Origin of the sequence: Chitinophaga lutea (assembly GCF_003813775.1) — a bacterium.
In the GTDB taxonomy this organism is placed as follows: domain Bacteria; phylum Bacteroidota; class Bacteroidia; order Chitinophagales; family Chitinophagaceae; genus Chitinophaga; species Chitinophaga lutea.
Genome location: NZ_RPDH01000001.1, coordinates 1326443 through 1384113, shown reverse-complemented (window position 1 = coordinate 1384113; position 57671 = coordinate 1326443). Strand labels below are relative to the sequence as shown.

The following is a 57671-nucleotide window of genomic DNA, read 5'->3' as shown; positions in this document are numbered from 1 at the left end:
TGTCGGCAACAGCGGCTCGGGTAAAACCAGCCTTCTCCATACAATTCTCGGCAAAAATAATGTTATCAACGGCAGTATCAGACATTATTTTTACGAGCGTTACCGCCAAACACACGAAGTTACGGATCCCTATTTTAATTACCGCCGCCTCATCCAAATGGCGGGCCACCATCACGATTTCCGCAATTTATCACATACGACGGATTTTTACTACCAGCAGCGCTTCAACAGCATGGATTCGGAAGACGCACCCACGGTGAGCGCCTACCTCGACGGCCGCATGGCCGACCCCCTGCTGGCCCCGCTGGAAGTGGCGCACCTGGCGGACAAACAACTCATCAAACTCTCCAACGGCGAAACCCGCCGTGTCATGATCGCCCGCGCCCTCCTGCAACAGCCCGCCCTGCTGCTGCTCGACAATCCTTTTATGGGGCTCGACGTGCAGAGCCGCAAAGCTTTTCACGGCATCGTGGACCATGTGGCACAATCGGGCACCACCGTGGTGCTCGTGACCACCCCGGCGGAAATCCCCGGCAGCATCACCCACGTGCTGCACCTCCACGAAGGCCGCATTGCTGGAACGTATACACGCCAGGCGTTCCTGGAGCAGTACCGCGAAGAAGCGCCGGCCCCGGCAGGCCTGGAGATCGATGCGGAACTGCTCGCCCAACTCATTGCCGACGCACCGCCCATGACGTACCGGCATATCGTGCGCATGGAAAATATCCATGTGCAGTACGGGGAGAACGTAATCCTCGACGGCATCGACTGGACCGTCCGGCCCCACGAACAATGGGCGCTGCTGGGCCCGAACGGCTCCGGCAAATCCACGCTGCTCAGCCTCATCAACGCCGATAACCCCCAGTCGTATGCCAACAAGATTGAGCTGTTCGACCGCAAGCGGGGCAGCGGCGAAAGCATCTGGGACATCAAAAAGAAAATCGGTTTTGTATCGCCGGAACTGCACCAGTATTTCAAGTCGGACGCCACCTGCCTGCAGGTGACCGGCTCCGGTTTTTTCGATACCATCGGTTATCTGCGCGCCTGCACGCCCGGGCAGCTCGATAAAGCCCGCGGATGGATGCGGCTGCTGGAGATAGAACCGTTCGCGGATGAAAAATTCAAGCAGGTGCCCGAAAGCGTGCAGCGCCTTGTGCTGCTGGCGAGGGCGCTGGTGAAAAATCCGCCCCTGCTCATTTTCGATGAGCCCGTGCAGGGCCTCGACGCGCATCAGAAGAACCACTTCAAAGCCGTGATCGAAGCGCTGTGCCGCCATTTGCCCGTTACCCTCATTTACGTGACCCACTACGAAGAGGAGCTGCCGGCGGGTGTCGTGCATTTTTTGCGGATTCGCAACGGTAAAATGATTTAAAGTGATACCTTTACCCATATTCCTAAAACCTCATATATGCATATTGTCAAGTTTCGATTAGCCCTGGTTAGCCTTTTTGTATGCGCCGCCATCGCAGTTGTTATATCGGCCTGCAGCACCAAAGCAAAAGAAATGAACCCCGCATTTGCCAAGTACATCGAAGCATTTACGTCGGGCGTGATCTCAAAACAGAGCGCCATCCGCATCCAGCTGGCCGGCGAAGTGAATGTAACCCATGCACAGAATGAGCCCCTGGAAGAAGATGTGTTTTCCTTCAGCCCCTCCATCAAAGGGAAAGCTTATTGGGTAGACGCCACCACGGTGGAGTTCAGGCCCGACAAGAACCTCGAGCCCGGCCAGGAATACAAGGCGAAATTCAAACTGGGAAAAGTGATGGACGTGCCCTCCGACCTGAAGACGTTCGAATTCCGCTTCCAGGTGATGAAACCTTCTTTCGAGGTGGAGCTCAACGGCCTGAAGTCGTTCAACAACAGCCGCGAAAAAATGGTGTACACCGGCACCGTGTTCACCGCCGATGCGGAAGAAGTGCAGGCGGTGGAAAAACTCCTCTCGGTACAATACGATGGTCCTTCCCCCGCCATCACCTGGCAGCACGATGTAGCCAACCGCGTGTATAAGTTTTCCATCAATAACATCACCCGTAAATCCGTGGCCGCGAAAATGAAAATTTCGTGGAACGGCAAACCCATCGGCGCGGAAGAAAAAGGAGAGAAGGAAGTGGAAGTGCCCGCCATCGGCGACTTCAAAGTGCTCGACATCAAACCCATGTACGACCCTGAAGATTACGTGCTGGTGCAGTTCAGCTGCCCCGTGAACCAGGGCCAGAGCCTCGACGGCCTGATCGGCATCAGCAGCGTGAGCGACCTGCGTTACACCGTGGAAGGCAGCGAAGTGAAAGTGTTTTCCGCCACCCGCCTCGAAGGCAACTATACGGTGGTGGTGAACGAGGGCATTCTCAGCGCGTTCGACGACCGCCTCAGCAAGGCTTTCACCGGCAGCATCAACTTCGAGAACCGCATGCCTTCCGTGAGCATTCCCGGCAAAGGCGTGATCATGCCGCAAAGCGGCAAGCTGGTAATGCCCTTCGACGCGGTAGGCCTCAAAGCGGTGGATGTGATGGTGATCAAGATCTACGAAAACAACATCCCGCAATACCTCCAGCGCAACAACCTCAACGGCGAAAACGAATTGCGGCGTGTAGGCCGTCCCGTGGTGCAGAAAACCATCCGCCTCGACGCCGATAAATCCGTGAACCTCCATAAACGCACCCGCTTCAGCCTCGACCTGGAAGACATCGTGAAAGCCGAACCAGGGGCCATCTACCGCGTTACCATCGGTTTCCGGAAAGAGTATGCGCTGTATTCCTGCAAAGGCGAAACCGCCACGGAAAGCAACGACGATGAAGAAGAAGGCGAGGAAGGCGACTACGAATACTACGGTGAAAAGATCGACGAAGACGATTCTTTCTGGCAGCGGTACGACAACTTTTATCCTACCGGCTACCGCTGGTCTGACCGCGATAACCCCTGTACCAACTCTTATTACAACAAGGAACGCTGGGCATCGCGCAATATGATTTCTTCCAACCTCGGCCTTATCGCCAAACGGGGGAACGACAACAGCATGGTGGTGGCCGTGACCGACATCCGCGACGCGAAACCATTGTCCGGCGTAGATCTCGAACTGCTCGACTATCAGCAGCAGGTGATATTCTCGACGAAGAGCGACGGCGACGGTTTCGCCAAATTCGACCTGAAACGTAAACCTTACCTGCTGGTGGCCAAACGCGAAAACGAAAGAGGTTACCTGAAGCTCGACGATGGCAGCTCCCTGCCGCTGAGCCGCTTCGACGTGAAAGGAGAAGAAGTGCAGCAGGGCATGAAAGGATTCATCTACGGCGAGCGCGGTGTATGGCGCCCCGGCGATTCTTTGTACCTCACGTTCATGCTGGAAGACAAAGACAAAAAACTACCGGAAAATCACCCCGTGATCATGGAGTTGTACAACCCGAAAGGCCAGTTGTACAAACGCATCAACCAGCACCAGTCGCTCAACGGTTTCTATAATTTCAATACGGTGACCGAGCCCGAAGTGCCTACCGGCAGCTGGCTGGCGAAAGTCAAAGTAGGTGGCGCCACCTTCACCAAAAATGTGCGTATCGAAACGGTGAAGCCCAACCGCCTGAAAGTGCGGCTCGACTTCGGGAACCAGACGTACCTGGTGAAGGACGAAAGCCCGAGGGGCAATTTGTCCGCCGCCTGGCTGTTCGGCGCCCCTGCGCAGAGCCTGAAGGCGAAGGTGGATGTATCGCTCACCGCTTCGGCCACTACTTTCCCGAAACTCAACGGGTATCATTTCGATGACCCCACCGAACGTTTCAGCGCGGAGAATAAAACCATTTTCGACGGTGCGCTCAGTGAAGACGGCAACGCGCCCGTAGCGGCGAACATCCCTGTGGGCGAGCGTGCGCCCGGCGTGCTGAAAGCGAATTTCGAAGTGAAGGTGTTCGAGCCCGGCGGTGATTTCAGCATCGACCATTTTTCCATGCCGTACCATGTGTTCGATTCATACGTGGGCGTGGCCGCACCGGAAGGAGACCGCCTCACGGGCATGCTCGTCACCGGTAAAACCCATAACGTCAGCATCGTGAACGTCACCGCGTCCGGTGCGCCAGTAGCCGGCAGCCGCGATGTGGAAGTGCAGCTGTACAAAGTGCGCTGGCGCTGGTGGTGGGATGAAAGCGACAACGATTACAGCAATTTTACAGACGATAATTACAACCAGCTGCTGCAAACCAAAACGGTGACACTGCAGAACGGTAAGGGCACCTGGCCGCTGCGCATCGATTACCCCGAATGGGGGCGTTACCTCATCCGCGTGAAAGACCTGCAAAGCGGGCACATCACCGGGCAATCCGTGTACATCGACTGGCCGGACTATGCGGAGCGCCTGCAGAAGGAAAACCCCGCCGAAGCAGCCATGCTGGTATTCACCTCCGATAAAACCAAATACAACGTAGGCGACGATATCACCCTCACCATTCCCAGCAGCGAAGGCGGCCGCGGCCTCATCAGCATAGAGAGCGGCAGCAAAGTGCTGAAGACCGACTGGATCGGGACCGAAAAAGGGCAGACCGTGTACCGCTTCAAGGCGGAGAAAAACATGGCGCCGAACATCTACGTGAACGTGAGCCTGCTGCAGCCGCATGCGCAAACGGCCAACGACCTGCCCATCCGCATGTACGGCACCGTGCCCATCCTGGTGGAAGACCCCACCACTATCCTCAAACCGCAGGTGACGCTGCCCGCCACACTGCGGCCGGAAACGGAAGCGGCCATCACCGTGTCTGAAGCATCTGGCAAAGCCATGACGTACACCATTGCGCTGGTGGACGAAGGCCTGCTCGACCTGACGCGCTTTAAAACCCCCGACCCGCACAGCGCATTTTATGCCCGCGAAGCGCTCGGCGTTAAAACATGGGATTTGTTCGATTACGTGCTGGGCGCCTGGGGCGGCGACCTGGAGCGCATCCTGAGCATCGGCGGTGACGAAGGCATCAACAAGAACGCCAGCACCGCGAAAGCCAACCGCTTCAAACCGGTCGTGAAATTTATGGGGCCCTTCTACCTGAAAAAAGGCGCGAAAGAAACCCATAAAGTACAGCTGCCGCCTTACATCGGTTCTGTGAAAGCCATGGTGGTAGCGGGTCAGGACGGTGCGTACGGCTTTGCCGATAAAACCGCCGCCGTGAAGAAACCGCTCATGCTGCTGGCCACCGTGCCGAGAGTACTGGGCCCCGGTGAAACCATCCAGCTGCCCGTGACCGTGTTCGGCCTTGAGCCGCATGTACGGCAGGCGAATGTGACCCTTACTTCCAACCCGTATTTCGAAGTGGTGGGTGAAACCACCAAACAGGTGAGCTTCCCCAAACCCGGTGAGCAGATGGTGTATTTCGATGTGAAGATCCGTTCGCAGGTTGGCATCGGGAAATTCAAGGTAGTGGCCACCAGCGGTAAAGAAAGAGCGGAAGAGAATGTGGAGCTGGATGTACGCAATCCCAACCCGTACATGACGAATGTGATGGAACAGACGCTGGAGCCCGGCGCATCGTGGAACACGCCGTTTACCGCCGTGGGCATGGCCGGCACCAATACCGGCGTGCTGGAAGTATCCACCATTCCTGCGCTGAACCTCGGCAAACGGCTTGAATATCTCATTCAATATCCGCACGGTTGCGTGGAGCAAACCACGTCATCCGTGTTCCCGCAACTGACGCTGGCCACGCTGATGGACCTCAGCGAAAAACAGAAAGCGGAAGTAGACCGCAATATCAAGGCAGGCATCAACCGCCTGAAAGGATTCCAGTTGACCGACGGCGGCCTGGGCTACTGGCCCGGCGCGAATGAAGCCGACGAATGGGGCACCAGCTACGCGGGCCACTTCATGCTGGAAGCACAGGCGCGCGGTTATGCGCTGCCGCCCGGTTTCCTCGACCTATGGAAAAAATACCAGCGCAATAAAGCCGTCAGCTGGTCGCCGAGCAGCTACACCTATTCCGGCGGCGATCTTGTCCAGGCGTACCGCCTGTACCTGCTCGCCATGGCGAAGACGCCGGAACTGGGCGCCATGAACCGCCTCAAGGAATTCCAGCATTTGTCGGTGCCCGCCAAATGGAGGCTGGCCGCGGCATACAGGCTGGCAGGACAAACCGAAGCGGCCACTGCGCTCGTGAGAGGGCTGAGCACCGCCGTGCAACCTTATACCCAGCTGGGCGGCACCTTCGGTTCCGATCTGCGCGACAAGGCGATGATCCTCGAAACGCTCACCATCCTCGGCCAGCGCAACGCGGCGAACGGCCTGCTGAAACAGGTAGCCGCCGAGCTCGGGCGCGATTACTGGTACAGCACCCAGTCTACCGCCTACGCACTGATCGCCGTCGCGAAATACTGCGGTGAGAACAAAGCCGCCGGTAAAATGACGTACACTTACCGCCTGAATGGCGCCACCGGCAACATCAGCAGCGCATCGTACGTAACGCAGACGCCGGTGCAGTTCAATACGCTCAACGGTAACGTGAGCGTTCAGAACAAAGGCCAGAACGTGCTGTACGCGCGGTTGATCCTGAAAGGGCAGCCGGAGGCCGGGCAGAACCCGTACGCGGACAATAACCCCGAGCTTCTCAGCATGCAGGTGCAATACAGCAACCGCAGCGGCGTTTCGCTGAACCCCGACCAACTGCGCCAGGGTACAGACTTCATTGCCACGGTAACGCTGAAAAACCCCGGCAAGCGCGGCTTCTACGAGAATATGGCACTGACGCAGGTGTTCCCCTCCGGCTGGGAAATCATCAATACCCGCCTGATCGGCAACGACAGCACCATGCGCTCTTCGCCGTACACTTACCGCGACATCCGCGACGACCGTGTGTACACCTATTTCAATCTCGAAGAAAATAAAACGGTAACCTACCAGGTGCTGCTGAACGCCGCTTACCTGGGCCGGTATTACCTGCCCGCCGCATCGTGCGAGGCGATGTACGACAATACCATCCATGCATTTGTGCCGGGCAAATGGGTGGAAGTAACGAAGTAACCGGAAAAAATTCCTGACAAAGGCCGGCCATCCACTGGCCGGCCTTTGTTATGCTGAAAGTGGGATACACAAACAAAGACAGTCGATAAAAGAATGCTGCAACGTTTCAGACAATGGGCAATTAAAAGGAAATGGTGGCTGGGGGCGGCGGGTGTGCTGCTCATCGGTTATTATTTTATGCTGCCGCGCAAACTGTTTACCGCGCCCACGTCCTATGTGATCGAAGATGTGAAAGGGGAACTGCTGAATGCGGCGATTGCGGCGGACGGGCAGTGGCGCTTCCCGGCGGATAAAACGGTGCCCGACAAGTTTGCCAAGTGTATCGTGGCGTATGAAGACAAACGTTTTTATTACCACTGGGGCATCGACCCGTTGGCGACCGGCCGCGCATTGCGCCAGAACCTCGGCGGCGGGAAGGTGGTGAGCGGGGCCAGTACCATTACCATGCAGGTGATACGCCTCTACCGCAACAAACCCCGCACGTTGTGGCAAAAGATGATCGAAATGGTGATGGCTACGCGGTTGGAGTTCCGGTATTCCAAAAAAGCCATCCTGGGCCTGTATGCCGGCAATGCCCCTTTCGGCGGGAATGTGGTGGGCCTCGAAGCCGCGTCGTGGCGATATTACGGCCGCAGGCCCGACCAACTCTCCTGGGCCGAAATGGCTACGCTGGCGGTGTTGCCGAACAGTCCCGCCTTGATCCATCCCGGTCGCAACCGCCAAACGCTGTATGAAAAAAGGAACGCGCTGCTGGAAAGGCTGTGGCGCAACGGCACGATCGACAGCGCCACCTGCGCGCTTTCTTCCGCAGAGCCGCTCCCTGACAAACCGCATGCCCTGCCGCAGGAAGCGCCGCACCTGCTGCACCGTTTCCGGCAGGAAAAACCAAGCGAATCCACGCGCCTGCGCACTTCACTCGAAGGCGCGCTGCAACGCAACGTCAACGATATCCTGTACCGGCATCACCTGCAACTCAAAGCCAACGGCATCAACAACGCCGCCGCGCTGGTACTGGATGTGGAAACGGGCCATGCGCTGGCCTATGTGGGCAACGTATATAACCCCGACGATCCTGAACTGGAAAGTTTTGTGGATATCATTCATGCCCCCCGCAGCCCGGGCAGTACGCTAAAACCCTTGCTGTACGCGGGCATGCTCAACGATGGGCTGATACTGCCGCATTCCCTGCTGCCGGATGTGCCTACACAGATTGCGGGCTACACGCCGCAGAACTTCGACCGTAATTACGATGGCGCGGTGCCCGCTTCGCGCGCGCTGGCGCGTTCGCTGAACATCCCGTCGGTGCGCATGCTGCAACATTACCGGGCGGAACGTTTCCTTGTGCTGCTGAAGCGACTCGGCATCACCACCATGAGCAAACCGGCCGCGCACTACGGCCTGTCGATGATCCTCGGGGGCGGTGAAACCACGCTCTGGGAACTGACCGGCGTGTATGCCAGCATGGCGCGCACCCTACTGCATCTCGAACAATACAACGGCAAATATGATGCGGACGATTTTCATCCGCCCGGATACCGTCCCGATGAGCCGCTGCCTTCACGACACGCGCCGGAACAATTCGGCGTGCTCGATGCGGGCGCCATCTGGTATGCGTTTCAGGCGATGGAAGAAGTGATGCGTCCCGGAGAGGAATTTATCTGGCAACACTTTACCTCATCCCGGCCGATTGCCTGGAAAACCGGAACCAGCTTCGGTTTCAGGGACGGGTGGGCGATTGGCGTAACACCGCAGCACGTGGTGGGCGTATGGGTGGGGAATGCCGACGGCGAAGGGCGGCCGGGCCTCACGGGCGTGAGCACCGCCGCGCCGGTGATGTTCGATATTTTCCGTTTGCTCAACGGTGCAGGATCGTTTGTACCGCCGGCAGGCAAATTGCAGTCCATTGCCGTGTGCCGCCTGAGCGGCTACCGTGCCGGCGATTATTGCACCGAGAAAGATTCGCTCGCTGTGCCCGCCGCGGGATTGCGCTCACCTGTTTGTCCATACCACCAGCTGATCCACCTCGACGCCACCGGGCGCTACCGTGTTACGGCCGATTGCGAACGGCCGGAGCTGATGCAGCAGCGCGCGTGGTTCGTGCTGCCGCCGGCGATGGAACATTTCTATAAAGCCACCCACACTTATGAACCGCTGCCGCCTTTCAAACCCGGCTGTATCACGGCACCGGAAGCAGGCCGTTCCATGGAACTGATATACCCCCGCCCGCATGCGCGCATTTATGTGCCCATCGAGATCGACGGGAGTTTGGGAGAAACCGTGTTTAAAGCCACGCACCGGCAGCAGGGCGCCAAAATCTTCTGGCACCTCGACAATACCTTTGCGGGCACCACATCGGATTTTCACCAGCTGTCGCTGCGCCCGAAGCCAGGCAAACACACCATTACGCTGGTAGACGAAGAAGGGGAGCAGATTACGGTGGACTTCGAGATCCTCGACAAAGAGAAGAAACAGCCGCAGTAATTATATTTTTCTTTCCAGCGCGCCTTCAGGTATTTGCACAGTTCGTCTTCCCACGGGGTTATTCCGGGGTTGTGGGATTCCATGCCGCTGATTTCGTTCGGCAGGTATTCCCGCTCAGTAATTATATTTTTCTTTCCAGAGCGCTTTCAGGTATTTGCGCAGTTCGTCTTCACGTGGATTCTTCCCGGGGTCGTAGAGTTTCATGCCGCTGATTTCGTTCGGCAGGTATTCCTGTGCGGAAAAATTATTCTCGTAACTGTGTGAATATTCGTAGCCTTTGCCGTACCCCTGCTGTTTCATCAGTTTGGTGGGCGCGTTGCGGATGTGCAGCGGCACCGGCAGGTCGCCGGTTTGCGACACCACGCTCTGCGCACTGCCGATGGCCATGTAGGAGGCGTTGCTTTTCGGTGAAGATGCGAGGTAAGTGGCGCACTGCGACAGGATGATGCGCCCTTCCGGCGCGCCGATCAGGTTCACGGCCTGGAAGCAGCTGGTGGCCAGCAGCAGGGCGTTGGGGTTGGCGTTACCGATGTCTTCGGAGGCGAGTATCACCATCCGCCGGGCGATGAACTTCACATCTTCCCCGCCGGCCAGCATACGCGCCAGCCAGTAAACCGCCGCGTTGGGATCGCTGCCGCGGATGGATTTGATGAAAGCGGAAATGATATCGTAATGCTGCTCGCCGGCTTTATCGTAAATGGCCACACGCTGCTGCGCGATGTCCATCACTTTTTCGTTGGTGATGATGACGGGGTGTTCGTCCTGCAGCGTGTCTACCACCAGTTCGAAGAGATTGAGGAGTTTGCGGGCGTCGCCGCCGGAAATATTGAACAGCGCTTCCGTTTCGTTGATCTCGATGGTTTTGGCGGCCAGCCAGTCGTCTTTCATCATGGCCTGCTCCAGCAGCTGTTTCAGCTGCGGTTCGTCGAGCGCCTTGAGCACATATACCTGGCAACGGGAGAGCAAAGCCGCGTTCACTTCAAAAGAGGGGTTCTCCGTAGTGGCACCGATGAGGGTGATGATGCCTTTCTCCACCGCACCCAGCAGTGCGTCCTGCTGCGATTTGTTGAAGCGGTGGATCTCGTCGATGAACAACACGGCGTGCTGGTGTTTGGCGAGGTCGATCACTTCGCGGATGTCTTTCACGCCCGATGAAATCGCGCTCAGCGTATAGAACGGCACCTGCAGGGTATGGGCGATGATGTTGGCGATGGTTGTTTTGCCCACGCCCGGTGGGCCCCAGAGTATCATAGAGGGCACTTTGCCCTGTGCTATTGCTTTCTGCAGGATGCTGCCCTGCCCGGTGAGATGTTCCTGCCCTACTAGATCGTTCAGGGAGGCGGGTCGTAGTCTTTCTGCCAATGGTGCTCGCATGGTACTGTTTATTCTTCAGGAAATGAATCGGTCGGCTCGTCGTGCGCATACAGCTTTTTCCACCGGTTCATAAAAACGCTGCTCAACACACAGTTGGCGGCAATGGCCAGGCCGTGGATGAAAGCGAGGGTAACGGTGAACTTGCGGATGGCGCTGATCAGCTCTATGGGAGCCTGCTGGCCGCCCAGGGACTGCTGGTTGACCATTTTCATGAACTCGGTGTCCGATACGGCCATCATCCCGAAAATGCCGCGGAAAACCAGCATGCTGTAAATGAAACTCAGCACGCTCATCACCACGATCAGCGTATTGAAACTACGCGGCAGGGGAATGGTAGGCCGGATGAGGGACCGTTGCAGCCGAAGGCAGAGAATGTTGTGGTAGAACACTACGCCGAGGATGAGCAGGCTACTGATGACCGACGACATCGACGGCGACACCAGCATGGCCATTAATACGAACAGCAGAAAAAAGCCCACCACTACGAGGTTGCCATACGTCAGAAAACGAAAAAATCCGAATGAAAAGGCCATACTTCAGTTATTTTATCAGTGCAAACCTACGAATTATCCCCCTACGCCGGGCAGAAAACCCAAAGCTGCAGTGTGCGACGCAACGGCTGCCCCATCACCGCACTCCGGCCGGCCTCCTCCGCCTTTTTCAACCGTTTATCCTTACCGGTGAGCGGGAAGTGCCAAATGTTCGATAAATTTAATGTTCTAAACCTGATTTATATGTTCAACCAACGTTCCGCAGGCCGCGCAGTGGTGGCGGGCATGGTGCTGGCAGCCATCTCCGCCGGCAATGCCATGGCCCAGTCTGCAAAGGTGCCTGCCTTCGATATTTCTTCCATAGACCGTAATATCAAGCCCTGCGCTGACTTCGACGGCTTCGCCAATGAAAACTGGAAAAAGAACAACCCCATCCCCGGAACAGACAGCCGCTGGGGCGCTTTCAACATCCTCGACAAAGAAAACAAGGAAGTGCGCATCAGGGGCATCGTTGCCGGCATCGCCCGTAAAACCGGGCTGGCCAAAGGCACGGAGGAACAGCAGATCGCCGATTATTACGCTTCCTTCCTCGATACCGTCACCATCGAAAAAAGAGGCATCAGTCCGCTGAAGCCCTACCTCGACAAGATCAACGGCGTGAAAACGCTGGCCCAGTACGCTTCCGTAGCCGGCGAACTGCAGAACCTCGGCGTCAGCACCTGGGCCGGGTTTGCCGTGGAAGCCGATGCGCGCAACAGTAAAATGAATGCGCTGTACGGCGGGCAGGACGGCCTCAGTCTTGGTGAACGCAGCTACTACGAACGTGAAGACGAAAGCACGAAAAACGTGCGCAAGGAGTTCGTGGATCATGTCAATAAAATGTTCGCCATGGCCGGTTTTCCGGAGAAGAACGCCGGGGAAACCATCCTCGCCTTCGAAACCGCGCTGGCCAAACTGCAGCTCACCAACGTGCAGCTGCGCGACCCCGTTAAAACATACAACAAAGTGGGCTTCGGCGAACTGAACACGCTGGCACCGGAATTTGACTGGGCGGCGTTTACCGGCAAACAGGGTATTAAATCGGACTCCGTGATTCTGCAGGACAAACCCTACATCACCAACGCCGCCAGACTGCTGAAAAGCACGCCCGTCGAAACGCTGAAGACCTATTCCAAATTCCAGCTGCTCACCACTTTCGCCGGTTACCTGCCGAAGAAATTCGACGACGAGAACTTCCGCTTTTTCGGTACCGTGATGACCGGCCGCAAGGCGCAGCGCACCCGTACCGACCGCGCCATCCGTTCTACCGACGGGATGCTGGGCATGCCGTTGGGCAAACTGTTCGCCAAACAATACTTCCCCGAAAGCAGCAAACAGAAAGTATCGGCCATGATCGAAAACGTGCGTGCCGTGTATGGCGAGCGCATCGACAAGCTGAGCTGGATGAGCCCTGCCACCAAACAGATGGCGCACAAAAAACTCGCTGCGTTCACGTATAAGATCGGCTATCCCGATAAGTGGAAAGATTATTCGTCCATCAACATACAGAAAGACAAACTGGTGGAAAACATCATCAGCGCGGGCGCATACCGCGTGGCCGAGCGCAACAGAAAAATCGGGAAGGAAGTGGACCGTTCAGAGTGGTATATGACGCCGCAAACAGTGAATGCTTATTACAACCCGCTGAACAATGAGGTGGTGTTTCCCGCAGGCATCCTGCAACCGCCTTTCTTCAACCCTGATGCTGACGATGCCATCAACTACGGCGGCATCATTGCCGTGATCGGCCACGAGTTCACGCACGGTTTCGACGACCAGGGCTCGCAGTTCGACGCCGAAGGCAACCTGCAAAACTGGTGGACGGAAGAAGACCGCAAAAACTTCGACGGCCTCGCCAAAAAATACATCGACTACTTCAGCGGCCTGGAGCCCTTACCCGGCTTCAAGATCAACGGCGCCCTCACCATCGGCGAAAACATCGCCGACCTGGGCGGCCTCACGCTGGCTTATTATGCTTTGCAGAAATCGCTGGAAGGCAAACCCGAGCCGGCGCTGATTGACGGCTATAACTGGAAGCAGCGCTTTTTCCTCGGCTGGGCGCAGGTGTGGCATGCGAATATCACCGATGCCGGGTTGCGCAACCAGATCCAGACGGACCCGCATAGTCCCGCCCGTTTCCGCATCAACGGCCCGCTGCCGCACATGACGGAGTTTTCCAATGCCTGGAGCTGCGGAGACGACAGCAAGATGGTGCTGCCCCCGGCCGCCCGCGTGGTGATCTGGTAAACAGGCGGTTGTAAACGAATTGAAAGGGCCGGCGGCATTGCTTCCGGCCCTTTTTGCGTATTTCTACGATCGCAATTTCCAGTAGTACTACGCTTTCCCGGACAAGTTGAAAAGCAGAAATTTGAGGCAGGATCTAAATGGTGATCCGTGCCCGGTTGCGACGAGAGAATATCCCGGATGAAAATAAACTGAATTTGAGCAACCGGTCATGCTTCCCGGCCTGTCCGCCGTTGTAACCCCAATTCCCTGGAGCCGGTGCGGGTCCCGTACACCTGTACCGGCTACCAACGGTAACCGGATACACCTGATTTTTATAAAATGAGATGACCCCTACACAACAACCGATACTGCTACTGGGCGGCACCGGCCGTCTTGGCCGCGAAATTGCCGCAGTGCTGTATGCGCACGGGTTCGAAACGTTCGCTCTGGTGCGTAACATGGCACGGGCGGGCTCTATCAGAGGGCTTGCCAAACATATTACCAAGGTGCGTGAGCTGAGGGCCGACCATTTCAAAGGAATGGACACGGTGATCTCTGCTTTAGGTAAAAGCATCAGTCCGCTCGACAATGGCCGTTATTCCTTCCGGGAAGTGGACGAAGCCATTAACCTCGCCGCCATCCGCCTTGCGGTGGAGGCGGGCGTACGCAAGTTCATCTACGTATCTGTCTATCATGCCGAACACCTCCCTCACCTGGAATATTGCCGGGTACACACGCGGGTGGAAGAGGCGCTGGCCGCCAGCGGCATGGAATACACCATCATTAAGCCCGTTGCGCTGTTCAGCACCTTCCGCGACCTGTACGACATGGCGCTGAAAGGTCGTTTGCTCAACCTCGGAAAGGGGGCGTGCAGAACCAACCCCATCCATGAAAAAGATGTGGCGCGTTTATGCGTGCAGGCCATCAATAATCAACGTAAACGCATTAACGCGGGCGGGCCTGTAGTATACACGCGCGCTGAAATCAACGACATCATTGCCCGAGGCGCCGGCCGGAAAAAACGGCTGCCCGTCGTGCCCGCCTGGCCGGTGAAAGCCATGCTGCCCGTTGTTCGCCTCGCCAATGTGCACCTGTATCACAAACTGTGCTTTTTCCTCCGGGTGATGGAGGAAGACCTGATTGCGCCGGTGGAAGGGCATATGCGGCTGGAGGATTACATCGACATGCTGTCGAAGTCCACCCGGCGGTATTGGGATCTGACTTCGGGGGTTTGATGGTACGCGGTATTGGATTTTCTGTACGGATATTGTTTCCCCTGTTCCTTTTTGAACGTGCATATGCTTAAATAGTATCAGCAACCGGCAAATTGTATGTAGCACAAACCGCCGGCATTCTTCATCTTGTGGGTACAAAATTACCACGGTATGAATTTCTCGGATTGTAAAAAAGCGGCGCTTTTAGCCTGCGGGCTTTTGATAAGCAGTTGGACGGTAACGCGGGCGCAGGAAGCAGCTACGCTTTGGGGGAAAGAGGCGGAAGCCGGCAAAAGCGAAAAAACAAAATGGTTTACAGACGCCAAATTCGGCCTCTTCCTGCATTGGGGCCCTTATGCTTATTTCGGTGGCGACATCCGGGGGAAGCGTTACTACGGCATCACCGAATGGATACAGCACCGCGATAAAACACCGGCCGCGGAATACGCCCGACTGGCCGGCGGCTTCAACCCGGTAGAATTCAACGCCGAAGAATGGGTGGAGATCGCCAAAGCGTCCGGCGTAAAATATATCGTACTCACTTCCAAGCACCACGATGGTTTTGCGATGTTCGATTCCAAGGTATCGGACTTCGATATCGTAGACGCCACCCCTTACAAAAAGGACCCTGTCAAAGCGCTCGCCGCTGCCTGTAAAAAAGCCGGCATCAAGCTGGGGTTTTATTATTCGCAGTTCCAGGACTGGCACGAGCCCAACGGTGGCGGCAACAGCTGGGATTTTGACCCGAAGAAAAAAGATTACAGCGCCTATTACCGCACCAAGTCGCTGCCGCAGATCACCGAACTGCTGACCAACTATGGCGACCTCGGCATCATCTGGTTCGATACACCCGGTAATATGAGCAAGGAAGAGTCTGCCGAGTTCCTGCAGAAAGTGCACCAGTTGCAGCCCGGCTGCCTTGTAAGCAGCCGTGTAGGCAACGGTTTGGGCGACTTTAAGGATTTCGGCGACGGCGAAGTGCCGCCCGGTGTGGTGAAAGGCGCATGGGAAGCTATTTTCACGCATAACGACAGCTGGGGGTATTCCGCCTTCGATCAGAATTTCAAAACACCCAAGGAGATGATACGCCTGCTGGCGGAAGTAGCTTCCAAAGGCGGCAACCTGATGATGAACATCGGGCCGATGGGCAGCGGCAAGTTTCCCGACATGTCCGAAAAATATTTCAGGGCTACGGGCGCCTGGCTAAAACGCAACGGCGAAGCCATTTACGGTACTACTTATGGCGCCATTCCGCCGCAGCCCTGGGGCGTTACCACCACCCGGCCCGGTAAACTGTATCTCCATATTTTCGAAGCGCCCAAAAACGGCCGCCTGCTGGTGCCCGGCTTTACCGCCACTGCCGTCAAAGCAAACCTGCTGGCGTTGCCTTCCGCCAACGGCCTGCGGTTCGAGCAGCGCGGCAACGATATGGTGATTCAACTGCCCGCCCATCTCCCGGACGACCGTAATACCGTGGTGGTGCTGGATTACAAAGGCACGCTGGGAGAGCCGGCCGCATTGCCCGCCACCATCGATCCGAATTATGAAAAGATCATCCTCTCCGCACAGCAGGCCGCGCTTGCCGGCAACGCCAAAACGAACCGTTTTACGCACCGGTATTATTTCGGTGACTGGAAACATGCGCTTTGTGTGACCGGGCAGCAGGCGCCGGAAGACGAGATCAGTTACCGGGTGCGTTTCACTGCGCCGGGCGATTACAAGATCAGCCTGGAGTATTCGGCAGACAGTACGCACGAAGGCCGTGAGGGTTTACTGGAACTGGTGCCCGCGGGCGGCTCGAAAACAACCTATCCTTTCCAGGTATTGCTGAGCGGAAAGTTCGATCATAACAAACCGCTGCTGTTCCTCGACCAGGCGGTTGCGGTGGTGAATGTAAAAACGCCCGGCGAATGGACGCTGAAAGTGCGGCCGCTCCGGAGCGCGGGTGAGTTGTTCCGCTTGAAACAGATCAATGTGGAACCGGTGGAGTAATGCGGTGGGCGGTAAAAGATGAAGAGACCCCCTTGGGCAGAAGGAGAATAAATCAAGTTGCTGGGGATAAAGACCAAGCCCGGCATAAGGTTTTGATCGCCGGAAAAGCAACTGATTCCGGCGTTTGATGCTCCGGTTTATACATATTTCGGTGCAGCGTACAGAAAAACGCTGCGCTGTTTTTTTACGTACTATTTTTTGTTAGAGCCGTGTGAAGGCTGCATCATCAGCGTCAGTAAGCCCAGCGAAATGTAGATCAGCCCGGAGATATAGGCCTCGAGTTTGAGGTAGTAGGTATTCCCTTTCAGCCACTTGCCCAGCCTGCCTGCCGCCAGCGCGTAAGAACCGTCGGTAATGAATGCCATGATGGTAAAGAGCAGCCCGAAGAACAGCACCTGGCCCGTTACATTGCCCAACGCCGGGTTGATGAACTGGGGAAGGAAAGCAAAGAAAAAGAGCGCGCATTTCGGGTTGAGTACGTTTACCACCATGCCCTGCCAGAAAATGGTTTTCATGCTTTGGGGCGGCAGCGCTTTGATGCTTTCCGCCGTTTGTTTTTTGCCGAATATTTTTTTGCAGCCAAGGAAAATGAGATATCCCGCGCCGGCATACTTCAGCAGGGCGAATGCCATGGCGGAAGCCATCAGGATGGCCGATACGCCGAAGGCGGCCGCCACGGCATGCACCACGGTGCCGGCCTGTATGCCGCACACGGAAATGAGCCCCGCTTTGGTGCCCTGCTCGGTGCTGCGGGTGATCACGTACAGAACGGCCGGGCCGGGGATCACCAGCAGGATGAAGGCTGCGGTGATAAATGCTAGAATGGCGGTAACGTCTGGCATAAAGGCTGTTTTTTGTTGTTTATTGCTCAAAAATTACGCAAAATTTTCCTCTTTTCAAGTTTGCTGCAAACGTTTGCATTTTTGTGGGAAACATACAGTAACTTTTCTGACGGATGCAGCCAAAATCTGCTTTTTAGACAGGACAAGACCAGACCCAGCTTAATTGCGCCCTAAGAACGGCCTAACTAGTAACTAAAACAGATACCTAAAAACGCGCGTTATGAAATTCTTGGTACACAAGACCTATTGGCTGTGCCTTACCCTGGCATGGCTGTTATTCCCGTTTTATTCCCAGGCCCAGCAAAAGACCGTCACCGGCAAAGTGCGGGCAGACGATGGCGGCACGCTGATCGGCGTGAGCGTGGCCATCAAAGGAACTACCACCGGCACCACCACCAACGCCAGCGGCGAATACAGGCTGGAGGTGCCGTCATCCGGCGCTACACTGGTATTTACGATGATGGGCTATCTGAAGCAGGAACAGGCGGCTGATGGTGGCCGGCTGGATGTGGTGCTGAAAACCGATCCCAAGGCGCTGGAAGAAGTAGTGGTGGTGGGTTATGGTACGCAAAAAAGATCGGATGTGACGGGATCCATTTTTACGGTGAGCTCCAAAAAGATCCAGGAGGTGCCGGTGACGAACGCCGCTGCAGCCTTGCAGGGGCGGGTGCCCGGCGTGCTGGTCGACAAAGGCGGGAACCGGCCCGGTGAGGGTGTGCGTGTGCAGATTCGCGGCCGCCGCTCGTTCCAGGCTTCCAACGACCCGCTGTATGTGATAGACGGCATTCCCATCGATGCCGGCATCAACGACATCGACCCGGACGATATTGAAACGATGGAAGTGCTCAAAGACGCATCCGCCACTGCCATCTACGGCTCCCGCGGCGCCAACGGGGTGATCCTCATCACCACCCGCCGCGGCCGCGCCGGTAAACTGAGCGTGCGTTACGGCGGCTACCTGGGCATCGACGAGCCGATCAATGTGGAACGGCGGATGAATGCGGCGGAATTCGTCGCCTACCGCCGTGAATCCAAACGGGCCGACAAGGAGTATCCCGAAGGTACCATCAGCCTCGCGGACGATCTGAAGATGTTCGGCGAGTTCGGGAACGACCGGTATGTGATGGATAACATCCGCAACGCCTGGGCAGGCGGCGCATACGATCCCTCGAAATTAAAAAGCACAGACTGGGGCTCGTTTGCCCTGCGCGACGGATTTGTGCAGGACCATAGCCTGAGCCTTACGGCAGGGACGGAAATGACGAAAGTATTTTTCGCCGTGGGTTATCAAAACCAGAAAGGCATCATCCACAACCAGGATTTCGGCCGCTGGTCTGCACGCCTCACCGTGGATCAGCAGGTTACCAAAAGCATCAAGGTGGGTATGGTGAACTATTTTTCCTATAGCAAACAGAACTACGGCAGCGACCTGTTCCAGGCCAGTGCGCAGGCCAGCCCGATGGCGCCCACGCACGACGAGAACGGCAACCTGATTCCAGTCCCTTCCAACGATACCCAAACCTTCAACATCCTCTTCGACCTCAACGGCATCACCCGAGAACGACTGCGCAGCCGCTACCTGGGCAGTTTCTACGGGGAAATCAAACTGCCTTTTAATTTCCGGTACCGGCTTAACCTCGGCATCGATTACGGCCCTTACCGCGAAGGCCAGTTTGAGTCTTCGTTCAGCAGCGGGCGTAAACTGGCGCCCAGTTACGGAAGGGTGCTGAACGAAAACCGGTTCAACTATAACCTTCAGAACCTGCTGTACTGGGATCTGGAAAGCTCCGCCAGCAACAAACATCAGGTGAATGTTACGCTCGGCCAGGAAGTGCAGGGTTTCCGTTTTGAAAACTCCGAAATAGAGGCCTCCGATTTCCCATACGAAGCACAGAAATGGTACAATCTCAGCACAGCGAGCAAAATCACGGCGGCAGACAGCGAACTGCGCGAACGCAAGCTGGCTTCGTTCCTGGGCAGGGTGAACTATGGGTACGATAACCGGTACCTGCTCACCGCTTCCATTCGCGCAGACGGCTCGTCTGTGCTGGCGGAAGGGCATAAATGGTCGTATTTCCCGTCCGCATCCATCGCTTGGCGCATCTCGCAGGAAAGTTTCCTGAAAGACAATGCTGTTGTGAATGAGCTCAAACTGCGCGTGGGATATGGCGTAACCGGCAACGCCGCCGTATCGCCCTATTCAACGCAGGGCTCCATCGAACAGACGCGTTATGTATGGGAAAACCAGGGAGACAAACCCGTGAATGGTTTCCGTCCCGATAACCTGCCCAACAGCGCACTCGGTTGGGAGAACACCGCCACCACAAATGTGGCCATCGAATTCGGCTTCCTGAAAAACCGCATCAACGGCTCAGTGGACGTGTACCGTCAAAAAACATCCAACCTGCTGATGGACCGGGCATTGCCGCCCACGTCAGGGTTCGATAACATTTTGCAGAACGTGGGTGAAACTTCCAACAGCGGTGTGGAAATAGCGCTCAACACAATGAACATTGCCACGAAAGATTTTCAATGGCGTACCGAAATCGTTTTCACGGCCAATCGCGAAAGGATCGAAAGGCTTTACCAGGGCAGGAAAGACGACATCGGTAACAGGTGGTTTATCGGCCATCCCATCCAGACTTTCTACACCGAAAGAAAAATCGGCATCTGGCAGAATACGCCGGAAGACAAGGCGCTGATGGACAAATACAACGCCGCCGGCAGCAGCTACCAGACCGGCATGGTGAAAGTGGCCGATATCAATAACGACGGTAAGATCACGACGGAAGACCGGGAGATCATCGGCACCGCCAATCCGAAATGGACGGGCAGCATCAGCAACAGTTTTAACTACAAGGGCTGGGACCTGTCTTTCTTCTTCGTCACCCGCCAGCAGTACATCCTCGAGAATCACCTGGGGCTTACTTTCCAGGGGCGTTACAACACGCCGCTGGTGGACTACTGGACGCCCGAGAACCCCACCAACAAATTCCCGCGACCGCACAACGGGTACGAAAATCCGCCCGCCAACGGCGCCATGTATTTTGAAGATGGATCGCATGTGCGGCTAAAGAATGTGTCGCTTGGGTACAAGCTGCCCTCGAAGCTGTTGAAAAGGGCCGGCATCAGCAGTTTCCGCGTATATGCCACCGGTACCAACCTGTACATCTGGAGCAAGGATTTCAACGGGCTGGACCCGGAAGTGTTCGCAGAAAGCAATTCGCGGCCGGTACGTTCTCCGTCCTCCCGCTCTTATGTATTTGGTGTAAACGTGGAATTCTAATTCAAAAAAAAGTGCAACATGAAAAACAGGATTTTATATGTCATGGCGACCTGCACCCTGCTGGGGCTGATGTCGTGTAAAAAATATCTGCAGGAGAAAATGGTGAGCGAGGTGACCTATCCGCATTACGATACGGAAGAGGGCCTGGAATCCGCCGTTACGGCCGTGTACAGCCAGTTACGCTCTCCTCTCGGCAGTGAGCAGATTTTTTCTTTCGGGGATTTCGGGACGGATACCTATACGGAAGGCCAGGATGGCGGTAAAAACTTCAACCGCTACAATTCCGGCCTCAGCCCTACCCAGGGTATGATCAGCGGTTACTGGCAAACCCTCTACCGCGGTATTAATACGGCGAATATTTGTATCGAGCGCATCCCCGGCATTCCAGGAAAGAAAATATTCACCTCCGACCAGTTCAAAAGAGAACGCATCGCCGAGATGCGTTTCCTGCGCGCGTATTTTTATTTCGTACTGGTGCAGTCGTACGGAAGAGTACCCATCCTGCCCAAAGGTTATATTGAAGTGGTGACGGACTTTAAACGCGCCGCCGTGAAAGACGTGTACAAACACATCATTTCCGATCTCCGCACGGCGGTGGATTCGCTGCCCGTTTCGCAGACAGATGGCGGCCGCGCCACAAAAGGCGCTGCACAGCACCTGCTGTCGAAAGTGTACCTGACCCGCGCCAGTGCGGTTGCGGAAGACCGGGGCAAACAACCCACCGATCTGGACAGCGCCGCTTACCTTGCCGAACAGGTGATTGCCAGCCCTGAGTATGCCCTCGAAAAGGATTATGCCAGCATTTTCCGTTTTGGCAACGAGCGGAACGATGAGGTGATATTTGCCGTACAGTTTGCCAAAGACCCGATTTACAACGGCGACGGCAACCAGATGCACCTGTTTTACATCATGTATTACGACAACCATGGCGGCATGATGCGCGACATCGCCAACGGCCGTGCCTATCGCCGCCTACGGCCCACCAATTACCAGATCGACGTGTACAACCGTAAAACCGACTCCCGGTTTTACAAAAGTTACAAGATGACGTGGATATGCAACAACCCCAACAACATTCCCATCTGGGATGCCGCCAATGCTCCTTCCCCCGATCTCGTCGGGAAACCTAAATTCAAATTGAAGGATACGGCTGTATATGTCACGGTGAGCAACGGTACGGATGCGCAGATCGCGAAAAAGCCCTATACCTGGATCCCGCGGAACAAGTTTACCGGCAACAACTATCCCACGCTCAACAAATACCTCGACCCCGGACGTGCCGACCTGGCCGCCACGGTGGGCAACCGCGACTATGTGCTGATGCGCCTCGGGGAAACCTACCTGCTGGCAGCAGAGGCCTATGCCCGCAAGGGAGAATATCAGAAGGCCGCAGACCTGGTGAATGTTGTCAGGAAACGTGCGGCATACAAGGAAGGAGAGATCAAACCGAAGGAATTCTGGACGGTGGAAGGCGGTAATATCGCTGACATTGCCAAAAGCACTGAGACCGATATGCAGGTGACGGCGGCCAACATTTCCGCCAATGTGATCAACTTTTTCCTCGACGAAAGGGCCCGCGAGCTGAACGGTGAATGCTGGCGCTGGTACGACCTGGTGAGGATGGAGAAGCTGGTGGAAAGGGTGAAACAATACAACAGTTCAGCCAGCGGCATCCGGGAATATCACAAGTTGCGGCCCATTCCGCTGCAGCACATCGAGCGCCTCACTAATCCGGGGCCGCTCTCCGAAGAGCAGAATGAGGGTTATTACTGATCTTGTGACCTCCCTATAAAACCGGGCCGGGGCAGTTACTGTTCCGGCCCTTATTTCTGGCGCCACGGCACATTCAGGTGCGAAAAACTGCCAAATAACTGCATTTCAGTACTTTAGTGCAGGGAAAATTAACCGGATTCACTTTTGGAGAATTGTAAATATTTGCTATTTTTGCATCCCGCTAAGGAAACGGTGAGGTGCCTGAGTGGCCGAAAGGAGCAGTTTGCTAAACTGTCGTACGGGTAACACTGTACCGCGGGTTCGAATCCCGCCCTCACCGCAAGCTTTAACTAAAAGTGTTTGAAGGTCCGGGATGTAGCGTAGTCCGGTCATCGCGCCTGGTTTGGGACCAGGAGGTCGCAAGTTCGAATCTTGCCATCCCGACAACGAATCTTCGGCCGCAAAACGAAAGAAGATCGTCGAAACTCCTCAAAGGCCTGTAAGCAGTGATGTTTGCAGGCTTTTTTCGTAATTATTCATATCCATCTGTTGTTAGGGGGCAAATTTTATGTGAACTTCTATGACCAAAAGTTAAACCACTTCAGGCATGTTGGCAAAGCTTCCTAACCACTTTTTTCCTTGAATTTAGGTCGCAGCGTGAGTTGTGTATTTTTCAGTTTCCCGGAAGATGCGCAATTAATTCCACCTCCAACTTGGCGTCAGTCATATACAGCCTCGAAATCTGCACCCACGTAGCAGCGGGAAAATCTCCTTTGTAAAACACTTTTCTAGCATCATTATATTTTTTCATCGCTTCGATATCCGTGGTATAAAGATTTTCTTTTACGACGTTTTGAAAAGTGGCACCGAAGCTTTTCAGGGAACGTTCTAAAGCTTTATAAACCTGTGTTATTCCTTCCGGTGTGAGGGAAGTGCTGACAGCACCCGAAATGTAGAGCACGTTGCCTACTTTCAGTACCTGGGCGTATCCGGCTGCAGTGTCCTGTTTCAGCTTCCCGTCCCAATGCCATTTTTCTTTAATGATCTCGTTTTTCTGAGCCATCAGGGCTGTATTGAACAATGTCAATGATAGGAGAAACAGGGACTTTCTGAGCAATTTGTCTAGCATGTGTTTGGGTATTTGCGTAAAAACAAAATTATATCAATCAATTATCAAGATAACAAACTTTTTTGCATGAGCTTATCTTCGGGTGACCTTTGGGTATTCATGCTGGTGCCTGGATAAATTTTGCACCTGGGGCCTTTTTCGAACTATAAGTTCAGCGATTACCGTTAAATCAGCCAAAAAATGGTTTGAAATGTGTCTAGCCGTCCCGACGAATTGAGTGTTGTCAGCTAAAACGAATTGCCCGCAGAGAATTTTCTGCAGGCTTCTTTTTGCCCGGTATAAACAACACCCGGCTTTTTGGCCCGGATTTCGCTACTATGCGGGTTGAGTACGTGAACATTCATATTGCGACTGGCGTTTTATATGTTAAATGTTCTAAGTCCATCACCATTCACCGTTCAACCCGTTCTTATGGGATACAACACCGCACTCATTGCAGGTATTTTACTCCTGGTCGCTTCCTGTTTCACGCTGAACCATTCGCTCACCCTTCTCCGTTCCGGCGAGAAAGCAGTCGGCACCGTTATCATGCTCGAAAAAAGCACGGATACCGATAATGAGAGTGTAACGCCCATATTCCGGTTTACCACCCGTTCCAACGAGGAGTACACTTTCGGCCACATTGTTTCAACCGACCCGCCTGCCTGGGATATCGGCGAAAAAGGCACCATCATCTATGATCCCGCAAACCCTTCACAGGCAAAATTGCTGACATACTTTAGCGTTTTCAGCGAAACGATCTTTTGCGTGGCGTTTGCGCTGCCGTTGATTGTTTTCGGTGGAGGGAGTTACATCGCGCGGTATATTTTCAGGGTAACGGCGGGGAAGGGAGAAAGGATGGCAGTAGTGTAAAAGCGCCTATTGACCGATTTTATAGAAAAGATGCGCAGCACCGGGAGTTTCTGTAGCGTCGAACCGGATCAGGTTAACGGGATGCGGCGCGTTGGCCGGAAACAAAGCGGTGCCGCCGCCGAGTAAAACAGTGGCGATGTGAATATGCAGTTCGTCGACAAGCGCTGCCCGGAGAAACTGCTGCGCAACATTTGCGCCTCCCATAATCCAGACATTTTTCCCGCCTGCCACTTCCTTTGCACGCAGAAGCACCTTCTCCGGCCTGTCATTTACATGCGTGAACCCCGGCACAATCATCTTTGGCTCACCAGTCGTTAAAACGAAAGCGGGTGATTGAAAGGGTGTTTTCCCGCCCCAGGCATCTTCAATGGCGGTGTTATAAGTGTTGCTGCCCAAAATAACAGCTCCGATATCGTCCACAAAATCCGCCATCATTTTTTTAGCTGCGTCCGTCGCTTCTTCGAACATCCATTTGTGCAATAATTCACCGTTTTCACCCATGGGCGTTTCGGCGGAGATATGTTTTCCCGCTATGAAGCCGTCGAGCGACATTGTTATGTTCAGGATCGTTTTTCCCATTGTTTTTTACTTGTAGTATACGATTTTTTACAGAGACAAAAAAGATCGGGTGGCCTGCCGTTTTTTAGGGTATCAGGTTGCTTGTCTGAGGTATAAAAAAGCCCCCCCCCGGTTTTCATCCTGCCGGCCACCTTTGTTGTGATTTTTCCCGCTTACTTCCTTGCGATCTTGTTAAAAAATTGTAAAGGTAAAATCGGTTTTCTGCGGCAATTTATCCTGAATGCCTTACCGGTATTGTGTTTGGGAGGACATGCGTATTAATACCTGAAAAAATCCGCTTTTCACCCTGTCGATTCAAAAAAGCTGTCTTCATTATGAGGCTCTGCGATAACAAATTGATTTTTTATCGCTGGTTTTGGACAACAGGTTTTTATGCGCGACGCGGGGCTTGTGCAGCAACGAAAGAAACATTAGCAACATTGATGAACAACAGCAAAAACAAATGGCATGAAGATGATTCAAAAAACACAACGCCGGCCGGCGTGTGCGGCGCTCTGTATGTCGCGGCTGCTGGTAACGGACAAACCATGTGAAACGGACTTGATTGAGTTTTCCTTTTCTTTTTCTTCTTTTTCGGTGTACATCACGCGGCTGGAATTAATGCTGCTGGCCGTTGGTTGTATGCTGGCGCTGGTAGCGGTCAACATCGCAGGCCACCGTTTTTTATTCCGGCGTGAAAAGCGGGATCCGTTCATTTTTTTAGTGCTGCTGTCGCTGAAGTATGCGGTCCCGTTTATGTTGTTGGACACGGTGTTGATCAACGGCACCGGGCTCCGGATAACGTTGCCTGGGCTGGCTTTTATCGCCTATCTGGTGTTCAGCGGGTGCTTTTTACTGGAGAATGTGGTGTTCCTTTTCGGTGCGAATGAAACCGATCGTGTTGTTGTTCCTGCGCCGGGCGGGCCGCTTCGGGTGTCGTGGGGGCAACTGTTGGCAGGGATGACGATTGCGTTGTGGGCATTGATCGGGCTTGCATTGGGAAGCCATGTTGATGAATGACCTGTGGATTTTGTTATCGCTTTGTAAAAGCACTGTATTACATCACCCATCCGTATGAAGTAGTATGTCTATATAACATGCAGGATGAATTCAGGCGCGGCCGACCGGTTTCGTAGATCAAAAACCAATCATTAAAAAACATACCGTATGCAAAAATCGATGTTAATAGACCTGAATGTGCTCATCGACAACATGGTCAATTTCAAGACGATGTTTTTGTATTGCCAGTCTTCTTTCGATGAAACCCGGCACAGGAAACCGGACTGCGTGCAGCATTTTCTCACCGCATCCCTGTGGCGCCATGCCGTCATTGAATTGCACAAGCTGGTGGGCGTGGAAGCGAACAATTATTACAGCCTATGGAATTTCTGGGACCGGATGGAGGCCGGGCACTACCTGGAAGAGGCCATACCGAGGGAATTGCTGCATAGCTGGCGGGAGTTGCTGTACCTCTGGAACAGGGAAATTGAAGTGGTCAAGCGCCTGTACGCAAAACATACCGGCTGCCCGGCGGGCTCATTCGAGCCGGAGCTGCATGCGTTTTCCCTCCGTGAAATGGGAGGCATGCTGAAGGTGATCGAATTTGTGGTACTCGCGATGTTTAATCCTGTGGTGCAGGGCAACTTTACTTATATCGGCACTATCTTCGACAAGCCGGTTCCGGCGGGCGCATCCGCTTCGGCATCGCTGGCCGGCGATGCGCCGGTGATCCTGATGACGTATCCGGCAGCCTGATACATATCACAACCGGAAGCCGCGGGCGGGCTTCCGGTTTTAGCTGTAAAATTGTTGCGGGGATTGTTTATTTTTATCTGTACTCACACAATCACCGATACCAATGGACAATTTAAAAGAATCGCCCGCGCAACCAGCCAAGGGGCGCCTCTATTCCCTCGATGCACTCCGCGGATTCGATATGTTCTGGATAATGGGGGCCGAAGAAATTTTTCACAAGCTCGCCAAGGCCTCAGGCTCGCCTTTCTGGCATCGTGTGGCGGAACAATTCGTGCACCCCGACTGGAATGGTTTCCGTTTCTACGATCTCATTTTCCCGCTGTTCCTCTTTATGGCCGGTGTTTCAACGCCATACTCGGTAGGCAGGGAGCTAGAAAAAGGCACCCCGCGCCCGCAGCTGCTCTGGCGCGTCATCAAAAGAACGCTGATACTGGTATTGCTGGGGTTGATCGTCAATAACGGGCTGGAGCTGCGACCCATCTCGGAGATCAGGTTCGGCAGCGTACTGGGCCGCATCGGCCTGGCGTATATGTTTGCCAATATCATTTACCTGTACACCAGGGAGCGCGCGCAGATGATTTTTTTCTGGGGTTTCATCATCGGTTACTGGCTGCTGCTGAAATTCACGGCGGCGCCGGGTTTCCCGCCGGGCGACCTGAGTATGGAAGGGAACTTTGCTTCTTACATAGACCGTAGCATCATGCCAGGTAAATTGTACCTCGGCATCCACGACCCGGAAGGCCTGATGTCGACCATCCCCGCCATCAGCACCGCACTGCTGGGTATCCTCGCCGGTAACCTGCTGAAAAACAACCCGATGACGCCCGAAAAGAAAACCGTTCGCATGGCGCTGGCGGGGTTGTTCTTGCTGGTATTGGCGCAGTTGTGGAACCTCGATTTCCCGATCAATAAAAACCTCTGGTCGAGCTCCTTTGTACTGCAGGTGGGCGGTTTGAGCCTGTTGCTGCTCTCGTTGTTCTATTACGTGATCGATGTGAAGGGGTATCAGAAATGGTCTTTCTTCTTCAGGGTGATTGGCATGAACTCCATTCTCATTTACATGTCCGATCATTTCATCGACTGGAATTATACCACCCACGCGGTGTTTACCTGGCTGGGCCAATTAGTCGGTGAGCCTTACGGCTGGGTGGTGCTGGCGGTTTGCCTGGTGGGCATCAAGTGGCTGTTCCTGTACTTCATGTACAAAAAGAAAGTGTTCCTGCGTGTATAACCTCAGCGGGCGGGCCAGTGGAATACGAGGTTGAACCCGTCGGGATCCTTTACGCCGAGGGCTTTGAAGCCATAGTGCGTAATTACCGGCGGTGCAATTTCCAGGCCTTTGGCGCGCAGGTGCGTATAGGCGGCGTCCACATCCGGGCAGCCGAAATACAGGGTGAAATCTTCCCGCTGCGCCATCCGTTTCGGATCAGGCGCGGCGGGCCGGAATGTTTTTTCGTACGCGGTGTTCAGCATCAGCTCCACCCCGTTGAAGCGCAGCAGCGCCCAGTCTACATCATCGCCGGCTTCACGGTCTGTTTCCGTTACCGAAAAGCCAAGGAGGTCGCGGTAAAATGAAATGGAGGAAGGCATGTCGAAAACCTGGAGCAAGGGAGCCAGTCCCGCTATTTGAATGGCCATAGCACAAGGGTTTTAGGGTGTATTTAAAGTTAATGAAAAAAAGGGGGCGTCTAAAATTTCGTTAAATTGTAGTGCATCGGAAGGGTCGCCGTTTTATGTGCCGGCTGTTTCCTGCTGCAAAGGCTATGACTTCGCAGATGGTTTGATGGGAAAGGCAAGCGCATGTTGCCGGCTGTAGTTTCGGCTTTGATGATGAAGGTTCTGTTACCCCTTAAACATGAACGGTATGAAGTATTTACTGCTATGTATGATCTGTTGCACCACGGTTGGCCCCATCAGCCGCAGTGCATGGCTGCTCGGTACCTGGAGCGGCGGAACACCGGGCAGGCAACTGGTGGAAATCTGGGAAAAACAAAATGATTCCACCTTTACCGGCCGTGGATTGATGGTGAAAGGCGTAGATACTGCTTTGCTGGAAGCCATTAGCCTGGAGGAACGAAACGGCCAGTTATACTATGTGCCCACCGTCACGGGACAAAACAAAGGACAGGCGGTGCGGTTCACCCTCACTTCCATTACCGGTAGCCAGCTTGCGTTTGAGAACCCCTCGCACGATTTTCCACAAAAAGTGACGTATACCCTCGTAACCCCTGATTCATTGCTGGCGGAGATTTCAGGTACCGTGAACGGAACATTGAAATCGAGGAAATTCCCGATGAAACGGGTGAAGTAATGACCGGGAATGTTCCGGAACAGCGTGGCTGTTGTTTAAACCATGCTTCGAAAACAATTCATTACCGGACCATCTCCGGTTATTAGCCGGACGTGTTAACATGCGGCATGATGCAGAGTTTTCACTGCCGTAGTACTGCGGATTCCGCCCCCGTTTTCTCCTTTCATCCCCGGAGTTTATCTTGTTCCAACCACCCGCTTACGGCCTCTGTGTGTTTTTATATTTTTTGACCGGGTACGTACACATACTGGGAAAATTGAGTAATATTATACCACCGAAATCGTATTGCCGATGTCAAAAATGATCCACGTCACCGAAGCCGGTTCCGACTTTGAAAGGGAGCCGCTCGTGCGCCCCTTTGGTTTTAAAGGGAATTATTTAACCGAGTTATGGCAGGTAGCCGTGCGCCTGCAATCTACCCCCGGATTAGGAGGAACGGGCCTCGCCACGCAAAGCGTACTATATGGCGATGCGGAACTGTTCGCCGCGCATCCCGAGGCCGGCGGCAACGCCTTGCTGTATGTACTGACCAATAAAGCACTGGAGCTGATTAAAAGCACCCCTTTCCGCACACCGCCGGAATTGCTGGAGACCATCCTGCCTCCGCTGACCGCCGCTGCAGCGCAACTGACCGGACGCACGGTGAACCCGAATTTTATCCTGAATGCGATGGTGGCGCCGGATAATGCCGCCTGGCTGTTATATGCCGCGGAGAACGGCTTTACGTCGTTCGACGAGATGCTGCCGGACACATTCAGACCGGCGCTCCGACATCGCAACGACCTGATCGCCATCCTCTACCAGGTGTCGTACAACATGCCGGTAGCCGATATCGTACAGGCGGCGAAAGAAGGTTTTTTTGTGTTCAAGATAAAAACAGGCCATCCCGGTAGGCAGGAAGACATGCTGAGGCTGGATATGGAACGGCTGAGCGCCATTCATGCAGCGCTGAAAGACCTGCGTACGCCGCACACGGCCGACGGTAAACTGGTGTATACCATGGATGCCAATTCACGCTACGAAAAAAAGGAAACCCTGCTGCGTTACCTCGATCATGCCCGGAAAATCGGGGCCTTCGGACAGGTATTGCTCTACGAAGAACCACTCACGGAAACCAATACCGAATACGTGGACGATGCAGGCGTACGCATAGCGGCAGACGATAGCCTGCATACCGTGCACGACGCGCAGATGCGCCTCGAACAGGGGTACGGCGCACTCGTGCTGAAGGGCATCGCCAAAACACTCAGCCTGTCACTGCCCATGGCCAAACTGGCCGATGAGCGCAACGTGCCCTGCATGTGCTCCGATCTCACGGTGAACCCCATCCTCGTCAACTGGCACAAAAACCTGGCCGCACGGCTGGCGCCTTTCCCGGGCATTGGAATGGGTCTGATGGAAACCAACGGGGATGCCAACTACAGCAACTGGCCGGTCATGAAAGGATACGCGCCGTACTGGTCTGCGCCGCAGCAAGGCGTGTTTCACCTCGATGAAGAATTCTATCGCCGCAGCGGTGGTATTTTTGAGCCGGTCGCACACTATGAAAAGATGTTCCGTAAGCATTAGTTATATGAAAAAGTTACTCCTGCTGTTCTCCATATTCTCTGCGTGCATCTGCCGTGCGCAGGACACGCCGCTGGTGATTCACATGAAGGTATTGCAGGGCCTGCAGTTCGATGTGGTGCGCTTCCAGGTGAAACCGGGCGCGAAAGTGAAAATCATTTTCAGCAATACCGATGATATGAACCACAACCTGCTGATCGTGAAACCCGGCACCAGGGAAGCGGTGGTAAACCTGGCGCAGGAACTGGGCGCACAGGGACCATCGGTGGATTACATCCCGGCCAGCGCGAACGTATTGTGGTCCCTGCCGGTGGTGGAGCCCGAGCAGGAGAAAACGCTGGAATTTACCGCGCCGTTGCAGGAAGGGATTTATCCTTATGTATGCACCTATCCCGGCCACGGGCTGATCATGTACGGCGCGATGTACGTAAAGCAGGATGCCCATCTTCCCGATATCACGGATGACGGGAACATTCCCCCCGGCCGTCGTCAGTCGGATGTGAGCCTCGAAGAAGATGAAACGCATCATGCCAGCCACCATGGTCACGGCACAAGGGCCTTACATCCTTATACCCCTGTGCCACCGTATCACTACCGCGTTTTTATCGCAGGTGCGAGCCCGGCGGCCATCGCCGTGAGCCTTCCCGACAGCCTTTCGTATTGCTGGGATGCCGGTGAATGCAAGCTGCGCTTCGCATGGAAGGGTGGCTTCCTGGACAACTCCGATCTCTGGAAAGGCAAAGGCGATGCGCTGGCGAAAGTGCAGGGCGCGGTGTTCTTTAACGGGGCGTCAGCCTATCCATTCACCTTCAAAGGCGTTGCTCCGGTTGCCAGTTACAAAGGCTACCGGCTGGTGGCACGTTATCCTGAATTCCACTACACCGTCAATGGCGCTCACGTATACGAACTCATCAAACCGGCGGCGGGCGGCAACGGTATCGTGAGGCACTTCCGGGTTACCGGGCACACGAAGGATGTGGTGTTTTATGCCCCACCGCAAGAGGGCCTACGGTACGAATCGTCGGCCGGCAAATGGGAGGAGGACAAACTTTTATTAACGGCCCTGCAAGCCAGGGAATTCAGTATTACAATCACTGTTTTATGAAACATGGTTTGTTATTGTTGGGATGGTTATTCGCAGCATGGCCTGCTTCGGCGCAATCTTACGCTGTTGAGACCATTCCCATGCCCGAAGGCCTCACCGCCGAAACCGGGGCCATCGAGTTTATGCCGGACGGGCGCCTGATCGCATGCTTTACGAGAGGGGAAGTGATGATCTATGCGCCACGTACCAAAAAATGGCAGCTGTTCGCCGAAGGACTGCACGATCCCCTGGGCATGCTGGTCATCAGCAATCGCGAGGTACTGGTAATGCAACGCCCCGAACTGACGCGGCTCAAAGATACCGATGACGATGGCATGGCGGATGTGTATGAAAAAGTGACGGATGGTTTCGGGCTGTCCGGTAATTACCATGAATTTAACTACGGCCCGGTAAAAGATAAACAGGGCAATCTTTATATCGCATTGAACGCATCGTCGCCGAATGGTGCCATGCGGCCGGAAGTGCGCGGCGTGATCAAAAAGGAAGGCCGCGACAGTACAGACGGCCGCAAGCAGATGTTTGCCGCTGTGCCGTACCGCGGCTGGATCATGAAACTCACTCCTGCGGGCAAACTGGTGCCGTATGCGATGGGGTTCCGTTCGCCCAACGGTATCGGTTTCGACCTGGCGGGTAATTTATTTGCGACGGATAACCAGGGCGACTGGATAGGCACCAGCCCGTTGCTGCATGTGCAGGAAGGGCGCTTCTACGGCCACCCTGCCAGCCTGGTATGGAAAAAAGGATGGACCAAAGGAAGCCCATTCGTGCTGCCGCCTGCCACGCTCGACAGTATGCGCACCAAACCCGTGGTGCTGTTCCCGCACGGCATCATGGCGAATTCTCCCACGCAGCCGCTATGCGATATCACGCGCGGGAAATTCGGGCCGTTCGCGGGGCAGCTGCTGATCGGGGAGATGAACCAGGCGCGCATCGTGAGAGTGATGCTGGAAGAGGTAGGCGGTGCGTTACAGGGCGCATGCATTCCTTTCCTCGATGGGCAGGGACTGCGGAAAGGCAACAACCGCCTCGCTTTCGCACCGGACGGCAGCCTGTATGTAGGCCAGAACTCGCACGGTTGGCTGGGCGACGAAGGCATTCAACGGATTGTGTATACCGGGAAACCGCCGCTCGATATTTATAAAATGCAAATCACCCCGAAGGGATTCGACCTTGTTTTTACACAACCGGTCGACGTTGCATCCGCCCGCAATCCCGCCAGTTATTCGATGCGGCAGTATAACTACAACTATCATAAAAAATACGGTTCTCACCAGATGAACCTCGACAGTGTGGCGATCAGGCAGGTACTGGTGTCACCGGATCACAAACGGGTGTCCATTGTATTGCAGCAGATGAAAGCCGGATATGTATATGAACTGAAACTCAAAAATATACAGACGACTGCGGGGCAGCCGTTGCAGAACAACCTCATCTGCTACACCGCCAACCGGCTGCCGGGCGAAACAGCGCCGGTACTGAAGCGGCCGGCCTTTGCGAAAAAGGATATCGAAGAAGGGAAATTGTTGATCACAAAATCGGATTGCCGCACCTGCCACCGGCCCAACGAAAAACTGGTGGGCCCTTCATATGCCGATATCGCGCGTAAATATCAGCCGACGGAAGCAAACGTAAACCAGATTGCCCAAAAAATCATAAAAGGCGGAAGTGGCGTCTGGGGCCAGATTCCGATGGCGCCGCATGCCAATATCCCGCTTGCCGATACGAGGAAGATTGCGCGGTATATTTTGTCTTTGTAACAATTGGTGAAAAAAGTGTAATTTAAGTGACCTTTAAAACCTAGTGCACCATGTTCAAAGTACCTGCTCAATCTTCTGCGGCTTCAACAGCCTTGTTAGTACTGCGCATTGTTGTAGGCATTGCGTTCATCCTTCATGGCTGGGGTAAAATACAGACTCCCACCAACTGGGTGCCTCCCGGAGGGCCGATCACGTTATCACCGTTGCTGCAATTGCTGGCTGCGGTATCGGAGTTCGGTGGCGGCATTTTGCTGGCCATTGGTTTATTCACGCCCATCGCTGCCCTGGCCATCGGCATCACCATGGCGGTAGCGGTGTATTTCCACGCCGTGATATTTAAAGATCCTTTCGTGAACATGACGGGCGGCGGCGCGTTCGAGTTGCCGCTGGTATACTTCAGCATCATGCTGCTGATACTGTTCGCCGGTCCCGGTAAAATTTCCGCCGACTACAAGTTTTTCGGAAAAAGATAATCTGCCGGGTTATTGAACGAAATAAGGCTTTAGCAATTCATCCACCTGATCATAGCCGGTAGGGTATGGAATGCCCTTCGTTTGTGCGCCGGCTTTCAATAGTGCTGCCACGGATTCGGGAGAACGAAGGTTCGTCCAGTAAGAATCGGTGGCAGCACGTATGGCGAGCAACAAGGGTATGCGGCCTTCCGCATCGGCGGCGTCTGCCGTGGCACCACGCCTGAGCAGCAGTTTGACCGTGCTGTGCCGGGCGCGCCAGGCGGCCACATGCAGGGCGGTACTGTTCCTTGCAATACCGAAATACCCGTCTCCCTGCACATAACGTGCATTGATATCCACACCCAGTTCCAACAACAGTTCCACGCTATCCGTATTGCCCGTGCCCGCGAACTCCGCGAGCAGGGTGCCTTCCTGCGCGAGTAACGCCTTCAGCAGCGCTGGCTCCGCCGCTGCCATGTCGTGCGCCCGCACGCCGTCGTTCAACGCACAGGCGGCTATCAACGCCTCCACACCATGCAATTCAAACGGCACGCCCCATTGTTCGAAGAGGCGTAACGCATCTCCGCGACCGCGCCGTGCAGCCATCGATAAAGCGGACCGGCCGTGGCCGTCTTTGATCAGCGGGTTGCCCCCGTGCTCCATCATCAATACAATTATCCGCAAAGCGTTATCGCGCAAAACGGAAGATTGCAGCGGCGTGCGGTGCCAGTGCGTGATGAAGTTGGGATTGGCGCCGGCTTCAAGCAGGTAACGAATGCCGTCGTAATCGTGCCAGTCGGCTTTCCGTAGCAGCAGGGTGGCCAGGCTCGCATCGGTCAGTTTATCCGTTTCCACCAGTGCATGCATGGCCTCATTGTTGTACGACTCGGGCGTGTGGTAAGTAGTTTCGCCATCGTTCGGATCAGCGCCATGCTCCAGCAGCAACCGGGTGAGCGGCGCATGATGCGCGATGCCTGCCGCACCGTACAATACGCTTTCCCATTCGGGTTCGTTCAGGTGGTTCCTGTCCGTCCAGCCGGTATTGGCATCCGCGCCGTTTTCAAGCAGCGCGGCGGCGCAGCGCACCAGCCCGTTGCTGCGCTCCGGGGCCATACGCAGGTATTTGGAGAAACACAGGTACGTAAGTGCGTCCCAGTTATGCGGGCCGCCTTTCTGCGTGGCCAGCGCCGGTTCTAGGGAGAGAAAGGAACGCAGTTTTTCATCGTCGCCTGAAATGGCCGCCGCGTAAATACTGGCGCCTGCCACTTCGGGATGTTCGGCCAGAATGGCGGCAGCGGTATCGAGTGTGCCGTTCACATGGGTATCGCCTACCGGTACGCAGGCCGCAACAATGAAAGCGTCGTGAGGGGATGAATGCATACAACGGGTTTATATAAAATTAGGCAAAAATTGCGCGGGCCGCACCGGCTTATTTGTCGACGGGTATGCTGCGTTCAAACAGGACGAACCCGGTTCCTCACTTTCTCTTCGGTAACGTGCATTTTCTACACGGGATGCAATAGTTTCGCCCCATGATCATCAGACCCTACACCCCGGCAGACAAGCCGGGCTGCATATCGGCGTTCGAAAGCAACATGCCGCGGTTTTTTGCGCCGGCGGAACTGGAGGATTACAGCCGGTGGCTTGACGGTCTGGCCATTCGTGACGAGCCCGAAGCGGGCATCGACAATTATTTCGTAGCGGAAAACGATGGCCGGGTGATCGGCTGCGGCGGTTTTTACCTCGACCGCGAAAAGCAGGAAGCTACCATGGCCTGGGGGCTCATCAGCAACGAACATCATAAAAAGGGATGGGGAAAGGAATTGTTCATGTACAGGCTGAACGTTATCCGCAGCCTTTGCGCGCGATGCAGGGTCATCCTCGACACCACGCAGCATTCGTTTCCTTTCTTTGAAAAAATAGGGTTTAACGTGGTGAAAATAACGAAGGATTTCTACGGCGAGGGGCTGGACCGGTATGATATGGAACTGCTGCCTGCCACAGAGCAGAGTGAAAGCGCTTCATAAGGCCCCAGCCGTCTCTGTCGCATACAGGAAAAATTGTTTTATATATTTGCAACGAATTGATATGGAAGATCACCAGCAAACAGATATCAGAACGGTAGAAGTAACGCGTTACGTAACGCCCCTGCGTGAAGGTGGTTCGTTGCCCGCTATCGCGGAGGCCGACGACGGGTTTTTATACGTGCTGAAATTCCGCGGCGCAGGCCAGGGCGTGAAGGCATTGATCGCCGAGCTGATCGGCGGGGAGATTGCACGTGCATTGGGACTGAAAGTACCGGAGATCGTATTCGCCCAACTCGATGCGGCTTTCGGCCGTACCGAGCCCGACGAGGAGATACAGGATTTGCTGAAGGCCAGCGTGGGACTGAACCTCGCTTTGCATTACCTCTCCGGCGCCATCACCTACGATCCTACCGTGACTACCATCGAACCGGCAACGGCGTCGAAGATCGTATGGGTGGATTGTTTGCTGACCAATGTGGACCGTACTGCGCGCAACACCAATATGCTGATGTGGCGGCGGGAACTGTGGCTGATCGATCATGGCGCTTCGCTTTATTTCCATCATTCCGGCCTGAACTGGCAAGAGCCCGCCAAAAGGCCTTTTGTGCAGGTGAAAGACCATGTACTGCTGCCCCAGGCTACCGCCCTCGAAGCCGCGGACGCCGCCTGTCGGCAGGTCCTCACGCCGGCGCTTATCCGGAGGATCGTTTCCCTGCTGCCCGATGCCTGGTTCCCGGAAGAACAGGCGGCAGCGCACCGGGAAGTATATTATAATTTTCTGACCACCCGTATCGCGAATTCCGAAGTTTTTGTAAATGAAGCACAGCATGCAAGAAAAGCACTCATTTGAATATGCCGTCATTCGTATTGTGCCGAGGGTGGAACGGGAGGAATTCCTGAACGTGGGGGTTATGCTCTTCTGCAAGCGGCCCGCCTTTCTGCAGGCTATGATCACCCTCGACGAACAGCGGCTCAGGGCTTTTTGCGCCAAAATCGACATCGAAGAAGTGAAGGCATACCTGCATGCCATCGACAATATCAGCAAGGGAGGCCCTCATGCGGGGCCCATCGGCAAACTCGACGCCGCCTCGCGTTTCCGTTGGCTCACCGCCACCCGCAGCACCATCGTACAGACATCCAGGGTGCATACGGGCCTGTGCACAGACCCGCAGCAAACCCTTATCCAGCTGCATGCCGAACTGGTGGAATAGTTGTTCCGCGGTACCGCTCCGGTGCACTACGCATGCGTAAGCGTGGCGGACGGTGCAGCAGGCCGTTTCTTTTTCAGGATCAGCGCCGCGATGAGGGCCACGATCAGGCCGATGGGCAACACCTCCATATAAGTAATGATGACCACCAACAACGGATTTTTGTACATCTCCTTAAAATCGGCCATCTCTTCTGTTTTTTTGGCCAGCTCGGCCGCCGTAGCCCCGTCCTGCTTCGCATCCCACAATACATGCTTCGTATACTGGTCGAGGAAGTCCGGGATGAACAGGTAATAATCGATTATCCAGGCCAGCGTGTACATCGACGAGGCGATCAGCGCAATGAATGCGCCTATCTTGAAGGCTCTCCCGAACGACACCAGGCCGTTGCTGTACTTGTCGCGGTAATTTTTCACGCCCACGAAAATCAGGGAGAAAATGAGGATGAAGCCGATGTAGCCCACTACATCGTTGCTTTCGAATTTTTCCGGGTTGGCGTAACAGGTAGCCGTGGCATAGATCATAAAGGCGACGAGGATAGCGCCCGCAATCGACCCGAAAATCCAAATGTTTCTTTTCATCGGTATTATGTTTAGTGATGCCTCAAAAATGAAACTTTCCCCGCTCAGACCGTTCATACTTTAGGATGATTTATGGCCGTGCTGGCAATTTTAGTACTAAAGCAGGATTCTTATTATGGTATGATACTCAGTCGTTTAGCCATTTCAACGGCTTGCGTGCGCCGTTTGACGTCCATTTTTTCGAAGAGGCGGGACGTGTGCGTTTTGACGGTGCTCAGCGACACGAATAAGCGGGCGGCGATTTCCTGGTTGCTCAATCCTTCGGCCATCAGTTGCAGCACTTCCAGCTCACGGCTGCTGATGCCGAGGCGGGCCAGTTCCTTTTCATTCACGGTAAACGCGTGGCCGTTGTGCGGCACAATCACTTCTTTCTCCACCACCACCGTCTGGATTTTGGGCCTCGCCAGTTTCAGGGCGAGCCAGATGCCGAGGGCGGTAAACAACAGCGCAATGGCCCCGATGTAAATCTGGAAAGCATGGTCGATGATCACGAAACGCAGCTCGAGCCATTTCAGTAAAAACAGCAACAGGGCCAGGCAAAGGCCGTAGAGGATGATATGTTTGTTCCGGTGGAAAAAATTGAATGCCATGGGTGACAGTTGCAGATCTGCTTCAAAATTAAACAATTTAGCATGGCCTGCAATATTCACGCGGCAGTAGTGCAGGTGAAAGAAACCGCGAGGGCCTTTTACCGGAGCGCGATCGTCGGGGTGAGCCCGTACATGGTTTTGAATTCCTTGATGAAGTGGACCTGGTCGTAGTAGCCGTTATCATAAAAGAGTTTGTCTTTTTTCAGGCTTTCCACGGAAGGTTTGGCGTGGAGGATGTGCTGAAAGCGCACTACTTTGCTGAACACTTTCGGCGTATCGCCGATATAAAAGTTAAACAGCCGCCGCAGCTGCCGGGGGCTGATGCCGGAGTTGAGCTCACGCTCCACTGTCAGAACCCCGCGGGCGTTGAGGATGATGCCGATGGCGTCGAATAGCCGCCCGTCTCTATGGAAGTGTGTATTGGACAGGATGTGCAGGAAAAACTGATCCAACCGTTGCTGCAGGTTGGCGAGAAATGCGGGGTGTTGCGCCAACCGGGTGAGGCCGGCGGAAAGGTGGGGCAATACCTGGCCGAGATGCTCGAAGCGGTTGGTCAGTGCCGATGCATCGATGTTAAAAAGCAGCGGGAAGGCTGCTGGCAGGAAACGTATGCCGATGTAATTGAAAACGGGTGGAAGGGGAAACTCCGTATAGACGGTAGAGAAACCCATGATATAATTGTCCGCCGGCTGCTGCACGTCAAAAAAAAGATCGATGCACCCGTCCGCCACCACCCGGTATACAAAGGCTTCCGTGAGCGGCTGCATGGTTTCCAACTGCCAGTAGCAATAGATATACGGCGCCAGGCGTGGCTCAGGCAACAACTCGTGATAAGCCACGCGGCCCGCCGCATCTTTGATGGTCGGCTGAACCGGCTGGAAACGCTGCCTGATATCCGGAACGATGATGCTCATAGCGGCAAATATCTGTTTTTTGTGCATCCCCCGCTGAAAGTGCTTTATTTTTCGATCGCGGAAACGGCTGTAGAAATTTTTCCCCGGGGCGTGACCGCCTGCCAAAGGGAATTCATCGCGGCACGGTATATGATTCATGCCTTTGAAAACCATGTGTATGAAAAAGGCATCGTATTTATTACTTGTAGTATTGGCGTTTACCCTCAGCAGTTGCGAGATCATCGGCGGTATTTTCAAAGCAGGAGTGTGGACGGGACTGATCGCCGTGGCGTTGGTGCTAGGGCTTATCATCTTTTTCATTTCCCGAACGGGCCGTAAGTAAGGGGAATCGATTATATTCGGGCCATGAATATCGAGCAAACAGACAACGGAAAGAAAGGCAGTTTTAAAGCTATGAGCGATGGCGCGCAGGCGGGGGAAATGACTTACACCTGGGCCGGGGCCGACAAATTTATCATCGATCATACGGAGGTGGACGATGCCTTTTCCGGGCAGGGCGTGGGCAAACAGCTGGTGATGGCGGCGGTGGACTTTGCCCGCACGAAACATGTGAAAATATTACCTTTATGTCCATTCGCGAAGAGTGTATTCGATAAAGAACCCTCGATCGAAGACGTGTTATTCTGACCAGATATGAGCGTAATATTCAGAACGATCCGGCCCGGCGATGAAAAAACGCTGGCTTCCATTATCCGCACGGCGATTGAAGAATTTGACGTGCCGCGGGAAGGAACGGCTTATACGGATCCTACCACCGACAATTTATACACCTATTTCCAGACGAGAGGTTCTTTATACTGGGTGGCTGAAGAAAACGGGCAGCTGCTGGGTGGTTGCGGCGTTTATCCCACACAGGGCCTGCCGGCAGGATGTGCGGAGCTGGTGCGGTTTTTTCTCGCTGCAGCCGCCAGGGGCAAGGGCCTCGGTTTCCAGCTGATGGAAAAAACTTTCCAGGCAGCCCGCGAGCTGGGTTACAGGCAGTTGTACCTCGAATCGTTCCCCCAAATGGAAAAAGCCATCAGCCTTTACGAACAGGCCGGTTTCCGGCATCTCCGGGAATCGTGGGGCAACAGCGGACACTATGCCTGCAATGTGTGGATGGTGAAAGATCTCTGATCAGCTGTCGCGCGTAATATCCTGGAATGAAAGCCTGAAATCTTCACCGTAGCTTTCGCGGTATTCTTTTGCAAACTTCGTGTAGGCGTCCTGCGCGGTTTTATGGCGACCGGCCATCATCAGGCATTTGCACCTGTACACCAGCGCCTCCTCGTTCAGCGGGTCGAACTGGAAAATGGCCTGCGTCAGCCGCAGCACCAAATCCGTTTCGCGGTGCAGGTTCATCTTACCGATCGCCGCCAGCATCAGCCCGGTGGCATGTATCGAAATCTCCGACTTGATATCGTCGAGCCATTCGTAAGGCATATTCCGGAGAAAGCTCCCGCGCGAGGTGATCTCCAGCAGCGCTGCCGCAGAAGGTTGGGTGCTGGCTTGCCCGAGATAATCACGGTAGTCGAACCGGACATCCGCCGGAACTTCCAGCTTCCACCGGCCTGCATCTTTAACAATGTGCAGGTCGCCGGCCTTTTCGAGAATGACCTTCAGTTTAACCAGGTTCATGGAAAAGTTATTCCGCGCATCTTTCGGTGATGTATCTCCCCACAACAGTTCAAACAGTTTTTCCGGCGCAATGCCTTTGCCGCCTTTTTCAGTATAAATCAGCAACAGCAGGAACAGCTCCTGCAGCAGCGGGGTGAACAGGCGGGTGCAGTCGTTTCCCTCCTTACCGGTCATTTCAAAATCACCGAACAGGAAAATGGCTGCCGATGTTTTTTCCGGTGTGTCCTCAGCGGGAGGAACGGCGGGAGAAGGCCCATGCGCTTCGTCGAGTGTATGCCAGCGCTTCCACACAAAATAGAACAGGGCACCGGCAGTAAGCATACAGGCAAGGCCCATCAGCACCCGGTCGAGGCGGAATCTATTTTGAGCGGGCACCGTTACGGCGGGTGTGGGGTTGGGCGGGGAGTCTAGCGTGTAGGCTTTCAGCTCCCTGATATCGTCTTTTGTATTGAAGAGCCTCACAGCCGGCAGTTTTCTACTGCGCGGCGCATAGAACAGGTCTGCAAAGGACTTGATGTCGCGAAACGGATCAGGGCCATCAAACTGCAGGTTATCTGCCCGGAAGCTGTCGGCGAAGTTTTCGCCGATCACGAAATTAAAACTGAACAGGCGTTGATTGTATACGAGATCGATGTTCTGCCCTTCGTTGGTCACCAGCCCCAACACATACCCGAAGTAGGTTTCCATGCCTAGCCGGAACATCGCATCGAACGAAATGTCCATTTCCTGTTCGATGCAGACGGGGGCATCGGACGTCAGCCGGAGGCCGGTCCGTTTTTCGGGCACCACTTCGTGGCTGGAAAAGGCCAGTCCGTGCGATTGCGCGAAACCGGCACTGCAAAACAGGCATGCAAAAAATATACTCATCAGATATTTCTCCATGAACGGTGAGGCGACTTGGTTGAATCAATCATAAAACGTGTTGTCAAGATACTGATCTTTTAAAAACGGCGGGCGTAATTTGTAGGGCAGAAAGATGTTTTGTGCTTGAAAACCAATATTTTGTTTAAAAATGCGCGATTAATTTTCCCGTTAGTGACGCTGTTAATGCTTTTGTTAGTGACCGGCGGGTTACTTGCAGATCAATGTGCCGTAGCCCGTAGCGTTGTACCTGTGCGCATCCGTTTAAACTGATCAAAAAAAAGAAATTATCATGCGTTTATCTGTTTTCCTGTTGACCGTTTTAATCATTTCCATCAGCTGCGCGAAAAAGACGGGCGGAACGGTGGTGGGGTTGCCCCTCGGGCGCGACACGGTATTTGATGAAACCGGTTGTTTGTACACCTCTTATTCCAAACTGGTGATGGCCGGGTACCAGGGCTGGTTTGCGGCAGAGGGCGACGGCTCCGGGCGCGGCTGGTATCATCTGCAGAACGGCCGCTGTGGTGGTTTCAAGCCAGGCTGTTCATCGGTGGATTTTTACCCAGACATGCAGGCGTACCCGCAGCAGTATAAAACCGCCTTCCAGTACCCGGATGGCTCGCCTGTGCACATGTATAGCCCGTTCGACGAGTCGGCCGTTGACCTGCATTTTAAATGGATGCGCGACTACGGTATAGACGGGGTATTCATGCAGCGCTTCGTGGTGGAAATAAAAGAAAGCAACCCCAAAGGGAAACGGCATTTCAACAAAGTGCTCGAAAACGCCCTGAAAGCGGCCCGGAAGTACTCCCGCGCCATCTGCGTGATGTACGACCTGACCGGCTGCACCCCGGCGGACGTGGCTTACGTGGAAAAGGACTGGGCCGAGCTGCAGCAGCTATTCCGGCTTTTCGACAATACAGCACATCCCTCGTACCTGCGCCACAATAAAAAACCGCTGGTAAGCATCTGGGGGGTGGGTTTTAACGACAACCGGAAATATACGATCGCCGATGCCGCCCGCCTGATCGCCCGCCTGAAGGGCGATAACAACCGGGTATCGGTGATGCTCGGTGTGCCGTATTACTGGCGCACGCTGGCGAAAGACACGGAGAATTCCCCGGCGCTGCACGAACTTGCCAAGCGCTGCGACATCGTGATGCCCTGGGCCGTAGGCCGTTACAGCAGCGGGAATTATGACGCCGTGGCGGAAGCCACGCTCGCCGGCGACGTGGCCTGGTGTAATACCCACCGGGTGAGTTATGTGCCGCTGGTGTTCCCCGGCTTCAGCTGGGGCAACTTGAAAAACGACCCCTCGCTGTATAACTCCATTCCGCGGCTGAAGGGGGATTTTTTATGGCAGCAGGTGGCGGGCGTAAGGCAGGCAGGCGCACAGGCGCTTTACGTGGCCATGTTTGATGAAATCGACGAAGGCACCGCCATTTATAAATGCGCCCGCGAGGCCGAGATGCCGCTCCATGGCGACAAAAAATTCGTAGGCATCGAAAACGAACTGGGCTCCGACTACTACCTGTGGCTCACCGGCCAGGCGGGGCGCTGGTTAAGGGGAGCGCCTGGTTTCGGAGTACAAAAACCGGTGCGGTAGACGGGGCGGTTACAGGCAGAATCCGTTATTTTGCAGAAAACATTCACCGATGGCGTTAAATGAAAAACTCAATGCAAGAGTCAGGGAATTAATTGCGGCGGCTGAAAGTAAAGTGGAAGAAAAAAAGATGTTCAGCGGGCTCTGTTTTATGGTGCACGACAAAATGTGCGTATGCGTGCGCGACAGTCATATCATGGTGCGCCTCGACCCTGTAGCGGCCGAAGCAGCCGTGGAACTGCCGGGTGCGGCCCAGATGGTGATGAATGGCAGGGTGATGAAAGGGTATGTGTTTGTGGACGAGGAAGTGCTGCGCACCAAAAAACAACTGGCGTACTGGGTAGACCAGGCGCTGGCATTCAATCAATTTGCCAAATCATCTAAGAAAAAGAAGAAATAGCCTTGCGGATACTTACCGGAATCATGCTGTTAATGGCGGCGGCCTGCGGCCAGCCTGCCACCGAGAAAAAAAACAACGCACAGGATACCCTGTCTCCTCCACCGGCCACAGCCGCCGCGCCCACACCATCTTCGTCCGCGCCGCCTGCCGATACGGTCCGTATCACAGGGGATTTTAATGGCGACGGGGTAAGGGACACCGCTGTCAGTGTGCTGTATGAAAAGGCCGTGGAAGAGAACACGCAGGACTATTACATCGTCCGGTTTACCGGCAACGGGTTGCCCGCAACAACGCCACTGCCAGGCCGGCAGCGGCTGGTGAACGAAGGCGATCTCAACGGCGACGGAGCCGATGAACTGACGCTGTTCGGAGAGCCGCTTCACGGCTGCACCTATACCATGCAGACGGTTTTTCTGCAGGGCGCGGGGTGGCGGCAACTGACAGCCCCCTGGCTGATACCCACCGCCTGCGAGTTCTTCGGCGATGAACAGCTGCAGCAGCGCATCTTCCTCGAAAACGGCGTGCTTTATCATCTCCTGGAAGATGTGAACGACGAAAACTTTAAATTGATCAAACAGCCCCTGCCGCTGCGGTAATTGCGGGGAAAATTCTAATTTTCGGGTATAAAGCCGCCATTCCGCATGCCGTACAAAAAAATACTCAGGCGCACCGCCTGGTCAGTCCTTATCCTGTTTGTCCTGGTCAATTTATTTGCCGGCTTCCACGCGTATAAATTCACGCATTTCAGCGACACGAAAGCGCCTCGTACGGATCCGAGAAAATTGTCGGTGACGGGAAAACTGAAAACCATCTTTTTCGGGGTCGATAATCCCCGGCCTGTCACCCGGCGGAAACCCGACCGCCCTTACCAGACCATTCACCTGCAAAGCAATTACCGCATCGAATGCTGGCTCCTGAAAACACCCGAAGGGCGTGGTACTGTGGCGCTCTTCCATGGGTACAGCGGCGAAAAATCGTCCCTGCTGGAGAAAGCCTATGCCTTTACGGAGATGGGTTATAATGCCGTGCTGGTGGATTTTATGGGTTCCGGCGGCTCCGGTGGCAACCATACCACCATCGGCTATAAAGAATCACAGGACGTTAAAACGGTTTATGACTACCTGTCGGCGCAGGGCGAAAAAAACATTTACCTGTTCGGCTCTTCGCTGGGTGCGGCGGCAGTGCTCAAGGCGCTGCACGATGACGCGCTCCGGCCGCGGGGCATCATCATCGAATGCCCCTTCGCCACGCTTTACGATGCCACCTGCGCCCGTTTCAGGGCTGTTGGCGTGCCGGGTTTCCCGTTGGCCGGTTTCGTCGTGTTCTGGGGTGGTGTGGAAAATGGTTTCTGGGGATTTTCCCATCGCCCGGTGCGCTATGCTGAAGATGTGAAAGTGCCCGCACTGATGTTCTACGGCGAAAAGGACGAAAGGGTGCCGCGCCCGGAAATCGACGCGATATACGCTGCGCTGGCCGGCAGCAAAAAACTGGTTACCTTTCCGGAGGCCGGGCATTCCAATTACTTCGCGAAATACCGGTATGAATGGGTAACGGCTTCCCGCCGGTTTCTGCTGGAGCACTAAAAGACAGCAACCCCGGTGGTGCCGGGGCTGTATCTGGATTCTTGTCTCAAGCTTGGAAAAGGAAGGGGGATTTGTCTGATAAGGTTGTCTTAAGATCAATTGGAAAGCCCGGTCAGGGGCGTATTGTTATAAGCTAAATTGGAGAAAAAACACTACTAGTTATATTGAAAGAGGGCATATTGCTTCAACACAGCAAAGATGCTGCGAATTGTAGGGCGCCCTGTTGTATTTCCCGCAGGAATTATTGTACGAAGTGATTTTTTTGCACGCAGATCAATAACCCCGGAACCGGATCCGGTATTCGGCCGGGGTCATGCCGTGCTCGGCCCGGATGAGTTTGGTGAGGTGGGAGGCGCCGGACAGACCGGTTTCTTCGGCAATGACATTCAATTTGTTATCGGTGCGGCGAAGGCGGAATTTGGCCTCCGAATAGCGGTAGTTGGTCAGGTATTCGCGCATATTCTGCCCGAACCGGTCGTTGAACAGCCTGTTCAGGTCCCTGGGGTCTGCTTTCAGCGCGCCGCATACGTCCGTGGGCGTGATGGGCTGGCTCTTTTTATTAAGCGCGGCATAGTTCATCTGGATAAAATCCACCGCATCCAGCAGGTCTTTCGACAACTGGGCGCGTTCCGTCATTTTGTTGAAGTAACTCACGATCATCAGCCAGATCTGTCCGTACAGGTACGAAGAGAGCCAGGCGGGGTTCTGGTCGTACCCCTGCATCTGCCGGATGATGTCGGTATGCTCGCTGCCCAGCGGGAGCAACTGCCCCTGTTTGCCCGCATCTTCCTGGTTCTGCTGTTTGTCGATCATGCCGCCCAGTTCATTATACCTTTCCTGCTCTTCCTGCCGCGCGGCCAGGGTACCGAAGGCCTGTTGATAGTCGTGGAACTGTTGCAGCGGAACGTCCAGCAGCGGTTGGAACGACTCATATTTGTTCCGGAAACGCCTGATGAACGAATGCGAAAACGAAATATACAACGAGGTGTAGTGAAACGGTTCGAACTGCGCCTGGTTAAACCCGTTGGGCGGCACATAATAAAACCCCATCCTTTTCTCTGGGAGCATCAGTTTGTCTGCCGAGCCCTGCAGGTCGCATGGAATATTCCCTTCCAGGCCGATGTAGAGTGCCAGCAGCGGGTCACGGGTGATAGGGAACAGGTCTGTTTTCTTTTTGATATCGAAATTCAGCCAGCCGATTATCCAGTCTGTATCCACCACCTCCTGTTTGAAGAATGCGCCGAAAGGCCCCTCAGTATAATGTACTTTGGTGCCCTCGATTCTGTAGTTACTGTACTTTTCAGGCAGTACCTCGGAAGTGCTCGTAAACGGTTCCATCTCCGGTAGAACCTGAAAATTCATGATGGCTGGACTATCCAGAGTTGACATAATTGGCATCAGGATTAGGGACTTGTAATTTACAGAAATTTTTCGGGAGGTTAAAGTAAATAGTGCTTGCCTACCGGCTCCACCGGCGATGGTAGCGGCTGGTGCCCCAACATCTCCAGCAGGTTGATTTCTATCGTACGGCTGATGCTGTCCAGCGGCAGCGACATGGGGTTCTGTTCGAAGGGATTCATAATGCTGATGCCGTTCTGGTGGGTGACGTGAAACACAAAGCCCACGGCCCAGCCGAAGACGACCGACCAGTAGCCGATGGACTCGGCCAGCATGAACGTATTGAGTATCACGAAGAACCAGATGAAAACCCGGGTGAAAAAGAGGTAGCTCGGGGGAAAAACGGTGTTGCGGATGCGCTCCGCCGCGCCCATGTGATCGCACTGCTGGGTGAGCAGTGCATTGAGGTCGCGGAAACAGAAGCCGTCTACCGCGCCCAGCTCGCGCAGCTGCTGCAGGTCGGCGGCCTGGATGTTGAGGATGGCGTTCGGTATGTTGTGGCTGTTGCTTACGTCTTCCGCCTCTTTTTTACTCAGGTAGCCCTCGTAATACAGGTCGCCTGTTTTACGGAGGTTCGCTTTGAGGGCGTGCAGGAACGCAATGTGGCGGAAAATCATCCGGCGGGCGATGTGTGGTACTTCGCCGGCCTTGCCGTTATCGCAGTAGTTCAGCAGGTTACGGGCCCAGGAGCGGGAATCGTTGACGATGGCGCCCCATATTTTGCGGCCTTCCCACCACCTGTCGTACGCCTGGTTATTGTTAAAGCCGATAAAAAAAGCCAGGGCGGTACCCAGTACGCCGGTGACGCTCACGGGGATGGAAATATGGCGCTTGAGCCAGTAAGTGTCTGCAAAATATGCCAGGGAGCATACCAGGATGATCATGAAGTCTAGCTTCCACGTAATTCTAAACACCTCCACCAATGAGAGCTTATCGCGTAGCAGCATACCAGGGGGTTTGATTCAGCATTCGGTTACATGGATTTAAGGTAACATTTCCCGCCGAAACGAACAAGAAAGGAATTGACGGAAGAGTTCCGCCACGCTGTTCAATCCCCCGGAATTTGAAATACTTTTGCTCCCAGGGTAATCGATATCATATGCTTTCTTCTCTCATTACACATATACGCCGATTTGTACCGCTCAGTGATGAGGAAGCGGCCACGCTGGAACAATTCATCGAAGTGCGCGAACTAAAGAAAAAAGCGTTCCTGCTAAAAGAAAAACAGGTGTGTACGGCCAATTATTTTATCATCAGAGGCTGCTGCCGGTCCTATTTTATGACGGAAAAAGAAACGGAGCAGGTGCACCTGTTTGCGATCGAAGACTGGTGGATAACCGATTATCACAGCCTCGAAGGGCGAACGCCTTCGCAGTTTTTCATACAGGCGGTGGAGCCGGTTACCGTGGCAGTGCTGCCGCGGGCCGTGCAGGATGAGTTGTTCAGGCAGCTGCCGCAACTGGAAAAATATTTCCGCATCGTGCTGGAGAAGGCGCTTGCCGCCGCGCACCTGCGGGTGAAATACATCTTCTCGCAATCCGGAGAAGAACGGTACGAACATTTCAGCACATCCTTCCCGGATTTCGTGCAGCGTGTGCCGCAATACATGTTGGCCTCGTACCTGGGCTTCACACCCGAATTTCTCAGCAAGATCAGGGCGAAACGGATTTCTTGAACTACTTCAATTTTCTGTAGGGCGGTATGGCCGAATTTTGTCAGTACAAAAAACGAAGTACAATGTCTGACAGAATCCGTATCAAAAAAGCATCTCCGGATGCATACAAAGCCATGATGGCACTGGAATCATATCTCTCCACCACGCGCATCAGCCCGCTGCATCACGAATTGATCCGCATCCGCGCCGCCCAGATCAACGGCTGTGCATATTGCGTTAACATCCACACGAAAGATGCCCGCAAACTGGGCGAAACGGAACAGCGCCTGTATGCCCTGAGCGTTTGGGAAGAAACGCCCTTTTTTACCGAAGAAGAACGTGCCATCCTGGCGCTTACGGAAGAAGTGACCCTCATTCACAACAAGGTTTCCGACGAGGTGTACGAACGCGCCGCAAAGCTGTTCGACGAAGAATACCTGGCACAGCTGATCATGGCCATCATCACCATCAACGCCTGGACCCGCATCGGTGTTTCCACGCGCATGAGCCCGGAATAATTCGTATCTTTCTGTAAATGCTATCATATGGACCAACGCATTATTAACCTCTTTGATGAGTATACCCACAAACCGCTTAATCGCGAAGATTTTATCAAACGCCTTGTAAAGCTCACCGGCACAATGGCTGCCGCCATGGCGGTGCTGCCGCTGCTGGAGTCGAATTACGCGAAGGCCGCTTCGGCGCCGCTCCCCGACGATCTGTCGGAGGAAGAAGTGTCGTACCCCGGCGACGGCGTTACGATGAAAGGGCTGCTGGTGAAACCGAAGGCGGCAGGTAAATATGGCGCAGTGGTGGTGATACATGAAAACCGCGGGCTGACGCCCCACATCAAAGACGTTACACGCCGCGTAGCCAGGGCCGGTTACCTGGCGCTAGGCGTGGATGCGTTGTCTGTTTTCGGCGGTACGCCCGCCAATGAAGACGAAGGCAGAACTTTAATCGGCAAACTCGATATGCCGCAGAACCTGCGGAACTATCTCAAATCGCTGGAGTACCTCAAAAGCAGGCCCGACTGTAATGGGAAAACCGGTTGTGTCGGATTCTGCTGGGGTGGGGCCATGGCCAACCAGCTGGCCGTTCTTGATCCCGAACTGAAAGCCGCCGTGGCATATTACGGCCGCCAGGCTGATGCTGCGGATGTACCGAAAATAAAAGCCCGGCTGCTGCTGCACTACGGTGAAATGGATGAAAGGGTGAACGCCGGTATTCCCACTTATGAAGCAGCGTTGAAAGCCGCCGGCATAAAATACGAATTGTACATTTACAAGGGCGCCCAGCACGCTTTCAATAACGATGCATCGCCCGCTCGCTACAACGAAGCTGCGGCGAAACTCGCGTGGGAACGTACGCTGAAATTATTTAAGGAAACATTGAGTTGAACGGTGGTCGAAGAAATGTATTACAGGCTGGTCGCCGGATGACCAGCCTTTTTTTATGGCCGGTGTTTAACCCGGGAATGACGGGACATTGCCCGGCTGATTTTCATGGACGGCAGGGCTGTCATATTATCCCGGGGGATGTTGTTGCAGATTACCCTTCATCTCACACGTAAAATCGGCAAGGCGTCATCTTTCCCGGGGATGCTGTTGTAGATTATCCTTTCCACATCTCACATGCAAACGGTAATGCTATCACCTCCGGTGATGCTGTTGCTAGTTGTCATTTCACATCTCATATGATCCGTGGGGATGCTTTTGCCGACCATCATTTCCACATCTCAGTAGCACAAGGATTTAATGTCGTCACCTCCCGGTGATGCTGTTGCTAGTCATTTCATGTCTCATTTGATCTGCGCGGGTACTTTTGCCGACTATCATTTCCACATCTGATATAGACAGGGATATAATGTCATCACCCCTGCGGTAGTCTTTCCGTGAATAACGTTTTAATCCAGCGCCATATCGGCTCTATACCAGCGCCGCACCATGAAAACGATAGTAACGCCTACTACGAACATATGAATCAGCAGGCCCGTAACAACACCCTGCCAGGTGAAATTCAGCGGTGGCACCTGCGTCAGCGGCAACACCACGAAGTTCATGAGGAGCCACACCGCGATGCCGTAGGCGCAGCCTACCAGCCACTTATTGCGGCGCAATACAGGTATCCGTGGAAAGGCGACGAAGAAAATAGCGCTCCAGATAATAGCTACCAGGAAGTGCAGGAAAACACCGGCGGCAATCGTGCCTCCGCCGCCGCTATAAGCGTCTCTGCCAAACATGGCGCTTGCGATGTACTGAAAAACTCTTGCAGGTGGAATTGCGGATCTGAACCACGCATTCAGAAGGGCAGCAGCCCCATCCAGTATGCCCACGGTGATACCCGTCAGCAGTACGGCGCCGGCCCCGGGGCGACTGGTGGAAAATTGCATAGCAACAGGATTTAGATTTCGGCTGATGACAGCGGGTATATACAATTTAACTAATTCATACTGAATAGAAATAACACCTTCGTACTCATTTTTCAATTATTTATTTATCATATGTGTATGGTGGCGCAAATCAGTTTGTTTTCCGTACATAGAATATTTCTTGAAAAAAATATTTTTCGGTGTAATTTAGGGATATGAAAGCGCACAACTTTATCCAGGACACGCAGGTGGCTGCGGCCATGCTGAATCCCCTGCGCATCCGTATCCTGGAGGAACTCCGGGAGCCCAACTCCGCAGCCAGCCTGTCGCGGGTACTGAACCTGCCCCGGCAGCAACTCAATTATCACCTGAAAGAGCTGGAGAAAAACGAACTGGTAGAGCTTGTGGAGGAACGGCGGAAAGGGAACTGTACGGAACGCATCCTGCGCGCAACATCGCGTTCGTACATGGTGGTGCTGAACACGGCGGAGGTAGATCCGGCTGCGGTGCAGGATAAATTTTCGTCGGCTTACCTCGTGTCTGCTGCCTCGCAACTGATACAGGATGTTGCGGCTCTACAGACCGGCGCACAAAAAGCGAAGAAAAAACTGCCCACGTTCACCATGCAGACGGAAGTCCGTTTTTCGAGTCCCGATCAACTGCAGGCGTTTACGGAAGAGCTGGCCAAAACCATCAGCAAACTGGCAGGTAAATATCATACGGATAAAGACCCGGATGGAAGAGCGTATCAGTTTCACCTGTTCTCACACCCGGTGCTGAAAAAGCCGCAGCATGAAAAATAGACACGGCGGATGTGGATGCCGTGTTGAACGGGAGATGTACTTCTTATCCCTTCTTTATCGCTACGGTCCGATATTCATCTTTCAAAACCTTCGTTATGAAAAACACAGACAGATCCGTACATGCAACCAGAGAAATCAACGCGCCCGTTGAAGCGGTCTGGAAAGCGCTGACGGATGCCCAAGAACTGGAACGCTGGTTTCCCCTGAAAGCCAGCGTCAACAACGGCCGGATCGATCTTTCGTGGGGCGGTGGCGTGGACTGGCAGATGGAAATTGAAGAACAACAACAAAACAAATATCTGCGGCTGGGTTACAACCAGGACCATCACCGGATGGTGTCCGATGTACCGCGCAGGCTGGCCGTGGAATTTTTCCTGGAAGCAAAGGATGGCAAAACGCTGCTCCGCATCGTGCATGCCGGTTTCGGGGGCGAAAGCGGCTGGGATGAAATTTACGATGGCGTACGCCGCGGCTGGGATACGGAGTCGCTCAGCCTCCAGCACTACCTCGAGCATCACGCGGGAAAAGACCGGGTGGTGGCGCTGGCGCAAATCAATATCAAACTGCCGCTGCAGCAGGTATGGAACACGCTAACGAAAGAAGGGGTGTCGGTGAAGGGAGACCGGTACGTGTATGCCACGCCGTTAGGTGAGGTGTACGAAGGCCAGCTGGTATATCTCAACCCGCCGCAGGATCTCTGCGGCACCCTGGAGTCCCTCAACAATGCCATGTTCCGGCTCACCGCCGAACGTTTTATGCCGGATGCGGGTATCACGATATGGGTATGGATCGGCGCCTATGGCGTGCCCGAAGCGGAGGTGAAAGCACTGGAACAGCGCTGGGAGCAAAAACTGAATGAACTATTTTGAGCGGCTCTGCCGGATAGCCTGCATGATCTTTTCAAAAATGGCGGTGTTCTCATAAACGCCTCTGAAGCTCATGGAGCGGGGGCCATACGCGAACACGGGCACCATGATACCGGAGTGATCGGTGGTGCTGAAGGCGCCATCTACATACCCCTTGCTGATACTGCCGTCGAGCAGGCTGAGGCCGCCGGTTTCATGATCGGCGGTGACGATCACCAGCGTTTCCCCGTTACTGTCCGCAAACTCCAGCGCGGCGCCGATGGTGCGGTCAAAATCAAGCATCTCCGTAGTGAGGTAAGGCACTGAGTTGGCGTGACCACCCCAGTCGATCTGTGCCGCTTCCAGCATCAGGAAAAATCCTTCTTTCTGCGGCGCGAGCGTTTGCAGCGCTTTCTTCAGCGAGCGCTGTAAAAAATCACCACGGCCTTTCTGCATGGTCAGCGCGGCGCTGTCGGCCAGTACCAGGTAACGGTTGCCGCGAATGGTGTCGAGCGCGGAGAGCTGCGTGGCATAGCGGTAACCTTTCGCCTGCAGCTGTTCGCTGATGGCGGTGAAGTGTTTGCCGCCGGCGCCGATCATCAGGTTCACGGGGCTCTTCAAAAAATCCTGCGCAATTTCTTTGGACATGCTGCGATCTTTCACGTGCCCGTAAAACGCGGCGGGGGTGGCATCGGTGATGTCGCCGGAACTGATGAGGCCGCTGGCCATCTTCAGCGGGGCAATGAGGTCGGGTATGGCAGGATGGTGTACGCCGGTAGCATCCATGCCGATGTAGCGGTTATTGGTTTTTTTGCCGGATGCCATGGCCGTGCCGCCAGCCGCGGAGTCTGTGATGTAGCTGTTGGACGAGGAGGTTTTTGAAAACCCGATGTTCAGCAGCTGGAACAGGTTGAGGTTGCCGAAGTTGGCGGTGTATCCGGCGTAGGTCTGGGCGAGGCCCATGCCGTCGCCGATGAGCAGGATGACATTTTTTACTCTGGTGTTGCCGTCGTTGTTGCGGTACTTGGGCATGTACACGGCGTGCGGTGCGGTGGCCTGGTATTGTGCCTGTACGCGGCGCTGCAGGTAGTTAGCCAGCTCATCCACTTTGTCAGTGTTGATATAATCTACTCCCAGGTTGATCATGGTTTTCCAGGCATTCACCTCATCCGGTGTGGCCCAGAAGCGGAACTTCTTTTGCAGGCCATGCACCTTCCCGAGCACGGCGTCTATTTTGGCCTTGTCTTCTTTCACCAGGGCGCCTTTGCCATTCCACTGGGTGTAGTTCCTGAAGTTGTCGCTGAACAGCGGGATGCGCTGCAATTGCTCCGCAGTGTATTGTACGGAGGGTAAACCGTCGAAATAGATATAGGGAGGATAGGAGCTCCAGAGGGAAACGTCGGGCCGGCTGCCGCTGATCACCAGTTGCACCCGTGGGTGCGCGGTGAGAGCGGGAAAAGCCTGCAGCTGTTGCAGGAGTGCCTGCATGGTGGGCACACCTGCGGTTTTAAAATCGATGAGGATTTGGAGCACCTGTTTCGATTCGCCGAACACGCCCTTTTTCTCTTCGAGCATCTGCTGTAGCGGCTGCAGGTACAACCGGCGCAGGGTGCGGGCCGTGTCGATTTCGGCTGCCGTGTGGGCCACATACAGTTCGCCGCTCCTTTCAAAAACGTCCGCCTCTATGGAGCCGTAGCCTTTTTCGAAAGCAAGGCTGAAAGGCCTGGCCTGGAGGTAGTCGTTGTGAGAGTGGGCATTGCCGGTGGTGTATTGCGCGCCGGCCGGCAGCAGCCAGGCGGTCAGGCAACAGAGCGTCAGAAGGTATTTGAACATGATAATGATTGCTGTTTCAATTTGCGCATCAAAAGTAGGGCAGTTGTAATGGAAAGTCCGTCTGCACCGTTTATCAAATTGTTAAGCATAAGATAGCAAAAAAAAGAATACCGGGTTTGTGGCCCGGTATTCAGAATGACTTTGCATGTTTGGTTGCAGGGGTTACATAGCGGCGAGTTGCACTTTTTGTTGCAATTCGATCACGCTGTCGCGGAAACTGTTATCGGTGTCCATCAGGTCTTTCACGGTCTGGCAGGAGTGGATCACGGTGGTGTGGTCGCGGCCGCCGAAGTGTTCGCCGATGGTTTTGAGTGAATTTTTGGTAAAGCTCTTGGCCAGGTACATGGTAATCTGGCGGGCCTGTACGATTTCGCGTTTGCGGGTTTTCTGCAGCAGCTTGTCGTAAGGCACATCGAAGTATTCGCAGACCATTTTCTGGATGCTGTCGATGGTGATTTCCTTGGAGGAGGTTTTAACGAACGATTTCAGCACGCGTTTGGCCAGCTCCAGGTCGATCTCTTTGCGGTTAAGGGACGATTGTGCCAGCAGGGAAATGAGCGCGCCTTCTAGCTCGCGTACGTTGCTCTGAATGTTGTAGGCTACGTATTTCACTACTTCTTTCGGCATCTCGAGGCCATCGTTGCGCATCTTCATCTCCAGTATCTCCATCCGGGTCTCAAAGTCGGGCAGCTGGATGTCTGCGCTCAGGCCCCAGCGGAAGCGGCTCAGGAGGCGTTCCTGTACGCCGTCGAGGTCTTTGGGCGGTTTGTCCGAAGTCAGAATCAGCTGTTTGCCGCTCTGGTGGAGGTGGTTGAAGATGGCGAAGAATGCGTCCTGCGATTTTTCGGCGCGGGCGAAGAACTGGATATCGTCTACGATCAATACGTCTATCAGCTGGTAGAAATGTATAAAATCGTTGATGATGTTATTTTTCGAGTGATCGATGAACTGGTTGATGAATTTTTCCGCGCTGACGTACAGTACGGCTTTGTTCGGGCTCTGCCTTTTCACTTCGTTGCCGATGGCCTGTGCGAGGTGGGTTTTCCCCAGGCCTACGCTGCCGTAGATCACCAGGGGGTTGAAGGAGGTGCCGCCCGGCTTGTCTGACACGGTTTTGCCCGCCCTGCGCGCCACACGGTTGCAGTCGCCCTCGATGAAGGCTTCGAACGTATAATTATGATTCAGCTGGGAATCGATCTGCACCCGTTTGATGCCCGGGATCACAAAGGGATTTTTGACCGGGTTCTGGATGGTCAGGGGGAAATCTACTTCGCTGTCTTTCTGAGGCTTGGTAAACTGCGTGGGCATGTTCACCGTTTTAGGATGTTGGTGGGGTGTACCATTTTCAACCACGATGCGGTATTCCAGCCTGGCTTCCTTTCCTAATTCACGTTTGATGGTTTTGCCTAACAGACCTACATAATGCTCTTCCAGATATTCATAAAAAAACTGGCTGGGGACCTGGATGGTTAAAACATTGTTTTCAAGCTTTACGGGTTTTATCGGTTCAAACCATGTTTTGAATGGCTGCCATTCCACAATATCCCTGATTATATTCAGACACCTTTCCCAAACTTGTTCGCAAGTTTTATTCATTTGGATAAAAAAAAATTAATCGTGTTTATAATTTGGGTGTTCTCGAATACAAATTCTTCAATACGGGCGGTTGAAGAATTTTTTTGACAGGACGACGAATATCTGATTAAAATGTTGAAAAAAAAAATAAATCTGCCCTTGTTTTATTTCCAACAATTACAGAGTGTCAGCACCTGTTTATTCAAGATTTTTTCGGCTAAAACACCCGTTTAGCCAGCAATTCCACCACAATGAAAAGTGTTAAACCGTACAAGCATGATTAACAGGTATTTTGTAAAACTGTTTACTGATTTACATAGAAAATTCAGCTTAACAGGTAAAATACCATTGCTTATAAATCCGGCGTTAAATGTTAGTCCAGCGGGTTGTTTAGTTGGCTGTTGACATCTCACTTTTTTGGATACTGCTTTCCGTCATTCTCAAATTCCGTGCAAATGTATGGAGTTGTTTGCAAAAATGTAGAATAACTTGTGCAAAAGTAATTAAGCAATCCTATACTGAAAAACTTATCTTTGGCGCAATTGAAATTTTAAATTTGTTTTTATGAGTTTTGAAATTACCGGAAAGCTGGTAGTGAAGTATAATACGGTTCAGCGCAGTGAATCATTCAAGACCCGGGAGTTCGTGATTGAGAAGTCCGACGATATCAACGGCCGGGTGATAACAAACTATATCAAGTTTCAGTCTGTGCAGGATCGGACCAGCATCGTGGATCGTCACAATGAGGGAGAAATGGTTAAAGTTTATTTTAATATAAAAGGCACCCGCTGGGAGAAAGACGGTAAAGTGAATTACATTACCAATCTCGACGCATGGCGCATGGAAAGCATGATGCAGGCGCAACCCGGCGGCGACCGTCAGCCCGACTACAATACCTCGCAGGAAGCGCCTTCCGGCAACAGCGGGGACGATTTGCCCTTTTAATAGCATTCATCTGAATATGCAGGCAAGGGATACCGCGTACACGGTATCCCTTGCTGCTTTTATACTATCTTTGCATCCAGTTTTAGGATAAATACCTAACCGGCATGATACAACAGATCTCCCTGAAGCTGCTCCCACGCGATGCAGCACATCACCAGCATATTATTAAACAGGCCGCCGCCGCACTGGGGGTGAAGCCTGCCGCCATCACCGGCTTCAATCTGCTCAAACGCTCTATTGACGCACGCTCCAGGCAAGCCTATTTTGTACTGACGCTGGAAGTGTTTGTGAATGAGCCTTTCATAGAAAAACAATCACCCTTCTTCGAGTATAAGCGCCCCGGCGCCGACGCTGCACGCGTGATAGTGATAGGAGCGGGCCCCGCAGGGCTCTTCGCAGCATTGCGCCTCATAGAACTCGGCCTGCGGCCCGTTGTGCTGGAAAGAGGAAAAGACGTGCGGGCCCGGCGCCGCGACCTGGCCGCATTGAACAAAACAGGCATCGTCAACCCCGAGTCGAATTACTGCTTCGGCGAAGGCGGCGCGGGCACTTACTCCGACGGTAAACTGTATACCCGCTCCAATAAGCGCGGCAGCATCAACCGTATCCTGCACATCTTCCGCCAGTTCGGAGCCGACGAAAATATCGTGACCGACGCGCACCCGCATATCGGCACCAACAAACTGCCCCACATCATCACTGCCATGCGCGAACAGATCGAGAGCAGCGGGGGTG

General features: G+C 54.2%; 50 protein-coding genes and 2 tRNA genes (2 of these 52 running past the window's edge). 36 read left to right on the top strand and 16 right to left on the bottom strand.

Going from position 1 to position 57671, the window contains the following annotated elements:
* The 3 genes from EGT74_RS05360 to pbpC form a co-directional block, all read left to right on the top strand.
* Positions 1-1372, top strand: partial view of an ATP-binding cassette domain-containing protein gene (locus tag EGT74_RS05360; protein ID WP_123845494.1) — the 3' portion only. The gene continues 104 nt to the left of window position 1, outside the view; the window shows 1372 of its 1476 coding nt (coding positions 105-1476); the start codon falls outside the window, past its left edge; the stop codon is at positions 1370-1372.
* Between the two features lie 36 nt (positions 1373-1408).
* On the top strand, positions 1409-6985 hold the full coding sequence (locus EGT74_RS05355; protein WP_123845493.1) for an alpha-2-macroglobulin family protein: 5577 nt from the start codon (positions 1409-1411) through the stop codon (positions 6983-6985).
* A gap of 93 nt (positions 6986-7078) precedes the next feature.
* Positions 7079-9466, top strand: a complete 2388-nt coding sequence (gene pbpC / locus EGT74_RS05350) for a penicillin-binding protein 1C (protein WP_123845492.1) — start codon at positions 7079-7081, stop codon at positions 9464-9466.
* 114 nt (positions 9467-9580) lie between these two features.
* Here pbpC and EGT74_RS05345 read toward each other — a convergent pair whose 3' ends face one another.
* Together EGT74_RS05345 and EGT74_RS05340 are read right to left on the bottom strand one after the other, a co-directional pair.
* Entirely contained in the window at positions 9581-10840 is a 1260-nt protein-coding gene (locus tag EGT74_RS05345) for a replication-associated recombination protein A (protein ID WP_123845491.1), read from the bottom strand.
* A gap of 8 nt (positions 10841-10848) precedes the next feature.
* Positions 10849-11373 carry a hypothetical protein gene (locus EGT74_RS05340; protein ID WP_123845490.1) on the bottom strand — a complete coding sequence of 175 codons (525 nt, stop codon included), beginning with the start codon at positions 11371-11373 and terminating at the stop codon, positions 10849-10851.
* Between the two features lie 201 nt (positions 11374-11574).
* Here EGT74_RS05340 and EGT74_RS05335 point away from each other — a divergent pair, with 201 nt between their 5' ends.
* From EGT74_RS05335 to EGT74_RS05325, 3 genes are all read left to right on the top strand, one after another.
* Positions 11575-13617: a M13 family metallopeptidase gene (locus EGT74_RS05335; RefSeq protein ID WP_123845489.1), complete on the top strand. Its 2043-nt coding sequence runs from the start codon at positions 11575-11577 to the stop codon at positions 13615-13617.
* 323 nt (positions 13618-13940) lie between these two features.
* The gene (locus EGT74_RS05330) at positions 13941-14831 is read left to right on the top strand and encodes an SDR family oxidoreductase (RefSeq protein WP_123845488.1); all 891 of its coding nucleotides are present in this window, start codon (positions 13941-13943) and stop codon (positions 14829-14831) included.
* Between the two features lie 150 nt (positions 14832-14981).
* Entirely contained in the window at positions 14982-16802 is a 1821-nt protein-coding gene (locus tag EGT74_RS05325) for an alpha-L-fucosidase (protein WP_123845487.1), read from the top strand.
* A 191-nt stretch (positions 16803-16993) separates the two neighbouring features.
* On the opposite strand, the gene EGT74_RS05320 is transcribed toward EGT74_RS05325, so the two are convergent.
* A complete protein-coding gene (locus EGT74_RS05320; RefSeq protein WP_123845486.1) occupies positions 16994-17644 on the bottom strand; it encodes a LysE family translocator in 651 nt (216 codons plus the stop codon).
* 220 nt (positions 17645-17864) lie between these two features.
* On the opposite strand from EGT74_RS05320, the gene EGT74_RS05315 reads away from it, so the two are divergent.
* The 4 genes from EGT74_RS05315 (at position 17865) to EGT74_RS05300 (ending at position 23087) form a co-directional block, all read left to right on the top strand.
* Complete coding sequence (locus tag EGT74_RS05315) at positions 17865-20930, top strand: SusC/RagA family TonB-linked outer membrane protein (protein ID WP_123845485.1); 3066 nt, start codon at positions 17865-17867, stop codon at positions 20928-20930.
* Between the two features lie 18 nt (positions 20931-20948).
* On the top strand, positions 20949-22703 hold the full coding sequence (locus EGT74_RS05310) for a RagB/SusD family nutrient uptake outer membrane protein (protein WP_123845484.1): 1755 nt from the start codon (positions 20949-20951) through the stop codon (positions 22701-22703).
* A gap of 191 nt (positions 22704-22894) precedes the next feature.
* Positions 22895-22983: transfer RNA gene (locus tag EGT74_RS05305), tRNA-Ser, on the top strand.
* A gap of 29 nt (positions 22984-23012) precedes the next feature.
* A tRNA-Pro gene (locus EGT74_RS05300) sits at positions 23013-23087 on the top strand.
* A 229-nt stretch (positions 23088-23316) separates the two neighbouring features.
* Here the strand turns inward: EGT74_RS05300 and EGT74_RS05295 are convergent.
* Positions 23317-23772, bottom strand: coding sequence for a RidA family protein (locus EGT74_RS05295; protein ID WP_123845483.1), 456 nt, complete (start codon positions 23770-23772; stop codon positions 23317-23319).
* Positions 23773-24183: 411 nt separating this feature from the next.
* Between EGT74_RS05295 and EGT74_RS05290 the strand changes: the two genes are divergently transcribed.
* Positions 24184-24624 (top strand): DUF3592 domain-containing protein, encoded by a 441-nt coding sequence (locus EGT74_RS05290; RefSeq protein WP_158618011.1) that lies wholly within the window; start codon positions 24184-24186, stop codon positions 24622-24624.
* A gap of 6 nt (positions 24625-24630) precedes the next feature.
* Here the strand turns inward: EGT74_RS05290 and EGT74_RS05285 are convergent, their stop codons facing one another.
* Entirely contained in the window at positions 24631-25203 is a 573-nt protein-coding gene (locus EGT74_RS05285; protein WP_123845481.1) for a dihydrofolate reductase family protein, read from the bottom strand.
* Positions 25204-25650: 447 nt separating this feature from the next.
* On the opposite strand from EGT74_RS05285, the gene EGT74_RS05280 reads away from it, so the two are divergent.
* From EGT74_RS05280 to EGT74_RS05270, 3 genes are all read left to right on the top strand, one after another.
* On the top strand, positions 25651-26202 hold the full coding sequence (locus tag EGT74_RS05280) for a hypothetical protein (RefSeq protein ID WP_123845480.1): 552 nt from the start codon (positions 25651-25653) through the stop codon (positions 26200-26202).
* Between the two features lie 147 nt (positions 26203-26349).
* Positions 26350-26937, top strand: coding sequence for a hypothetical protein (locus tag EGT74_RS05275; protein WP_123845479.1), 588 nt, complete (start codon positions 26350-26352; stop codon positions 26935-26937).
* Between the two features lie 103 nt (positions 26938-27040).
* Positions 27041-28168 (top strand): acyltransferase family protein, encoded by a 1128-nt coding sequence (locus tag EGT74_RS05270; RefSeq protein WP_123845478.1) that lies wholly within the window; start codon positions 27041-27043, stop codon positions 28166-28168.
* 2 nt (positions 28169-28170) lie between these two features.
* On the opposite strand, the gene EGT74_RS05265 is transcribed toward EGT74_RS05270, so the two are convergent.
* Positions 28171-28575 carry a VOC family protein gene (locus tag EGT74_RS05265; protein ID WP_123845477.1) on the bottom strand — a complete coding sequence of 135 codons (405 nt, stop codon included), beginning with the start codon at positions 28573-28575 and terminating at the stop codon, positions 28171-28173.
* Between the two features lie 226 nt (positions 28576-28801).
* On the opposite strand from EGT74_RS05265, the gene EGT74_RS05260 reads away from it, so the two are divergent.
* From EGT74_RS05260 to EGT74_RS05240, 5 genes are all read left to right on the top strand, one after another.
* Complete coding sequence (locus EGT74_RS05260; RefSeq protein ID WP_123845476.1) at positions 28802-29248, top strand: DUF6265 family protein; 447 nt, start codon at positions 28802-28804, stop codon at positions 29246-29248.
* Positions 29249-29539: 291 nt separating this feature from the next.
* Positions 29540-30817: an enolase C-terminal domain-like protein gene (locus tag EGT74_RS05255; RefSeq protein ID WP_123845475.1), complete on the top strand. Its 1278-nt coding sequence runs from the start codon at positions 29540-29542 to the stop codon at positions 30815-30817.
* 4 nt (positions 30818-30821) lie between these two features.
* On the top strand, positions 30822-31919 hold the full coding sequence (locus EGT74_RS05250; protein ID WP_158618010.1) for a plastocyanin/azurin family copper-binding protein: 1098 nt from the start codon (positions 30822-30824) through the stop codon (positions 31917-31919).
* Positions 31916-33676: a DUF7133 domain-containing protein gene (locus tag EGT74_RS05245; RefSeq protein ID WP_220392814.1), complete on the top strand. Its 1761-nt coding sequence runs from the start codon at positions 31916-31918 to the stop codon at positions 33674-33676. The genes EGT74_RS05250 and EGT74_RS05245 overlap by 4 nt, the downstream gene beginning before the upstream one ends.
* Positions 33677-33726: 50 nt before the next feature.
* On the top strand, positions 33727-34149 hold the full coding sequence (locus EGT74_RS05240) for a DoxX family protein (protein ID WP_123845473.1): 423 nt from the start codon (positions 33727-33729) through the stop codon (positions 34147-34149).
* A 9-nt stretch (positions 34150-34158) separates the two neighbouring features.
* Here EGT74_RS05240 and EGT74_RS05235 read toward each other — a convergent pair whose 3' ends face one another.
* Complete coding sequence (locus EGT74_RS05235; protein ID WP_123845472.1) at positions 34159-35508, bottom strand: ankyrin repeat domain-containing protein; 1350 nt, start codon at positions 35506-35508, stop codon at positions 34159-34161.
* A gap of 152 nt (positions 35509-35660) precedes the next feature.
* Here EGT74_RS05235 and EGT74_RS05230 point away from each other — a divergent pair, with 152 nt between their 5' ends.
* The 3 genes from EGT74_RS05230 to EGT74_RS05220 are packed head-to-tail and all read left to right on the top strand — an operon-like array spanning position 35661 to position 37366.
* Positions 35661-36155, top strand: a complete 495-nt coding sequence (locus EGT74_RS05230; RefSeq protein WP_123845471.1) for a GNAT family N-acetyltransferase — start codon at positions 35661-35663, stop codon at positions 36153-36155.
* Positions 36156-36201: 46 nt separating this feature from the next.
* Positions 36202-37005 carry a HipA family kinase gene (locus EGT74_RS05225; protein WP_246008125.1) on the top strand — a complete coding sequence of 268 codons (804 nt, stop codon included), beginning with the start codon at positions 36202-36204 and terminating at the stop codon, positions 37003-37005.
* Entirely contained in the window at positions 36983-37366 is a 384-nt protein-coding gene (locus tag EGT74_RS05220; protein WP_123845470.1) for a DUF3037 domain-containing protein, read from the top strand. The genes EGT74_RS05225 and EGT74_RS05220 overlap by 23 nt, the downstream gene beginning before the upstream one ends.
* A gap of 26 nt (positions 37367-37392) precedes the next feature.
* On the opposite strand, the gene EGT74_RS05215 is transcribed toward EGT74_RS05220, so the two are convergent.
* The 3 genes from EGT74_RS05215 to EGT74_RS05205 all read right to left on the bottom strand — a co-directional run bounded on the left by EGT74_RS05215 (position 37393) and on the right by EGT74_RS05205 (position 39448).
* Positions 37393-37944: a DUF4199 domain-containing protein gene (locus EGT74_RS05215; protein WP_123845469.1), complete on the bottom strand. Its 552-nt coding sequence runs from the start codon at positions 37942-37944 to the stop codon at positions 37393-37395.
* 113 nt (positions 37945-38057) lie between these two features.
* Positions 38058-38534: a response regulator transcription factor gene (locus EGT74_RS05210; RefSeq protein WP_123845468.1), complete on the bottom strand. Its 477-nt coding sequence runs from the start codon at positions 38532-38534 to the stop codon at positions 38058-38060.
* Between the two features lie 98 nt (positions 38535-38632).
* Entirely contained in the window at positions 38633-39448 is an 816-nt protein-coding gene (locus tag EGT74_RS05205) for an AraC family transcriptional regulator (protein ID WP_123845467.1), read from the bottom strand.
* Between the two features lie 157 nt (positions 39449-39605).
* Between EGT74_RS05205 and EGT74_RS05200 the strand changes: the two genes are divergently transcribed.
* From EGT74_RS05200 to EGT74_RS05190, 3 genes are read left to right on the top strand one after another with little or no spacing between them, the layout of a single operon-like run.
* On the top strand, positions 39606-39770 hold the full coding sequence (locus EGT74_RS05200; protein ID WP_123845466.1) for a phosphatidate cytidylyltransferase: 165 nt from the start codon (positions 39606-39608) through the stop codon (positions 39768-39770).
* Positions 39771-39793: 23 nt separating this feature from the next.
* Complete coding sequence (locus tag EGT74_RS05195) at positions 39794-40075, top strand: GNAT family N-acetyltransferase (RefSeq protein ID WP_123845465.1); 282 nt, start codon at positions 39794-39796, stop codon at positions 40073-40075.
* Between the two features lie 6 nt (positions 40076-40081).
* Positions 40082-40564 (top strand): GNAT family N-acetyltransferase, encoded by a 483-nt coding sequence (locus EGT74_RS05190; RefSeq protein WP_123845464.1) that lies wholly within the window; start codon positions 40082-40084, stop codon positions 40562-40564.
* Here EGT74_RS05190 and EGT74_RS05185 read toward each other — a convergent pair whose 3' ends face one another.
* A complete protein-coding gene (locus EGT74_RS05185; RefSeq protein ID WP_123845463.1) occupies positions 40565-41932 on the bottom strand; it encodes an AfsR/SARP family transcriptional regulator in 1368 nt (455 codons plus the stop codon).
* Between the two features lie 286 nt (positions 41933-42218).
* Between EGT74_RS05185 and EGT74_RS05180 the strand changes: the two genes are divergently transcribed.
* From EGT74_RS05180 to EGT74_RS05165, 4 genes are read left to right on the top strand one after another with little or no spacing between them, the layout of a single operon-like run.
* Positions 42219-43532, top strand: a complete 1314-nt coding sequence (locus EGT74_RS05180) for a glycoside hydrolase family 71/99-like protein (RefSeq protein WP_123845462.1) — start codon at positions 42219-42221, stop codon at positions 43530-43532.
* 49 nt (positions 43533-43581) lie between these two features.
* Positions 43582-43929, top strand: coding sequence for a TfoX/Sxy family protein (locus EGT74_RS05175; protein WP_123845461.1), 348 nt, complete (start codon positions 43582-43584; stop codon positions 43927-43929).
* A 23-nt stretch (positions 43930-43952) separates the two neighbouring features.
* Positions 43953-44525, top strand: coding sequence for a hypothetical protein (locus tag EGT74_RS05170; RefSeq protein ID WP_123845460.1), 573 nt, complete (start codon positions 43953-43955; stop codon positions 44523-44525).
* Between the two features lie 45 nt (positions 44526-44570).
* Entirely contained in the window at positions 44571-45512 is a 942-nt protein-coding gene (locus EGT74_RS05165) for an alpha/beta hydrolase (RefSeq protein WP_123845459.1), read from the top strand.
* A gap of 273 nt (positions 45513-45785) precedes the next feature.
* Here EGT74_RS05165 and EGT74_RS05160 read toward each other — a convergent pair whose 3' ends face one another.
* Together EGT74_RS05160 and EGT74_RS05155 are read right to left on the bottom strand one after the other, a co-directional pair.
* The gene (locus EGT74_RS05160; protein WP_158618009.1) at positions 45786-46874 is read right to left on the bottom strand and encodes a helix-turn-helix domain-containing protein; all 1089 of its coding nucleotides are present in this window, start codon (positions 46872-46874) and stop codon (positions 45786-45788) included.
* Positions 46875-46951: 77 nt separating this feature from the next.
* A complete protein-coding gene (locus tag EGT74_RS05155; protein WP_123845457.1) occupies positions 46952-47857 on the bottom strand; it encodes a bestrophin family protein in 906 nt (301 codons plus the stop codon).
* 152 nt (positions 47858-48009) lie between these two features.
* Here EGT74_RS05155 and EGT74_RS05150 point away from each other — a divergent pair, with 152 nt between their 5' ends.
* From EGT74_RS05150 to EGT74_RS05140, 3 genes are all read left to right on the top strand, one after another.
* A complete protein-coding gene (locus EGT74_RS05150) occupies positions 48010-48585 on the top strand; it encodes a Crp/Fnr family transcriptional regulator (RefSeq protein ID WP_123845456.1) in 576 nt (191 codons plus the stop codon).
* Positions 48586-48647: 62 nt separating this feature from the next.
* Positions 48648-49082, top strand: a complete 435-nt coding sequence (locus EGT74_RS05145) for a carboxymuconolactone decarboxylase family protein (protein WP_123845455.1) — start codon at positions 48648-48650, stop codon at positions 49080-49082.
* Positions 49083-49109: 27 nt separating this feature from the next.
* On the top strand, positions 49110-49964 hold the full coding sequence (locus tag EGT74_RS05140; protein WP_123845454.1) for a dienelactone hydrolase family protein: 855 nt from the start codon (positions 49110-49112) through the stop codon (positions 49962-49964).
* 506 nt (positions 49965-50470) lie between these two features.
* Here the strand turns inward: EGT74_RS05140 and EGT74_RS05135 are convergent.
* Positions 50471-50806: a hypothetical protein gene (locus tag EGT74_RS05135; protein WP_123845453.1), complete on the bottom strand. Its 336-nt coding sequence runs from the start codon at positions 50804-50806 to the stop codon at positions 50471-50473.
* A gap of 344 nt (positions 50807-51150) precedes the next feature.
* Between EGT74_RS05135 and EGT74_RS05130 the strand changes: the two genes are divergently transcribed.
* Both EGT74_RS05130 and EGT74_RS05125 read left to right on the top strand, forming a co-directional pair.
* Positions 51151-51738 (top strand): winged helix-turn-helix domain-containing protein, encoded by a 588-nt coding sequence (locus EGT74_RS05130; protein WP_123845452.1) that lies wholly within the window; start codon positions 51151-51153, stop codon positions 51736-51738.
* A gap of 95 nt (positions 51739-51833) precedes the next feature.
* Entirely contained in the window at positions 51834-52607 is a 774-nt protein-coding gene (locus EGT74_RS05125) for an SRPBCC family protein (RefSeq protein ID WP_123845451.1), read from the top strand.
* Here the strand turns inward: EGT74_RS05125 and EGT74_RS05120 are convergent.
* Both EGT74_RS05120 and dnaA read right to left on the bottom strand, forming a co-directional pair.
* Positions 52599-54416, bottom strand: coding sequence for an alkaline phosphatase (locus EGT74_RS05120; RefSeq protein ID WP_123845450.1), 1818 nt, complete (start codon positions 54414-54416; stop codon positions 52599-52601). The two genes, EGT74_RS05125 and EGT74_RS05120, sit on opposite strands and share 9 nt — an antisense overlap.
* A gap of 162 nt (positions 54417-54578) precedes the next feature.
* Positions 54579-56012, bottom strand: a complete 1434-nt coding sequence (dnaA, locus tag EGT74_RS05115; protein ID WP_119076992.1) for a chromosomal replication initiator protein DnaA — start codon at positions 56010-56012, stop codon at positions 54579-54581.
* Between the two features lie 543 nt (positions 56013-56555).
* Here dnaA and EGT74_RS05110 point away from each other — a divergent pair.
* Together EGT74_RS05110 and EGT74_RS05105 are read left to right on the top strand one after the other, a co-directional pair.
* Complete coding sequence (locus EGT74_RS05110; protein WP_123845449.1) at positions 56556-56936, top strand: DUF3127 domain-containing protein; 381 nt, start codon at positions 56556-56558, stop codon at positions 56934-56936.
* A gap of 104 nt (positions 56937-57040) precedes the next feature.
* On the top strand, positions 57041-57671 hold the 5' end (the start) of the coding sequence (locus EGT74_RS05105) for an NAD(P)/FAD-dependent oxidoreductase (RefSeq protein ID WP_123845448.1). The gene runs 929 nt beyond the window's last position; 631 of the gene's 1560 nt are visible here — the first part of the coding sequence; the start codon lies at positions 57041-57043; its stop codon lies off the right edge, out of view.

What these genes read in the sequence shown, in the direction of transcription:
- EGT74_RS05245 (WP_220392814.1), top strand. Translation starts at nt 31,916, where the DNA reads ATGAAACATGGTTTGTTATTGTTGGGATGGTTATTCGCAGCATGGCCT.
- EGT74_RS05150 (WP_123845456.1), top strand. Translation starts at nt 48,010, where the DNA reads ATGCTTTCTTCTCTCATTACACATATACGCCGATTTGTACCGCTCAGT.
- EGT74_RS05165 (WP_123845459.1), top strand. Translation starts at nt 44,571, where the DNA reads ATGCCGTACAAAAAAATACTCAGGCGCACCGCCTGGTCAGTCCTTATC.
- EGT74_RS05265 (WP_123845477.1), bottom strand. Translation starts at nt 28,575, where the DNA reads ATGGCCATTCAAATAGCGGGACTGGCTCCCTTGCTCCAGGTTTTCGAC.
- EGT74_RS05190 (WP_123845464.1), top strand. Translation starts at nt 40,082, where the DNA reads ATGAGCGTAATATTCAGAACGATCCGGCCCGGCGATGAAAAAACGCTG.
- EGT74_RS05180 (WP_123845462.1), top strand. Translation starts at nt 42,219, where the DNA reads ATGCGTTTATCTGTTTTCCTGTTGACCGTTTTAATCATTTCCATCAGC.
- EGT74_RS05345 (WP_123845491.1), bottom strand. Translation starts at nt 10,840, where the DNA reads ATGCGAGCACCATTGGCAGAAAGACTACGACCCGCCTCCCTGAACGAT.
- EGT74_RS05170 (WP_123845460.1), top strand. Translation starts at nt 43,953, where the DNA reads ATGCTGTTAATGGCGGCGGCCTGCGGCCAGCCTGCCACCGAGAAAAAA.
- EGT74_RS05290 (WP_158618011.1), top strand. Translation starts at nt 24,184, where the DNA reads ATGGGATACAACACCGCACTCATTGCAGGTATTTTACTCCTGGTCGCT.
- EGT74_RS05215 (WP_123845469.1), bottom strand. Translation starts at nt 37,944, where the DNA reads ATGAAAAGAAACATTTGGATTTTCGGGTCGATTGCGGGCGCTATCCTC.
- EGT74_RS05120 (WP_123845450.1), bottom strand. Translation starts at nt 54,416, where the DNA reads ATGTTCAAATACCTTCTGACGCTCTGTTGCCTGACCGCCTGGCTGCTG.
- EGT74_RS05255 (WP_123845475.1), top strand. Translation starts at nt 29,540, where the DNA reads ATGTCAAAAATGATCCACGTCACCGAAGCCGGTTCCGACTTTGAAAGG.
- EGT74_RS05140 (WP_123845454.1), top strand. Translation starts at nt 49,110, where the DNA reads ATGGACCAACGCATTATTAACCTCTTTGATGAGTATACCCACAAACCG.
- EGT74_RS05110 (WP_123845449.1), top strand. Translation starts at nt 56,556, where the DNA reads ATGAGTTTTGAAATTACCGGAAAGCTGGTAGTGAAGTATAATACGGTT.
- EGT74_RS05220 (WP_123845470.1), top strand. Translation starts at nt 36,983, where the DNA reads ATGCAAGAAAAGCACTCATTTGAATATGCCGTCATTCGTATTGTGCCG.
- EGT74_RS05125 (WP_123845451.1), top strand. Translation starts at nt 51,834, where the DNA reads ATGAAAAACACAGACAGATCCGTACATGCAACCAGAGAAATCAACGCG.
- EGT74_RS05155 (WP_123845457.1), bottom strand. Translation starts at nt 47,857, where the DNA reads ATGCTGCTACGCGATAAGCTCTCATTGGTGGAGGTGTTTAGAATTACG.
- EGT74_RS05145 (WP_123845455.1), top strand. Translation starts at nt 48,648, where the DNA reads ATGTCTGACAGAATCCGTATCAAAAAAGCATCTCCGGATGCATACAAA.
- EGT74_RS05210 (WP_123845468.1), bottom strand. Translation starts at nt 38,534, where the DNA reads ATGGCATTCAATTTTTTCCACCGGAACAAACATATCATCCTCTACGGC.
- EGT74_RS05200 (WP_123845466.1), top strand. Translation starts at nt 39,606, where the DNA reads ATGAAAAAGGCATCGTATTTATTACTTGTAGTATTGGCGTTTACCCTC.
- EGT74_RS05355 (WP_123845493.1), top strand. Translation starts at nt 1,409, where the DNA reads ATGCATATTGTCAAGTTTCGATTAGCCCTGGTTAGCCTTTTTGTATGC.
- EGT74_RS05185 (WP_123845463.1), bottom strand. Translation starts at nt 41,932, where the DNA reads ATGAGTATATTTTTTGCATGCCTGTTTTGCAGTGCCGGTTTCGCGCAA.
- EGT74_RS05195 (WP_123845465.1), top strand. Translation starts at nt 39,794, where the DNA reads ATGAATATCGAGCAAACAGACAACGGAAAGAAAGGCAGTTTTAAAGCT.
- EGT74_RS05275 (WP_123845479.1), top strand. Translation starts at nt 26,350, where the DNA reads ATGCAAAAATCGATGTTAATAGACCTGAATGTGCTCATCGACAACATG.
- EGT74_RS05280 (WP_123845480.1), top strand. Translation starts at nt 25,651, where the DNA reads ATGAAGATGATTCAAAAAACACAACGCCGGCCGGCGTGTGCGGCGCTC.
- EGT74_RS05205 (WP_123845467.1), bottom strand. Translation starts at nt 39,448, where the DNA reads ATGAGCATCATCGTTCCGGATATCAGGCAGCGTTTCCAGCCGGTTCAG.
- EGT74_RS05260 (WP_123845476.1), top strand. Translation starts at nt 28,802, where the DNA reads ATGAAGTATTTACTGCTATGTATGATCTGTTGCACCACGGTTGGCCCC.
- EGT74_RS05340 (WP_123845490.1), bottom strand. Translation starts at nt 11,373, where the DNA reads ATGGCCTTTTCATTCGGATTTTTTCGTTTTCTGACGTATGGCAACCTC.
- EGT74_RS05175 (WP_123845461.1), top strand. Translation starts at nt 43,582, where the DNA reads ATGGCGTTAAATGAAAAACTCAATGCAAGAGTCAGGGAATTAATTGCG.
- EGT74_RS05330 (WP_123845488.1), top strand. Translation starts at nt 13,941, where the DNA reads ATGACCCCTACACAACAACCGATACTGCTACTGGGCGGCACCGGCCGT.
- EGT74_RS05295 (WP_123845483.1), bottom strand. Translation starts at nt 23,772, where the DNA reads ATGCTAGACAAATTGCTCAGAAAGTCCCTGTTTCTCCTATCATTGACA.
- EGT74_RS05230 (WP_123845471.1), top strand. Translation starts at nt 35,661, where the DNA reads ATGATCATCAGACCCTACACCCCGGCAGACAAGCCGGGCTGCATATCG.
- EGT74_RS05250 (WP_158618010.1), top strand. Translation starts at nt 30,822, where the DNA reads ATGAAAAAGTTACTCCTGCTGTTCTCCATATTCTCTGCGTGCATCTGC.
- EGT74_RS05270 (WP_123845478.1), top strand. Translation starts at nt 27,041, where the DNA reads ATGGACAATTTAAAAGAATCGCCCGCGCAACCAGCCAAGGGGCGCCTC.
- EGT74_RS05325 (WP_123845487.1), top strand. Translation starts at nt 14,982, where the DNA reads ATGAATTTCTCGGATTGTAAAAAAGCGGCGCTTTTAGCCTGCGGGCTT.
- EGT74_RS05320 (WP_123845486.1), bottom strand. Translation starts at nt 17,644, where the DNA reads ATGCCAGACGTTACCGCCATTCTAGCATTTATCACCGCAGCCTTCATC.
- EGT74_RS05285 (WP_123845481.1), bottom strand. Translation starts at nt 25,203, where the DNA reads ATGGGAAAAACGATCCTGAACATAACAATGTCGCTCGACGGCTTCATA.
- EGT74_RS05130 (WP_123845452.1), top strand. Translation starts at nt 51,151, where the DNA reads ATGAAAGCGCACAACTTTATCCAGGACACGCAGGTGGCTGCGGCCATG.
- EGT74_RS05135 (WP_123845453.1), bottom strand. Translation starts at nt 50,806, where the DNA reads ATGTTTGGCAGAGACGCTTATAGCGGCGGCGGAGGCACGATTGCCGCC.
- EGT74_RS05160 (WP_158618009.1), bottom strand. Translation starts at nt 46,874, where the DNA reads ATGAATTTTCAGGTTCTACCGGAGATGGAACCGTTTACGAGCACTTCC.
- EGT74_RS05335 (WP_123845489.1), top strand. Translation starts at nt 11,575, where the DNA reads ATGTTCAACCAACGTTCCGCAGGCCGCGCAGTGGTGGCGGGCATGGTG.
- pbpC (WP_123845492.1), top strand. Translation starts at nt 7,079, where the DNA reads ATGCTGCAACGTTTCAGACAATGGGCAATTAAAAGGAAATGGTGGCTG.
- EGT74_RS05315 (WP_123845485.1), top strand. Translation starts at nt 17,865, where the DNA reads ATGAAATTCTTGGTACACAAGACCTATTGGCTGTGCCTTACCCTGGCA.
- dnaA (WP_119076992.1), bottom strand. Translation starts at nt 56,012, where the DNA reads ATGAATAAAACTTGCGAACAAGTTTGGGAAAGGTGTCTGAATATAATC.
- EGT74_RS05240 (WP_123845473.1), top strand. Translation starts at nt 33,727, where the DNA reads ATGTTCAAAGTACCTGCTCAATCTTCTGCGGCTTCAACAGCCTTGTTA.
- EGT74_RS05235 (WP_123845472.1), bottom strand. Translation starts at nt 35,508, where the DNA reads ATGCATTCATCCCCTCACGACGCTTTCATTGTTGCGGCCTGCGTACCG.
- EGT74_RS05310 (WP_123845484.1), top strand. Translation starts at nt 20,949, where the DNA reads ATGAAAAACAGGATTTTATATGTCATGGCGACCTGCACCCTGCTGGGG.